This is a genomic window from Spirulina sp. CCY15215, from assembly GCF_016888125.1.
Lineage (GTDB): Bacteria > Cyanobacteriota > Cyanobacteriia > Cyanobacteriales > Spirulinaceae > CCY15215.
This window is the reverse complement of the sequence record NZ_JACSWA010000433.1, coordinates 1-42,249: the sequence shown is the minus strand read 5'-3', so window position 1 is coordinate 42,249 and position 42,249 is coordinate 1. Positions and strand designations below refer to the sequence as shown.

The 42,249-nt window shown below is 44.2% G+C and carries 39 protein-coding genes and 1 tRNA gene; 21 read left to right on the top strand and 19 right to left on the bottom strand.

The window, feature by feature from the left end; genetic code table 11:
• Positions 1-240 precede the first annotated feature (240 nt).
• Positions 241-621, top strand: coding sequence for a response regulator (locus JUI58_RS13035; protein ID WP_204104225.1), 381 nt, complete (start codon positions 241-243; stop codon positions 619-621).
• 31 nt (positions 622-652) lie between these two features.
• On the opposite strand, the gene JUI58_RS13030 is transcribed toward JUI58_RS13035, so the two are convergent.
• From JUI58_RS13030 to JUI58_RS13020, 3 genes are all read right to left on the bottom strand, one after another.
• Complete coding sequence (locus JUI58_RS13030) at positions 653-2,425, bottom strand: ABC transporter ATP-binding protein (protein ID WP_204104224.1); 1,773 nt, start codon at positions 2,423-2,425, stop codon at positions 653-655.
• A 134-nt stretch (positions 2,426-2,559) separates the two neighbouring features.
• Positions 2,560-3,360 (bottom strand): family 16 glycoside hydrolase, encoded by an 801-nt coding sequence (locus JUI58_RS13025; RefSeq protein ID WP_204104223.1) that lies wholly within the window; start codon positions 3,358-3,360, stop codon positions 2,560-2,562.
• Positions 3,361-3,567: 207 nt separating this feature from the next.
• The gene (locus JUI58_RS13020) at positions 3,568-4,023 is read right to left on the bottom strand and encodes a SufE family protein (protein ID WP_204104222.1); all 456 of its coding nucleotides are present in this window, start codon (positions 4,021-4,023) and stop codon (positions 3,568-3,570) included.
• Positions 4,024-4,097: 74 nt separating this feature from the next.
• On the opposite strand from JUI58_RS13020, the gene surE reads away from it, so the two are divergent.
• The 5 genes from surE (at position 4,098) to JUI58_RS12995 (ending at position 7,426) form a co-directional block, all read left to right on the top strand.
• Positions 4,098-4,925: a 5'/3'-nucleotidase SurE gene (gene surE, locus JUI58_RS13015; protein ID WP_204104221.1), complete on the top strand. Its 828-nt coding sequence runs from the start codon at positions 4,098-4,100 to the stop codon at positions 4,923-4,925.
• Positions 4,926-4,994: 69 nt separating this feature from the next.
• On the top strand, positions 4,995-5,471 hold the full coding sequence (locus JUI58_RS13010) for an NAD(P)H-quinone oxidoreductase subunit N (protein WP_204104220.1): 477 nt from the start codon (positions 4,995-4,997) through the stop codon (positions 5,469-5,471).
• Positions 5,472-5,542: 71 nt separating this feature from the next.
• The gene (locus tag JUI58_RS13005; protein WP_204104219.1) at positions 5,543-6,148 is read left to right on the top strand and encodes a VWA domain-containing protein; all 606 of its coding nucleotides are present in this window, start codon (positions 5,543-5,545) and stop codon (positions 6,146-6,148) included.
• A 30-nt stretch (positions 6,149-6,178) separates the two neighbouring features.
• Positions 6,179-6,994 carry a hypothetical protein gene (locus JUI58_RS13000; protein ID WP_204104218.1) on the top strand — a complete coding sequence of 272 codons (816 nt, stop codon included), beginning with the start codon at positions 6,179-6,181 and terminating at the stop codon, positions 6,992-6,994.
• A 63-nt stretch (positions 6,995-7,057) separates the two neighbouring features.
• Positions 7,058-7,426, top strand: coding sequence for a DUF1499 domain-containing protein (locus tag JUI58_RS12995; protein WP_204104217.1), 369 nt, complete (start codon positions 7,058-7,060; stop codon positions 7,424-7,426).
• 77 nt (positions 7,427-7,503) lie between these two features.
• On the opposite strand, the gene JUI58_RS12990 is transcribed toward JUI58_RS12995, so the two are convergent.
• Positions 7,504-8,913, bottom strand: coding sequence for a DUF3370 domain-containing protein (locus tag JUI58_RS12990; protein WP_204104216.1), 1,410 nt, complete (start codon positions 8,911-8,913; stop codon positions 7,504-7,506).
• Here JUI58_RS12990 and rsmD point away from each other — a divergent pair.
• Complete coding sequence (rsmD, locus tag JUI58_RS12985; RefSeq protein WP_306465756.1) at positions 8,861-9,658, top strand: 16S rRNA (guanine(966)-N(2))-methyltransferase RsmD; 798 nt, start codon at positions 8,861-8,863, stop codon at positions 9,656-9,658. The two genes, JUI58_RS12990 and rsmD, sit on opposite strands and share 53 nt — an antisense overlap.
• A gap of 46 nt (positions 9,659-9,704) precedes the next feature.
• Here the strand turns inward: rsmD and rpoD are convergent, their stop codons facing one another.
• The 3 genes from rpoD to JUI58_RS12970 form a co-directional block, all read right to left on the bottom strand.
• Complete coding sequence (gene rpoD, locus JUI58_RS12980; protein WP_204104214.1) at positions 9,705-10,841, bottom strand: RNA polymerase sigma factor RpoD; 1,137 nt, start codon at positions 10,839-10,841, stop codon at positions 9,705-9,707.
• 438 nt (positions 10,842-11,279) lie between these two features.
• Positions 11,280-12,053: a hypothetical protein gene (locus JUI58_RS12975; protein WP_204104213.1), complete on the bottom strand. Its 774-nt coding sequence runs from the start codon at positions 12,051-12,053 to the stop codon at positions 11,280-11,282.
• Between the two features lie 77 nt (positions 12,054-12,130).
• Complete coding sequence (locus tag JUI58_RS12970; protein WP_204104212.1) at positions 12,131-13,297, bottom strand: FtsW/RodA/SpoVE family cell cycle protein; 1,167 nt, start codon at positions 13,295-13,297, stop codon at positions 12,131-12,133.
• Positions 13,298-13,310: 13 nt separating this feature from the next.
• On the opposite strand from JUI58_RS12970, the gene JUI58_RS12965 reads away from it, so the two are divergent.
• From JUI58_RS12965 to JUI58_RS12940, 6 genes are all read left to right on the top strand, one after another.
• The gene (locus tag JUI58_RS12965; RefSeq protein WP_239121448.1) at positions 13,311-13,871 is read left to right on the top strand and encodes a hypothetical protein; all 561 of its coding nucleotides are present in this window, start codon (positions 13,311-13,313) and stop codon (positions 13,869-13,871) included.
• 51 nt (positions 13,872-13,922) lie between these two features.
• Positions 13,923-15,026, top strand: a complete 1,104-nt coding sequence (pilM, locus tag JUI58_RS12960) for a type IV pilus assembly protein PilM (protein ID WP_204104211.1) — start codon at positions 13,923-13,925, stop codon at positions 15,024-15,026.
• Between the two features lies 1 nt (position 15,027).
• Positions 15,028-15,861, top strand: a complete 834-nt coding sequence (locus JUI58_RS12955; RefSeq protein WP_204104210.1) for a PilN domain-containing protein — start codon at positions 15,028-15,030, stop codon at positions 15,859-15,861.
• 52 nt (positions 15,862-15,913) lie between these two features.
• Positions 15,914-16,711, top strand: a complete 798-nt coding sequence (locus tag JUI58_RS12950) for a hypothetical protein (RefSeq protein ID WP_204104209.1) — start codon at positions 15,914-15,916, stop codon at positions 16,709-16,711.
• 142 nt (positions 16,712-16,853) lie between these two features.
• Positions 16,854-19,232 (top strand): secretin N-terminal domain-containing protein, encoded by a 2,379-nt coding sequence (locus JUI58_RS12945; protein ID WP_204104208.1) that lies wholly within the window; start codon positions 16,854-16,856, stop codon positions 19,230-19,232.
• A gap of 96 nt (positions 19,233-19,328) precedes the next feature.
• Positions 19,329-21,164, top strand: a complete 1,836-nt coding sequence (locus JUI58_RS12940; RefSeq protein WP_204104207.1) for a serine/threonine-protein kinase — start codon at positions 19,329-19,331, stop codon at positions 21,162-21,164.
• A gap of 18 nt (positions 21,165-21,182) precedes the next feature.
• On the opposite strand, the gene JUI58_RS12935 is transcribed toward JUI58_RS12940, so the two are convergent.
• Both JUI58_RS12935 and JUI58_RS12930 read right to left on the bottom strand, forming a co-directional pair.
• Positions 21,183-21,455 carry a DUF3143 domain-containing protein gene (locus JUI58_RS12935; RefSeq protein ID WP_204104228.1) on the bottom strand — a complete coding sequence of 91 codons (273 nt, stop codon included), beginning with the start codon at positions 21,453-21,455 and terminating at the stop codon, positions 21,183-21,185.
• 7 nt (positions 21,456-21,462) lie between these two features.
• On the bottom strand, positions 21,463-21,996 hold the full coding sequence (locus tag JUI58_RS12930) for a J domain-containing protein (protein WP_204104206.1): 534 nt from the start codon (positions 21,994-21,996) through the stop codon (positions 21,463-21,465).
• Between JUI58_RS12930 and JUI58_RS12925 the strand changes: the two genes are divergently transcribed.
• The 3 genes from JUI58_RS12925 to JUI58_RS12915 are packed head-to-tail and all read left to right on the top strand — an operon-like array spanning position 21,995 to position 24,614.
• Positions 21,995-22,138 carry a hypothetical protein gene (locus JUI58_RS12925; RefSeq protein ID WP_204104205.1) on the top strand — a complete coding sequence of 48 codons (144 nt, stop codon included), beginning with the start codon at positions 21,995-21,997 and terminating at the stop codon, positions 22,136-22,138. The two genes, JUI58_RS12930 and JUI58_RS12925, sit on opposite strands and share 2 nt — an antisense overlap.
• Positions 22,139-22,173: 35 nt before the next feature.
• Positions 22,174-23,988 carry a hypothetical protein gene (locus JUI58_RS12920; protein ID WP_204104204.1) on the top strand — a complete coding sequence of 605 codons (1,815 nt, stop codon included), beginning with the start codon at positions 22,174-22,176 and terminating at the stop codon, positions 23,986-23,988.
• A 56-nt stretch (positions 23,989-24,044) separates the two neighbouring features.
• Positions 24,045-24,614: a Uma2 family endonuclease gene (locus tag JUI58_RS12915; protein ID WP_204104203.1), complete on the top strand. Its 570-nt coding sequence runs from the start codon at positions 24,045-24,047 to the stop codon at positions 24,612-24,614.
• A gap of 89 nt (positions 24,615-24,703) precedes the next feature.
• On the opposite strand, the gene ureG is transcribed toward JUI58_RS12915, so the two are convergent.
• The 5 genes from ureG to JUI58_RS12890 form a co-directional block, all read right to left on the bottom strand.
• On the bottom strand, positions 24,704-25,300 hold the full coding sequence (gene ureG / locus JUI58_RS12910) for an urease accessory protein UreG (protein WP_204104202.1): 597 nt from the start codon (positions 25,298-25,300) through the stop codon (positions 24,704-24,706).
• Positions 25,297-26,280 carry an NAD(P)-dependent oxidoreductase gene (locus JUI58_RS12905; RefSeq protein WP_204104201.1) on the bottom strand — a complete coding sequence of 328 codons (984 nt, stop codon included), beginning with the start codon at positions 26,278-26,280 and terminating at the stop codon, positions 25,297-25,299. The genes ureG and JUI58_RS12905 overlap by 4 nt, the downstream gene beginning before the upstream one ends.
• A gap of 56 nt (positions 26,281-26,336) precedes the next feature.
• The gene (gene hemE / locus JUI58_RS12900) at positions 26,337-27,395 is read right to left on the bottom strand and encodes a uroporphyrinogen decarboxylase (RefSeq protein ID WP_204104200.1); all 1,059 of its coding nucleotides are present in this window, start codon (positions 27,393-27,395) and stop codon (positions 26,337-26,339) included.
• Positions 27,396-27,591: 196 nt separating this feature from the next.
• Positions 27,592-27,676: transfer RNA gene (locus JUI58_RS12895), tRNA-Leu, on the bottom strand.
• 50 nt (positions 27,677-27,726) lie between these two features.
• Positions 27,727-27,888: a hypothetical protein gene (locus JUI58_RS12890; RefSeq protein ID WP_204104199.1), complete on the bottom strand. Its 162-nt coding sequence runs from the start codon at positions 27,886-27,888 to the stop codon at positions 27,727-27,729.
• 73 nt (positions 27,889-27,961) lie between these two features.
• Between JUI58_RS12890 and murA the strand changes: the two genes are divergently transcribed.
• Positions 27,962-29,284, top strand: a complete 1,323-nt coding sequence (gene murA, locus JUI58_RS12885; protein WP_348539884.1) for a UDP-N-acetylglucosamine 1-carboxyvinyltransferase — start codon at positions 27,962-27,964, stop codon at positions 29,282-29,284.
• 97 nt (positions 29,285-29,381) lie between these two features.
• Here murA and mnmE read toward each other — a convergent pair whose 3' ends face one another.
• Complete coding sequence (gene mnmE / locus JUI58_RS12880) at positions 29,382-30,764, bottom strand: tRNA uridine-5-carboxymethylaminomethyl(34) synthesis GTPase MnmE (protein ID WP_204104198.1); 1,383 nt, start codon at positions 30,762-30,764, stop codon at positions 29,382-29,384.
• 73 nt (positions 30,765-30,837) lie between these two features.
• Here mnmE and JUI58_RS12875 point away from each other — a divergent pair, with 73 nt between their 5' ends.
• The 3 genes from JUI58_RS12875 to JUI58_RS12865 all read left to right on the top strand — a co-directional run bounded on the left by JUI58_RS12875 (position 30,838) and on the right by JUI58_RS12865 (position 34,776).
• Positions 30,838-31,848, top strand: a complete 1,011-nt coding sequence (locus JUI58_RS12875) for a mechanosensitive ion channel domain-containing protein (RefSeq protein WP_204104197.1) — start codon at positions 30,838-30,840, stop codon at positions 31,846-31,848.
• A gap of 9 nt (positions 31,849-31,857) precedes the next feature.
• Positions 31,858-32,994, top strand: a complete 1,137-nt coding sequence (locus JUI58_RS12870) for a mechanosensitive ion channel family protein (protein WP_204104196.1) — start codon at positions 31,858-31,860, stop codon at positions 32,992-32,994.
• Between the two features lie 147 nt (positions 32,995-33,141).
• Positions 33,142-34,776, top strand: coding sequence for a CHAT domain-containing protein (locus JUI58_RS12865; RefSeq protein ID WP_204104195.1), 1,635 nt, complete (start codon positions 33,142-33,144; stop codon positions 34,774-34,776).
• 3 nt (positions 34,777-34,779) lie between these two features.
• Here JUI58_RS12865 and JUI58_RS12860 read toward each other — a convergent pair whose 3' ends face one another.
• The gene (locus tag JUI58_RS12860) at positions 34,780-36,333 is read right to left on the bottom strand and encodes a serine/threonine-protein kinase (RefSeq protein WP_204104194.1); all 1,554 of its coding nucleotides are present in this window, start codon (positions 36,331-36,333) and stop codon (positions 34,780-34,782) included.
• 145 nt (positions 36,334-36,478) lie between these two features.
• Here JUI58_RS12860 and JUI58_RS12855 point away from each other — a divergent pair, with 145 nt between their 5' ends.
• Positions 36,479-37,174 carry an ABC transporter ATP-binding protein gene (locus JUI58_RS12855; protein WP_204104226.1) on the top strand — a complete coding sequence of 232 codons (696 nt, stop codon included), beginning with the start codon at positions 36,479-36,481 and terminating at the stop codon, positions 37,172-37,174.
• A 53-nt stretch (positions 37,175-37,227) separates the two neighbouring features.
• On the opposite strand, the gene JUI58_RS12850 is transcribed toward JUI58_RS12855, so the two are convergent.
• The 3 genes from JUI58_RS12850 to JUI58_RS12840 form a co-directional block, all read right to left on the bottom strand.
• A complete protein-coding gene (locus JUI58_RS12850) occupies positions 37,228-38,706 on the bottom strand; it encodes a hypothetical protein (RefSeq protein WP_204104193.1) in 1,479 nt (492 codons plus the stop codon).
• A gap of 77 nt (positions 38,707-38,783) precedes the next feature.
• Complete coding sequence (locus JUI58_RS12845; RefSeq protein WP_204104192.1) at positions 38,784-40,538, bottom strand: AAA-like domain-containing protein; 1,755 nt, start codon at positions 40,536-40,538, stop codon at positions 38,784-38,786.
• Between the two features lie 454 nt (positions 40,539-40,992).
• Positions 40,993-42,033 (bottom strand): AAA-like domain-containing protein, encoded by a 1,041-nt coding sequence (locus tag JUI58_RS12840; RefSeq protein ID WP_204104191.1) that lies wholly within the window; start codon positions 42,031-42,033, stop codon positions 40,993-40,995.
• Positions 42,034-42,249: the final 216 nt, after the last annotated feature.

Genomic DNA, 42,249 nt, shown 5'->3' with positions numbered 1-42,249 from the left:
ATAAGACGAGGTGGTAGAACTTCGGTTCTGTCTAGCGCGATCCCCAGTGAAAAGGGAAGCCGCTATCGTAATCTTTGATTCGATAGCGGTAGTTCACACTGGCACGGCGATCGCTAGAAAAGCTCTTACTAATACTTTGATTTAGCGGTGGGATTATGTCAAAATGCCTTGAGTCGGACAAAATGCTCTTTCAGTTTGACAAACCGAAAGAGCGCATCCAAAAGAGGTGGAATTGAGAAGATGGCCAAGCGACGAATTTTGATTGTAGATGATGAGGCAGATATTCGAGCCGTCGCACAGTTGAGTTTGGAGATTAATACTGAATGGGAGGTACTAACAGCCTCATCGGGAGCAGAAGGGTTAAAGGTTGCCCTCAAGGAAAGACCTGATGCCATTCTTTTGGACGTGATGATGCCAGATTTGGACGGACCGACAACTTGGGCAAAACTCCGAGAAAATCCCATCACCCAAGCTATTCCTGTTATTTTTCTCACGGCTAAGGTACAGGCTGCGGAACAAAGACGCTATGCTCAACTTGGGGTTAAGGCTGTATTGACGAAACCTTTCGACCCTGTGCAACTTGGCGATCGCATCATGGAGGCTTTGGGATGGGAGGCTTGAATTAGGGAATAGTTCAGTATTTCTACTTAATTTATTTTATGCCAGTTTGTACCTTCCATAAATTAGCGTAAATGCCATTGAGTTTTAATAATTCTTCATGTTTGCCCCCCTCGACAATTTGACCGCGATCCATGACGTAGATACAATCGGCATTGCGAATAGTGGAGAGACGATGGGCGATCGCAATGGTGGTACGGTTTTCGGTGATATGCTCTAAGGAGCGGGCGATCGCGGCCTCGGTTTCATTATCTACAGCAGAGGTGGCTTCATCGAGGATGAGAATGGGGGGGTTTTTGAGGATGGCTCGAGCGATCGCGATACGTTGTTTCTGGCCTCCCGATAGCTTTTGCCCTCGCTCCCCGACAATGGTATTGTATTGTTGCGGCAGAGTGGTGATAAATTCGTGGGCTTCGGCGAGTTTGGCTGCTGCGACTATTTCGTTAAAGGTCGCTTCTGGTGTCCCGTAAGCAATGTTTTCCTGCACGCTACCGTGAAATAAGAATACATCTTGACTGACTAAGGCGATCGCCCCTCGCAGGTCTTGCAAACGAATATCGCGAATATCCACCCCATCAATGCTGATTTTTCCGTCTTGGATCTCGTAAAAGCGCAAAAGGAGTTTAATGAGGGTACTTTTCCCCGAACCTGTCGCCCCAGCAATCCCGATGGTTTTTCCTGTGGGGATTGTGAGAGAAAGATTTTCTAAAACAGGATTGCGATCGCGATAAGTGAAATTGACATTCTCTAGCTCGATTTTACCTTCTATGTGAGGAAGAGAAAGATGCCCAGAAGGAATATTAATGGGAGTATCGAGCAAATTTAGGACGCGATAGGTGGAGGCCATCGAGCGCTGATATTGGTCTAAAGTTTTGCCCAAACTGGTGAGAGGCCAGAGCAAGCGTTGGGTCATAAAGACCAAGGAGCTATAAATACCCACCGATAAGCGTCCCTCCACCACGTTTAACCCTCCCACTAAGAGTGTCGCTGTAAAACCGCATAAAATGGCAATGCGAATCAGGGGAATAAAAGCCGCACTGAGGGCGATCGCCCTATAGTTACTTTGTCGGTAAGCCTCGCTATCTTGGGTTAGTCGTTCCAATTCGTAGGCTTCTGTGGTAAAACTTTTAATGGTAGTAATACCGCTCAAATTATTGGAGAGACGAGAACTTAGCACGCTCACCTTTTCCCGAATATCTTTATAAAGAGGTGCGAGATGCTTTTGGAAAGCAAAAGACCCCCAGACAATAATCGGCATGGGTAGAGCGGTCATCCAGGCGATATTGGGAGCAACGACCATAAAGCCAATCCCAACGGTTAGTACTGCAGTAACAATCTGTAAAATATCATTGGCACCGACATCTAAAAAGCGCTCTAATTGGTTGATATCGTCATTGAGAATGGCCAGTAATTCCCCCGTGCTACGCTCTTCAAAAAAAGCCAGTTCGAGGTCTTGTAAGTGAGCGTAAGCATCGAGACGGAGATCGTGTTGGATGCTTTGTGCCAAGTTACGCCATAATCGTTCGTAGGCATATTGAAAGGCAGATTCTAACCCCCAGACGATCGCCGTGAGGACGGAAAGCAATACCAGTTGGGGAAAAACACGGGTAACACCCAAATTGGCAACAAAGGAATGTTCCTGTTTGACGACGACATCAAGAGCAATACCGATGAGGACGGGAGGTGCAAGATCGAAGATTTTATTGAGAATGGAGCAGGAGATCGCTTGCCAAACTAAGAGACGATATCTGCGTCCATAGCGGAGGAGACGTTGCAGAGGGTGTTTTTGCGGGGCTGAGGGAGACAATTGCTTTCAATCCGTTTTGAGTGCCGTTAGAAATCTTGTAGCCAGAATATCTCTAATATATTACAAGTTTTATATTGGCGTTAAAAACCAGACCAGAAAGAGAGGAGTTAAATCCCCCTCTCTTTTACTTAGCTTTAAGGTGCGTGAGTAATTTTTAGGTTTTTAAAGTAGGCATTAATATCGGGTTCAGTATAGAGTCCGATTGTTCCCATCGAGTCCGCACCATTTTTGAGATCCTCTACAACTAAAACAGGTTCGGGATTATTATTAACATAGAACCGTGCCATTTCTCCGAACACTTCAATGCGAATTTTTGTCCAAGCACCAGGTTCCACATCAGCATAGGATTCGTATTTTCCCCGTGCTTCTTCCCGCAGTCTGTACCAAGGATAATCAGGTTTAGAGAAATATTGTGCGGTAAAACTCCGTAAAGGTTCATCTGCGGCGCTAAACTTAGGTCGTAGATAAAACCCTTCATATTGGGAATTTTTCGGGTTATTTTCATTCAATTTCACCCGGAAGAAAATGCCAATAAATCCGAAGGATTCAAGAGGACCGCTTGCAACATCAACCTCGATCGTACCATTATGAAAAGGTCGCGTGCCAATATTGAAAAAGGGGCAACCGTCGCAAGCACCTGCCGCTATTTCCTGTCTTCTCAGTTCTGGATCAAGAGGATTGTCAACTGCTTTATGAGTATCTTGAACAACAACCTTTATCGCTTGATAACCTTGGTAAGTTGTATCTTCCACATTAACAGCGACGCGATCGGTTCTCATCCCGGCTAATTCAGCCAGCGATCGCAGAGGGAAATATTCAACAACTCCACCCAGAAGGGATGGGTACAGATGTTGGTGGGTATGGTTTTGTGTAACCTCAAGGGGTTCAGTTCTTTCCGCATTTGCCGTGCTGATCGATAGCAATAATGCAGTCATACCAACAATTCCACCTTTTAGGAAATTTCGTTTAGAGCGAAACATCAATGACTCCTCAATTATCTAATATTTTACCCCTGCTGCAAGCACCAAGTTAAGATACTTCGCAACAGTTTGAGTAATTATAGTGGAAAAAGCCGCAAAAATAGGTTTGTTTCCCAAATTTATGACTTCAGGTTGATTTTAGTGCAGGAAATCAGCGAGGATTTAACAAGAAGTCGATTTTTCTGTAGTTGCCAGTTGAAATCCCAGTGCTTTCTTTTTCATAGTTTGAAAAATATTATAAAACCCATTCGCACGAGAAGGAGTCAAACTCATTTTCAACCCCGTTTCTTCAATGAAATTCGGTGTAACTTGCAGAATTTCTTCTGGAGTCAAACCCTTTAACCCTTCAATTAAAAGTGCAACTAACCCTTTTACCAATTGAGCATCTGAGTCTCCCTGATAAATCACTTTTCCATCTTCAAGATCCGCAGTAATATAAACTTGTGAAACGCATCCCGGTACCTTATTCTCGATAATTTTACCCTCTTCCGGCATCGGGGCAAGTTTGTTAGCATATCCCAGTAATTGTCGATAACGCTGTTTCGGATCGCTGTGCCGTTTGAATCGTTCAACAATGCGATTTAAGTTAGGAGGTAAAGGGTAAGTAGCAGATGACATAGGAAATAAAGATAGCCTTCTCCAGAAATTTATCGGTATTATAACAAACATAAAACCCTTTAAAGAGAAAATTTATGCAATGCGATCGCCCTTTAAACCTCCTCATCGGTAATGATGACGGCATATTTGCCCCTGGTGTCCGAATCCTTGCCGATACTTTAGCCAAAGCAGGGCATCATGTTACCGTAGTCTGCCCCGATCGCGAACGTTCTGCAACCGGTCACGGCCTCACCCTACACCAGCCGATCCGCGCTTATCCTGTGGAATCTCTTTACCATCCCTCCGTTACCGCTTGGTCTTGTTCGGGTACCCCTGCTGATTGTATCAAACTGGCCCTCTATGCTTTAGTGGAGGAGCGACCGGATCTCGTTCTTTCTGGCATTAATCAAGGGGCAAATCTTGGCACAGATATCCTTTATTCCGGCACCGTTTCTGCGGCAATGGAAGGGATTATGGAAGATATTCCCAGTATTGCCTTTAGTTTAGCCAGTTTTACAACTCAAAAAGTCTTTCCTACCGCCGCAAATTTTGCGCGAGAATTATTGACTAAATTAGGAGAAAATCCCTTACCAGAAGCGACGTTACTCAATGTTAATATTCCCCCCGTAACCGAAGCCGAAGTTGCAGGAGTTCTCATCACTCGTCAGGGCATTCGTCGCTATATCGAACAGTTTGAAAAACGAACCGATCCTCGAGGCAAAACTTACTATTGGTTAGCGGGAGAAGTCGTCACAGAAATCGAACAGCCGGAACATTTACATTTACCCTCTCATGTTCCCACGGATGTGCAGGCTATTGGCAAGAATTATATTTCGATTACTCCCTTGCAATATAATTTAACTGATGTTCGCGGCTTTGGTTGGCTATGCGATCGCTTTTCATTTTATGCTAATCTGCAATGATATATCTTGTTATGCGATCGCTTCCTTTACCTTATAATCTTCTTGAGGATCTTTACAAATTTAACCCACATGGCACTGCTGACCACTGGCAAAAAATTTATTCGTGCTTTGGAAGAAACCGGAGCATTAGGAGTATACGCTCCTCTCGAGGGCGGTTTTGAAGGACGCTATCAACGACGCTTGCGAGTAAATGGTTATAATACCCTACATATTACCGCTAGAGGTTTAGGGGATGTTGCAGCCTATTTAACAGGAGTTCACGGCGTGCGGCCTCCTCACCTAGGCAAGAAAAATATCGGACAAGATGCAATGGTGGGACCTGTTTATTATGTTCCTCCCATCGCGACGACTCAACTGGCAACTCTGCCTCCCACTTCTAAAGGGTTAGTGCTTTGGGTTATCGAAGCGATGGTGCTTTCACGGCAGGAAATTGAATATTTCATAAATTTACCCAAGGAAGAGCCAAGAATCAAAGTAGTATTAGAACTGGGAGGAGAGCGCTATTTTCGCTATTCACCCCTGCAAGATATTCTGGCGGCTGCTTGAAACTTAAAACACTTGTCACCGAAGTGAAATCTATATGAAATCTATTTCGGTGACTTAAATGAGGAATTTATATGCTAGAAGCTCGCGACTATACCTTGATTATCGATAGAAGTGCCAGTATGTCACAATGCGATCGCCCTGACGGGAAAAGTCGCTGGCAGATTATGAGAGAAGCTACTTTTGCTCTTGCACAAAAATGTGAAGAATTCGATCCCGATGGAATTACTGTTTATATTTTTTCCGGACGGTTTCAGCGTTACGATAATGTTACAGCCGATCTTGTCGATCGAATTTTCTCAGAAAATCACCCCTCGGGTCACACGGGACTTTCGGGAGCATTAGAACACGCACTACATAACTATTTTGAACGTAAATCTCAGGGAATCGCGCAACCCAACGGGGAAATTTTTCTCGTGGTGACAGATGGGACATTCCGCGATCGCGAAGCAGTAGCGCGAGTTATTATTAATGCTTCCAGTCAGATCGAGAAGGATGAAGAGTTAGGCATTTCTTTTATTCAGGTGGGAAGCGATCGCCAAGTAACGGATTTTTTACAATGGTTAGATGATGATTTGCTACGGGCTGGAGCAATGTTCGATATTGTTGATACTATTACCCTCGATCGCATGGAAACTATGACCCTAACGGAAGTTTTAATGAATGCGATCGTAGATTGAGACAATAGGAAACCGAGGGAGACGGAAAAGATGGATTCGCTGGATGATTTACTGGCTAAAATGCAGTCGGATTTTAAAGGGAAGCAGAAAGAAAAGCAGATTGAGTCCCGCGATCGCCAAGAAGAAGCGGGAGAAATTGAGACGATGTTGGCAGAAATGGAAGCAAAGTTTCAAAATAGAAGTAAAACGAATGCAATTCCCCCCATGTCCCAGCAAAGCAAACAATCCTCTACAGACGATCTATTGGCTCAAATGCAGGCTGAATTTGGCAATAATGAGGAGAAACAACCACAAAAACGCGAACCTAGCGCGATCAATGATTTACTGGCCAATGTAACCGAGGAATTTGCCGAGAAAACACCGTCGAGATCGACAGGCGATCGCACTCAAATTGAAAAAATGCTATCGGAAGTGCGAGGAGATTTTAAAAATAAGCAAGCAGAGAGGCGATCGCACCAACCGCAAGTTTCTGGGAGTACCGATCGCTTTTTGTCGAATTTAAAAGCAGATTTTCAACAAAAACAAGCTGAAAAATCCCCCCCTTCTCGACATCGTAACGATCCTAAAACAGACGATCTTTTAGCGAATCTAAAAAATGAGTTTCACAAAGGAGATATTGAGGATAGCCTACACAGACAGCAACAAGAATTGCGGGAAAAACGAGAACGAGAATGGGCAAGACAACAGCGACGCAAAGCCCTAAAACATAAAGCAGAAGAGTGGTTAAAACAGTTAGATCCTTATTCTGGTGAGGGACTCTGGTTTTCCGAGTTTGCCGAACATTATCCCAATCAAATAGAAGCAGCGATCGACTATCTAGAAACCGTTTGGGACAATCAAAAATAGTTCCCTTAAAAACACTTCGGCGTTTATAATTATTCTAGTTAAAAAATTATCGAGATAAAAATTATGTTTTCAGGAAAACGACCCAGCAATTTAGGGATAAAGAATGGCAAATTAGCGCCTTGTCCTGGGACTCCCAATTGTGTCTCATCTCAAAGCACTAAATCTCAAGAAAAGATTGCCCCTTTACCGATGACTTCTATAGCGCAATTACGCAAAGTTATCGAAGGCATGGAATTAACAAAAATTATCAAAGAAACTGACAATTATCTGTATGCAGAATTCAAGAGCAAATTAATGGGATTTGTTGATGATGTCGAGTTTTACCTCGATTCTAATGCAAAAGTTATTCATGTTCGTTCTGCATCTCGTTTAGGAAAATCGGACTTAGGTGCGAATCGCAAGCGGGTTGAAGAAATTCGCACCAAACTATAATTTTAGTTCTGCATTATTACAGATTTACAAATTTGAGATGCACCCAATTTAACGCAATACTTCAGACCGCGCGATTTTTACTCAAAATTAATCTCAATTTTCTCCTCCGATCCCTTATTAACCTGCAAAGTATTATCTTCCGTACTGACAGTTAAAACTTGTGGGGGAGTCGCATCGGGAGGATAGAGAAAATCAACAGTAACTTCCCGCGTCATTCCCGGTTTTAAACTGAGAGTGACTAGGGGTTTCCCTTGTTCCCCTTGACGCTGTACCAAATGGAAAAACTGCTCCCGTAATAAACCAAGTTCATCCTTATAGCGTACCTGTACACTGCCTCGGAAAAAAACGCGATCGCCTGGGGGTTCCAAAAACGCCAATTCTCCCACTTCACGATCGCTTTTGAGAGGAGTTTGTAAAGTTAAAGTTACCGTTTTGCGGCGATCGCCATTGTTTCTTAACGGTAGAGTAAATTGATAATGAACCCCATAATTCCCATGTGCTAAATACGCCGTATCAGGATAGCGAACTAACATCGGCGCACTTTGAATTTGTCCCGTTCCTAATGTTCCCGCGTTAACCGTACTGATGGGATAAGAAAAGGCTTCTCCAAGTTTAGGAATACTTAAATAAGAGCCACCTTCATCAACAATTTGCGTCTGCCATTGAGAACCTCGCGCCACTCCCGCCACGCGACCATAAATTACCTCTCGTCTCGTTTCTCCGATCGGAGTCGGCGGGCGATCGCGGGGAAACGCCAAATAACCCTGGGCCAATAAATTTTCCCATTCTTCCAAAGTTGGGGGACGATGGGCGCGTTGGTTCCCTTGTTGGATCGCAGGCATAGCTAAACTAGCCATATACACATTTCCGCTTGTTTCCACCTTTAACAAAGTCGATCGCGCATTGCCCAACTGAATCGGCAAATTAAACAACATTTTGCTTTCCCCAGGCTGGAGAATTAGGCGATCGGGAAACTCATTGTCATCAACACCGCGTAAAACATCCCCAGCTAAACGGGATCCCGGACCAGAAAATACCATCCCACCGCGATTTTCCACAACGGGAGGTAAATCAATAAACGGCGCATCGGGGTTAGTCACGTAGCTTACCCCTTGCACAACATTCATCACCACAGGATAATTATTCGGATTGCGAACGAGAAGCCCGTGGTATTTTGGCAACCAATCCTCCTCCGTTCGCCCCCGAGCGATATGATGACTGAAGATATCAAAGCGCCCTCGTAGGGGTAAATTGAGATGAGCGCTAGGAGCAAACATTCCTTGGGGAGGAAATGTCGATAACAGAATTCCGGCTGAGTAGAGAACTTCTGGACTATTACTATTGAAAACTGGAATCTCGTCTAATTTTCCAGGTAAAACCCTAATTTCCTGCGGTTGTACGATCGTTTCTCGGGCAGGGCGATGAAAAGCATCGATGGCAGTTTGGGGAACTTGGGCGAGGGTCAGTGCAGATAGTAAAGACAACATAAGCAATGCAAAAGTAGGGAGAGAATTTACACTGTGCGGATCGAGACAAATGCAAACGCACCCCACAATAACTGTAATCCTGAAGGGTTATCTTAGCATTGAGGGTAAGATTGTTAACATTTTCTTTGTAATTTTACAAATCAGTCTCTATTCCTCCTTCGCAAGCGATCGGTACAATCTGGAAAAGAAAATGAGAATTTACGGAAATCGCCCCTTAAAAACGATGCCGGGTCGCAATATTCGCCCCACTCCCGCCCGAGTGCGGGAGGCGTTATTTCAGATTTGGCAAGATGAGGTTTATGGCTGTCGCTGGTTGGATATCTGTGCGGGCAATGGAGCAATGGGGGCGGAGGCACTCTGTCGCGGTGCGTCGCGGGTGGTGGGACTCGAACTGGTGGGACGTGCTTGCGGGATTATACGAGAGAATTGGCAGCAGATGACGCAACCATCCCCAGAATTTCAGATCATCCGAGGAGATGTCCGACGAACTTTAAAGCGTTTGGATGGACAACAATTCGATCGCATTTATTTCGATCCGCCTTATCAAAGCGAACTTTATCATCCCGTCTTAGCAATAATTGCCCAGAAGAAACTTTTGGCAGAGTCTGGGGAAATGGCCGTAGAATACAATCCTAAATTTTGGCATCCCGAGGCGATCGCCTTCTTAAAACCAGTACGCAAAAAAACTTACGGTAATACCGCATTAGTGTTTTTCTGTAATACAGAAGATTGTGAAAACCTGTAGGGACGTTAAATTTAACGTCCCTACAGTCAATATTTGAGAAGATAAATTAGCGAATATATTCTTTGAGAATACTATTGCGATTAGGATGGCGCAATTTCCGCAATGCTTTCGCCTCAATTTGGCGAATTCGCTCTCGGGTCACATTGAAAATCTGACCGATTTCCTCTAGAGTTTTCATGCGTCCGTCATCCAAACCGTAACGCAAGCGCAATACATCTCGCTCTCGGGGACTAAGGGTATCAAGGACATTTTCTAGGTCTTCTCGCAGGAGACTTTTAGAAACTTGATCTTCCGGCGTTTCTCCATCTGCCTCAATAAAATCCCCCAATCGAGAATCTTCTTCTTTCCCGATGGGGGTTTCTAATGAGATGGGAAGTTGTGCGGATTTAGCAATAAAGCGCAGTTTTTCGATGGTCATTTCCATGCGAGTTGCGATTTCTTCCTCCGTGGGTTTGCGTCCCATTTCTTGAGAGAGAATTTTGGTTGTTTTCTTAATACGAGAAATGGTTTCGTAGAGATGAACTGGAAGGCGAATAGTACGTGATTGATCCGCGATCGCCCGAGTAATGGCTTGACGAATCCACCAAGTGGCGTAGGTGGAAAACTTATATCCTTTCGAGTGGTCGAACTTTTCGGCGGCACGAATTAAACCCAGGGATCCCTCTTGAATCAAGTCTTGAAAGGATAGTCCTCGATTCATGTATTTCTTAGCAATAGAAACCACTAAACGCAGGTTAGACTGAACCATTTTATCTTTAGCTCGCCTGCCCTCAAATAAGCGACGGCGAAACTTAGGATACTCAATGTCCATCGCTTCAGCCCATTCGCGATCGCTAGGTTCACTATCGTTATTTTCAACCAGATCCTCGCGAACCCGTTCAAACTCCAACAATTCAGCAATTTTACGAGCCAGTTCAATCTCCTCTTCTGCCCGTAGCAGTCGAATGCGACCGATTTCTTGCAGGTAAACGCGAATTGAATCCTCAGTGTAGGGTTTCTTCTTGCTCTGTTCCCTGCGTCGGGAAGCTGGGCTTTTTTTAGTAGTTGTTTTCTGTGCTTTCTGTGCTTTTTCGATTACCGGTGCATCATCTTTTGATGATTGTGCGGTATCTCCGTCAATCAAAAGCTCCAACTCTGTCTGAGGTTGGGTAATTGTTGCGAGATTGTAATTCGCCTGGGTCATGCCGTTTTCCTCTTGCTCCTTCAGTTCAAGACCAGAACATCAAGTGTTAAATTTCTAGGCACTTGGTAAGATGCCTTATACCCCGTTTGGGACTAATCTATATCTTTCCCCGATTTAGTCTGTCAATCTTGATAACTCACACCATTATTTGATTTTTCCATCGGGGATGTCTTCTCCAGTTGGGGGTTATTTCCACCCAAACTCTGAAGACCCTTCCGATTGTAACCTCTCTTACAAAAAAATGGGTTCGCTTCCATTTAATTTCTTTCATCATGTTTTGATTTTGTTACATTATGACTTTGCTCAATTGTTGGCGATCGCGTTGAACTGCAGGCCATTGTAATCAATTCAATCTAAAATGACAGCTTATTTTCCCGCTTCCTCAAAAAATAGGCATTTTTGTTTTTTCTTAGTTCAAATGTATGGTGAGTATTGATTTTAATCTTCAAGGTGATGGAATTGTGGTGTAGATTTGGGGAAGTGTACGGGCATTTTTAAAGGCTGTTTGTTTTCTAACTTGAGTTGTTTGCGTTCCCAAGTTCCCAAGCCTTTCAAGAGAGCATTTCTAACTTTTTCGTCTTCTTCACGGGAAAGGAGCAAGCGAAAATATTCCAGCAGTTGAGTGCGATCGCCTTCATTTAAGCGTTGAGATAACTGGGTCAATTGACGAACCACGATTAAACGTTTAAGGGGATCTACCCTGGTGAGTTCCAATAATAACTGCTCGTATCGGGTTTCTTCTCGATATTGGCGATCGCTAGTACCGTACCAACCCAATAAGGCTAATGTGAGCAAAGTCGCTACACCTTGCAAAAGTGAACCAAGAGCCAACCAACGATTTTCCGAATGCGCCCAGATTGAAACGGCTAAATACGTGCCTAAAGTTGTTAGCCCACCACCAGCAACAGCAAGGATCAAACGAGATTGAGGACTCTTAAGAAAACGAAGCGCTTTGCTGAGACGTTCTTGCCAATTCCACCCCTGCATCACGTAAGTTCCCCACATGGCAGCGATTCCCAGCCCCGTAGTGAGAACGAGTTGCCAATTCCAAATCAGCAAAAGTGCAACCCCGAGGGAAACTAACAGCCAAAGACCAAGGGTGCGAGTCTGCTTTGAGGCGATCGCCCGCAACAAGCGACCTTCGAGGTTAATTAAAATCTGACTTTGTAAGGGATGGCGCAGTTGTTTTCGCCAAGGGGTTAATTGAGACATGGAGGGGAGAGAGGAAAAGTAACGAGTAACGAGCAACGATCAGGAGGGGAATAAGGTTATATTATCAGCGATCGCGCTCAATGCTCTCTTCGTCCTTGCAGAGAAACCACTTCTGCTTCATTACTTTCCCGAGCGACTCGAACCAATAAGCCCGCTAAAATCAAACTAGAAATGATAGAACTCCCACCATAACTGAAGAAGGGAAGCGGTAAACCCGTTGTAGGCAAAACTCCCGTCGCCACGCCAATATTGATCGAAGATTGACCGATTAACAAAATCATCACCCCGATAGCAACGGTTTTTTGAATCGGTTGGGTAGCTCTCAAGGCAATAAAAACAGCGAGAGTTGCATAGGTTATCAATAGTATGAGCAAAATAATGCTGCCGACAAAACCAAATTCTTCGGCAAAGACAGCAAAAATAAAATCAGTATATTGAATAGGCAAATAGAACAATTTTTGCTGGGAAAGTCCAAACCCCGATCCCCATATTCCCCCGGAACCAACAGCTAAAAGACTTTGAATCAATTGATAACCATCCTGCATAGGATCTTGCCAAGGGTCAAGAAAAGACATGATTCTGCGTCGTTGATATTCTTGGGAATAAATACTACCCACCGCGAGTAAAATGCCCGAAACTGCGGTACTTCCCAGTTGTAACCAAGGTAAACCCGCAGCGACGGCCATTAACCAAAGGGTCATGCCACAAAGAGCGGTTGTACTGAGGTTGGGTTGTAGGAGAATTCCCCCGAGAATAATCGCAAAAATACCCAGCCAAAATACCCGCGTTAACCATGAGAGTTGTTTCCAGCGTCCAAACACACTGGCACTTTGCACGACAAGAAAGGGTTTAATCAGTTCTGAGGGTTGAATGGGAATGGAGGCGACAGTAATCCATCGTGTTGCACCATTGACGGTAGTACCGACTCCAGGAATGAGAATGGCAATCATTAACCCTAATAATACAAACAGAATCCAACGAGAAACAGGGAGAAGATAGCGGAAAGGCGATCGCGCGACAATATTAAAGGCGATCGTCCCCAACAAGATCCAGATAATTTGTCGCTTGAAGTAATAAAAACCATCCCCTACTTCAGCATCTGCAACGGGATAAGAGGCAGAAAATAGAACCACTAATCCCATAAACATCCAGATCATAGTCAACCAACGAACCAAACGAGCCTCGATCGCCCAGTTGGAAACACCAAAATCGAAAAAGGGTATTAAATAACGAATCTTAATCATCGATCAATCAGCAGTGAATAGTTATCAATTCCAACAAATCCAAATGACAATTTTAATTTGTCCAGGCATTCATCCTCCAGAACTTACCCAGAGTTTTATTGAGAATCTAGGATTAACATTATGCGATCGCCTTCTCATTCTCCCCCCAACTATTCCTCCCTATTCCGGCATAGATGTCCTAAATTTCCTGAACAAAAATGGCGATCGCTCTTCTCCCCTGCTTTTCCTTGCCTTTAGTGCTGGGGTTGTGGGGGCAATATTGGCCGCCTTAGCATGGCAAATTCAAGGAGGAACAATTCGCGCCTTGATAGCCCTTGATGGTTGGGGAGTCCCCTTAGCAGGCAATTTTCCTCTTTATCGTCTCAGTCACGACTATTTTACGCATTGGAGTGGGGCATTATTAGGGTCTGGTGAGCAGAGTTTTTACGCCGATCCTGGAGTGGAACATTGGGAATTATGGCGATCGCCGAATACTGTTACCGGTTGGCATCAGACAGGAAACCACAAGACTCGTTGTTATGCTCACGAGTTTTTATTAGAACTTTTGCAACCCTACGATGGTTACACTGTATAACTGAAAGGATAACGCGATCGCTCTAACCGATTACCGATTACTGTTGAATCTATGTTTAGTTCGCTAAAAGGTCTATTTGCCAAATCTGGGCAAGGACTCGGCCTCGAAGTTGCACCCGAACGTATTAACATCGTGCAACTGAAAAAACAAGGGCAAACCTATAAATTAGATACCTACATTACCGCAGAAGTCCCCGAAGGCATCTTTGAGGATGGACAAATTGTAGACTCTCCCGCCCTAGCTGAATTGATCCAAGAAACCCTCAATCAAAATAATATCAAGTGTAAAAAAATTGCCACCGCCATCCCCATGCGCGAGGCGATCATTCGCATTATTCCCATTCCTGCGGAACTGGATGACAAAGAACTGAAAGAAATGGTTCTCAACCACGAGGCGGGTTTATACCTTCCCTATCCCCGAGAAGAAGTAGACTTGGACTATCAAAAACTGGGCTTTTTTGAGGATGAAGACGGCATTGAAAAAGTGCAAGTCTTACTCGTAGCAACCCGTCGGGAAGTCACGGATGTTTACGTTGATACGATGCAGCAAGCGGGCTTAGAAATTGATGTCCTCGATATTAACAGTTTTGCCCTCATTCGTACCATTCGGGAACAACTACGGCAATTTGGACCCCAAGAAGCCGCCGTTTTAGTGGATATCGAGTTTGAAAGTACCGAAATTGCCATCATTGTAGATGGGGTTCCCCAATTTTCCCGTACAGTTCCCATCGGGACTTTTCAACTGCAAAGCGCCCTTTCTAGAGCCATGAATTTACCCACCAAACGGGATACAGAAATGCTGCAAGGCATGACCATTCCCACCACCCCCGTAGATGGCCTGCGAACTGGGGCCACAGGCATTAATCCAGGCATGGCCGCCCTCTTGAGGGTATTGGGAGAATTAACCGATGAATTGCGCCGCTCCATTGATTTTTATCTCAATCAAAGCGGGGAACTGGAAGTGGCACAATTATTATTAGCGGGTCCCGGTGGTGGTATTGGTCAACTCGACGAGTTTTTTACCAATCGTTTGAGTTTACCCACGGCTCAGATCGACCCTGTTTCCTCATTGTCCCTCGAAACAGATGAAGATATCCCCGACGTTGTTCGTCCAGGATTGGGAATTGCTTTAGGTTTGGGACTGCGGGAGATTTAAAATGTATAGCTTAGACGTTAATTTTCTCAAAGATCGCGCTGTTAGTGCGGCACCTGCTGCGGGAGGAGCCGCCAAAACTCCTGCCAGGAAAATCGCCCTTGACGAACTCATTCCCTTGTTTGTGGGAGGGGCGATCGGTCTGGTTGGGGTAGGAATTGCGGGGGCGGGGTTTGTTTATCTCAACCTACAAACCGCTCAATATGAGGAACAATCGCGGATTTTAGATGGAGAACTGGGTCTTCTGCAACAACAAAACGCTCAAATCCAAGAATTGCAAGGGCAAATTGATGTTGCTCAACGACAAACCGACGGACTGGCGACGGTTTTCGTCAAGATTCTGCCTTGGTCGGCGGTTTTAGCGGATATTCGCGATCGCATTCCCCCAGGGGTACAAATCAAGTCCATCACGGAGCAGGAACCCGAAGTGGTAGCGGCGGCGGCACCAGCAGCAGCACCCCCACCAGGTCAGCCCCCCGTGGCAGAGATCAAACCTAGATCGAGTTTATCCATTTTGGGTTATGCAGATTCCTACGATACTGTCAATTATTTCTTGTTGTCCTTGGAAAAATCGCTTTTTTTCAATCCAGATACGGGGAAAATTGTCAGCGCCAAACTGGTTGACGACCCCAACGATCTTAAACAGGCAGGAGGGCAAGAGGGCGCAGTGGCTCTCGAACTGCCTCAAGTGGTCGAATATACCCTAGAAATTGCCCTCAACGATCTCAGCGAACAACCCCCAGCAGAACTCGTGACTCAATTAGAAAGTAAAGGGGCCCTTGGTTCAGTAGTTCGGATTAAAAATCTTGAACAAAGGGGACTGATTTCTGCTGAATAAAATCTGGGGGGATATTCCCTTTTCTTTGTTTGTTGTTACTGGAGGTATTTTTATGACTTTTGCAGACGATCTGGCCCCAATGGGTGGGGAGGAAGAGGAAAAATCTCCCTATCCTAATGCGTTTGGGATTACGTTTACGCCCATGATTGGCGGTGTTATGATTGCGGTTATCGGTTTGGCTGCTGCGGGAGGTTTAGGTTATCAATTTTTGAAGCCAGCTTGGGATAATTTACAAACCCTAAAAACACAGGTTGATGAAAAAGAGGTGCAGAAGCTACAACTGGCAAACTTGCAAGCCAAAAGCCAGGAACTGCAAGCTCAACTGCAACAGGTTCAAGCCTCTCAAAAAGAGGTATTGAGTTTATTCTCTGGAGAAGCCAGCTTAGATACTTTGTTGCTGACAATTAACCAACAGGTGAAAAATCGCGGACTCTTGCTCAGTTACGCTCCGCCCTCGGGAGAACCAGAGGCGATCGCGGATGGTTCTTGGGGAGAACCGGTTAATGGTTTGCTCAAGCGTCAAAAAATAATTGATTTAACTATTGAGGCTCCCTTTGGCGAAACTTTGGAAATTCTCAGAAGTTTGGAGAGGGTGCAAACGTTATTGGTGGTCAAAAATGTTCGTATGGAAGTTGCCGAACAGGAACAACGCTTATTAACTCCTCGCGGTAACATTTTAACGTCGGGTCAGCCTGAGCTAACAACCAAATTTGATATCGAAATTCTGATTCCTGTCAGTGAGGAGGAGTTGGCCGCTCAGAATGCAGCAGCCCCAGCAGAAGGTGCAGCCCCAGCAGATGGTACAGCCCCAGTAGAAGGTGCAGCCCCAGTAGAAGGTGCAGCCCCATAGAAAAGGGTAGAAATCAAGAAATTAAGCACTATATTTCTGGGTAAAAGGCAAAATTGAGATAAGTTATTAGCAAGGGAAAATCAAATTTGGTTGGATTCTTTGCTGGTTTTCACTACAGTTCAAATTGGTCGAGGAGTAAATCGTGAGAGTTTATCAAAAGTCGGTTGGTATTTTAACTGGGGCTGCGGCGATCGTCTTGGTTGCCTCCCAAGCTGCACGGGCGGCGGATATTCAGATTACGGGGGTACAGTTACAGCCTACGAGTTCTGGGGTGCAATTGATTCTGGAAACGGCGGGGAGTAGTGATGTTCCTCAAGTGATTCAGGTGCCTAAAGCGGGGAACCGTTTGGAAGCGGCAATTTTAAACAGTCAGTTGTCTCTTCCTGCTGGTAATCTTTTTAGTCAGGTTAATCCGGTGGCGGGTATTGCGTTGATTGAAATGTGGCAGGAAACTTCCGAGAGTGTTGTGGTTAGGGTGACGGGAAGCGATCGCCAGCCCCAAGGACAAGTTTTACAACGAGAAGCGGGGGCGATCGTCTTTAGTTTTGCTCCTGGAAATACCGAGCGTTTGAGCTTACAGAGGCAAAATGACCCGGTTCCCAATCCCAACCCATCAAGCCAGGATTTACCCTCGCAATTGCCCTTAGAGCAGCAATTCCCGCAACAAGCTCCGGTTACTCCCGACCCGACAGCAACGGCAAGCGCTCCCCCCATTGCCCAACCGGATCCCCAACCCGAGCTTCCTCCTTTTGACCCTAGCGTTTTTGCTGAACTAGCACAGCGATCGGATGCGATCGCCCCTAACCCGCAAATTACCCTAGAAGGCAACCCGGCACCCCTCGCCCAACCCGCTCAACCCGTCGTTCCGGTTCCCCCTTTATTACCTCAACCCGTACCGCCTCCAGTGGGTCCGATGGCGGTGGCTAATGTGAATGTCTCTCAACAAATTCTCGATTTGGGAACTTCGGCGCGAGTACCGAGGATTGTGTTGCAGGAAGCCCCGGTGCGAGAAGTGTTGGGTTTGTTGGCGCGATCGGCGGATCTCAATCTGATTTTTGCCGACGGTGCAGGGGGTACGGAAGGAGCATCTGCTGGGGGGGGTGGTCCAGCAATTTCCCTCGATTTACAAGACGAACCCGTACAGGATGTCTTCAACTACGTGATTCAAGCAACAGGATTACAAGCAGTACGCAAAGGACGAACAATTTTTGTTGGAGTGGAACTGCCAGAAACCGCTCGCGATGTGATTAGCCGTACATTCCGATTGAATCAAGTACAAGCGAGCAATGCTGCATCCTATCTCACGAATTTGGGGGCAGAAACCCAAATATTTACCCCTGGAGAAAGAGAACAGACGACAGCTTCTGGTGGTCTAGTATCCACTACTCCGGCTGTATCTCCCAGTATTCAATCGTTATCTCCTCAAGAGAGTTCCAGTCCAAAACCTCTCAGAGGCTTATCTGTTGCCCCTGATAGTCGCTTAAATACGATAACATTAGTCGGTGAACCCCACCTTGTTGCAATAGCAGGTTCTTATCTCACTCAACTGGATGCTCGTTTGCGTCAAGTTGCCATTAATGTCAAAGTTGTTGATGTTAACCTAAATAATATTGGTCGTTTTGGTTCGAGCTTTTCTTGGGGTATTAACGACACGGGAATTGTTAACTCTAATGGTATTGGCATTATTAACTTTGGAACCGATTCCTCCAATCTTCCCCTGCTACAAGATGGGACGGGGGCAGCAGCACCAATAGATTTCCAAATCGATCGCGGGGAAACAGGACCTTCGGATCCGGTTACGACCTTTGAGGGAGTAGGAACAACGCAAGCAGGTATTCCTTTTCGCCCTCCTGTTAATAGCGGCACTTTCGATGTTGTTAATGCCTTCCTCGCCCAATTACAATTCTCCATCCAAAACAACAATGCCAAAATTCTCACAGACCCAACTCTCATCGTCCAAGAAGGTCAAGGAGCAACGGTCAATTTAACCCAAGAAGTCATTTCTAATGTAGAAACAACACGGGAAGCAACAGGAAACACGGTGACAACAACAACTAACGTTGAAAAAACCGAAGTAGGATTAACGCTTGCGATTGTTGTGAGTCGTATTGATGACAATGGTTTTATTTCTATGCAAGTTAATCCAACCGTAAGTACCGTTGGGCAAAATACTACGGTTGCCGCAGGAGATGACAGTCAACAAATTGCTTTGCTCAATTCTCGCACCCTTAATTCTGGAGAAGTCCGCATCCGAGATGGTCAAACCTTAATTTTGAGCGGTATTATTCAGGATCAAGATCGACTACAGATCCAAAAAATTCCCCTTCTCGGAGATATTCCCATCATTGGTGCCCTCTTCCGGCGCACCATTCGTGAAAATCAAAGGGCAGAGGTAATTGTTCTGGTTTCACCGCGCATTCTCAATGATTCGCAAACCTCGAACTATGGCTATAGTTACACACCGGGTCAAGATGCGCGACAAATATTGCAACAGCAAGGTGTACCCCTTCCCCCACAATAAATCATTGCCTGAAATCCTGTAGGGGTGCATCTCAGAAAATAAATTTGTTTTTGAATAGATGAGAAGAAATACTCTTTGTTAAGAGAAAAGCGATCGATGACCTACTGTTTAAACCCACAATGTAGCAAACCGCAAAACCCTGAAAATAGCCGCTTTTGTCTCAGTTGTGGCTCAAAACTTCTCTTGGGCGATCGCTATCGTACTCTTATGGTTAAAGGAGGAGTTGGGCGCACTTTTTTAGGGGTTGATGAAACTCAACCTCAGAAACCCCAGTGTATTATTAAACAAATTGCAATTCAACATAACAAAGAGACTCCAGCAGAAAGTCTTGCTAACTTTCGTAACGAAGCGCAAAAATTACAAACATTAGGACTCCATCCCAATATTCCTCAACTCCTCGCTTATTTTGAAAGCGATCCTAATATTCATAATTTCTCTCCGACTCTTGTGCAAGAATTCATTGCAGGTAAAAGCATTGCGGAAGAAATTTACGACGAAACAACGATTCAAAATCTTATTGAAGAAGTTTTACCGATTCTACAATTTGTCTGTGATTGTCATATTATTCACCGAGATATTAATCCTCAAAACTTAATTCGTACTGCCGAAAAAACATTATTTTTGGTAGATTTTAGTACATCCAAAGTAACAGCAAAAACCGCCCTTGCCAAAACTGGAACTGTCGTCGGTTCTGCGGCCTATGTGTCCCCAGAACAATTGCGGGGAAAAGCCGTTTATGCCAGCGATCTGTACAGTTTGGGTGTCATTTGCATTCATCTACTCACGGGTTTTCATCCTTTCGATCTCTTCAGTAATACCGAAGGAAGTTGGACTTGGGAAGACTATTTAGTTAATCCTGTCAACCCTATCTTAAGAAAAGTTATTAATAAAATGCTTTGCGAGGCAGTCAGCGATCGCTATCAATCGGCACAGGAAATTTATCAAGACCTTCACCCAGGACAGACCCTAATCCCGACCCTAGTGCAAACGCGATCGCCGACCCCAATTGGCAGAAAAACCGCCTTTGCTTCCCTCAAGACCTTACAACCCACTTGGCACGGTTTTCGCACCTTAGAGGGGCATTCTAGCTCGATTCACGCCCTTGCTTTTCACCCTAACGGGAAGCGATTAGCCAGTGGAGGAGCCGATCGCACTATCCGGCTTTGGGATATAGAGAAGGGAATAGCCCACCTTACAACGCTTAGGGGACATTGTAGCACCATTGAGGAAATTGTCTTTCATCCGCAAACAAATTTAATAATTAGTGGGAGTTGGGATTATCAAATTTGCTTCTGGAATTTAAAGGAAGAAATCGCTAGAATTGAGGCACATACAGGTTGGATTAAAACTCTAGCTATAACAAAAAATGGCCAATTTTTAGCCAGTGGTAGCGCCGATAAAACAATTAAAATCTGGAATGTAGAAACGAGAAAATTAGAGCAAACATTACCAGGACATTCCCAAGAAATTCGCAGTCTTGTGTTTAATTCTGATGGTAAGTTATTGGTGAGTGGAAGTAGCGATCGCACGATTAGAATTTGGGAGATGAAAAGTTATCAAACTAAACAAATCTTACAGGGTCATACTGGAGAAATTAATGCTTTAGCGATGAGTCCAAGCGGTAAAATTTTGTTTAGCGGGAGTGAAGATAAAACCATTAAAATCTGGGATTTACAGCAAGGAAAATTACTACGAGAATTAACAGGTCATACCGATGCTATTAATGCTCTTGCGATTAACACAGAAGGCAATTTACTGGTTAGCGGGAGTAGCGATCGCACTATCAGAATTTGGCATCCCGGTACAGGTCAACTGCTGCACGAACTTAAAGGCCATGAATTAGGCATTGAAGCTGTTGCGATCGCACCCAATAATCCAATTATTGCGACAGCTTCTCGGGATAAAACTATCAAACTTTGGCGATATCAATAAACAACTATCAAGAAGCATCTACGGACCGGAAAACACAGCCGCTTCAATATCAGCACGACTGAGAGAATATTTAAAAGATCGTACAATATCGCGCATTCCTTCTCCTGCTTTGAGATAGCGAATTGATAAATCTTCCACATCCAAACATAATTCTGCTTGCCATGTTGGACGTTCGATATTCCAGCAATTTAATTGTTTTCGATCTTGTTGACACCCTAAATCAAGCAGCCAATTTTCAATTTCTGGCAGGGGATGATTGTAAAGGGGTGTATCGGGGTTGGGTAATACCATAGACATTTTAAAAACTAGAGTTTGGGTACAGAAAAGAAAGCAAAGCAACCGGAATTTGTAAAGCAGTTTCCCCTCGGGTTAAGCCTACGGCGATCGCCAACAAGATGCAACCGAGAAAGGTTACACCCAAAATAAATAAAGCGAATAATTCTCCTCCTGAAAGAGGGCGATCGCTAGGATCGAGATAAGCAGAATGATTATACTCTTCTTCTTCCTCTTCCTGCCAAGAAAAATGCGATCGCGATTGCACAACATAGAAACGGGAATAACCAATTTTACTATCATAAAGCAAACGACCCTCGCGATCGCTCAAAGTTGCATAGGCTTCATTCAGATTTTGAAATTTAACTGTGGCAACTTCAGGGGATAATGTCGTCGTATCGGGATGATAGCGCTTGCTTAACCGCCAATATGCCCGTCTGATTTCAATAACAGAAGCAGAAGGATGTAAACCCAAACGCGCATAATAACTATTAGCAATGCGCGTCTGTGCCGATACCCTGCGATCGCTGGTTCTGGGGTTAAATCCGCTCTGACTCATGGAAAAGTGTTGGCTCGATAATCCTAATCCAACATTGTACCCGCGATCGGATTCCTCTACTTCCTCTTCTTTAATTTTCTTAAAGCAGGCGATCGCCAAGCGATCGCGAAGTCCCCAATCCTCTGAAGGCGATCGCTTATGATTATAATTAGGAAAAGCACAATCTCTAATTATTGGATGATGAAAGTTTTACGCCTTTTTATTTTTGTCTCTATTCTGTTCTTATTTCCCCTCAATTTTCCCCTCAATGCGGTTGGTTTAGCCAGAGAGAAATCAGAGCAATTATTCAAGGATTTCACGAACAATACCCCCTCGACAAAATTGGCGCAAAATGTAACTTCTGAAGAAGAGTTGATTTGGAAAAATGGGGCTTTGGGAAGTTTATCGATCGCCTTACTGGAAATCGGCGATCGCGATCGCAGTCTCGATATTTTTCGTAGCATTGAAGATCCATTTCTGCAAAAACAAACTTTATCTGAGTTGGTTTTGCGGTTAACAAGAAAGGGAGAAGTTAAATTAGCTTTGGATTTGCTACAGACTTTTAGCCTAGGAGATACGACTTTATTAGCTGGTATTTTTCGCAGTTTAATGGTTGAAGATAACGGCGATCGCGCTTGGGAAATTGTGCAATTAATGAACAGTGATGATAAACAAATTCTCTTGCTATTTTTGCAGGCTGCGATCGACAATAACGACTACGATCGCGCTTGGGAAATTATTCGCGATCGCCAAACAGAACTCCTTCCTTATATTAACCTGCGAGGCATGGCTTTAGGATTTGCAGAACAAGGAAACAGCGATCGCATTGCCGAAATTATAACGGTTTTAGATAACGATGGCGATCGGCAAGATTTAACATTATTGGTGGCCTTAACTTTAACAGAACAAGGGGAACTAGAACAAGCTCTAGAAGTCGTAGAAAGGCTAGAAAGTCCTTTAGATCGAGTTGAGGCTTTAGGGTTGATTGGCTTAAAATATATTGCAATGGGAGAAGGCGATCGCGGAGAAAAAGAATTTGATCGCCTCAATAAATTACTCCCGCAATTAGAAGCCAATCAAGAAACCGATGCGGTTTTTAAAAACTTAGCTAGTTCTCTCGCCCGAGGGGAAGAATTCGATCTCGCTTTAAAACTAAGCGATCGCATTTCTAACCCCTCCCTAAAAACAGAAACCTTGTTTTATATTTCCCGTTATTTAGGAGAAGCAAAACAGTTCGATCGCGCCTTAGAAATCACTCAAAATATTGATGTTTCAGGACTGCAAGAAATAGCTATTCGAGAAATTGCTATTAACTTAGCAGAAAACGGAGACAGCGATCGCGCCTTAAAACTGATTCAATCCTTCTCAGATCGAGATGAAACCTTAAAAAATATTGCTACAACTTTAGCAGAAAAAGAACAATTTGATCGCGCTTTAAAAATTTCCGAAGAGATACAAGGAACAGAATTTAAAATCCTCACCCTCAGCGCGATCGCCCTACAACTACAGCAAAAAGGACAGCTAGAAACCGCCCCAAAAATCAGAGAACAAACCCTACAACTTTGGGACAACTTAACCGAATCTAGCAGAAAAGATTATCTCTTAAGCCTAATTGTTCTTCCTTTCCTAGAAATTGAAGCCTACGATATCGCCCTAGAAATGTTGCAAAGATCGCCAAATGTAGAAGATAAAACTAATACCTTACGCGATGTCACCTACACCCTAGCAGAAGCCGGAAAAATGACCGAATCTTTAGAATTTATTGCTTTAGTCGGGAATGAAATTGAAAAAATTGGCGTGTTAATTTTTCTAGCTATTCAACTCGATCACCAAGATCGGAAACCAGAGGCGATCATGTCTCTCACTAATGCTCTGAGCATCGCAGGAACTTTAGAAAAAAAAGATCAAAAAGCACTTCTTTTAAGTTCTATCGCCACGCGACTTGCAGAATTAGGGCGATCGCAGCAAGCCAAGGAAATTACCGATGAGGTATTAAAATTGTTGCAACTTTAATACCGTGAACCGGATTTGATATAATCGGGATGGTTCTTGTAAAATAGGACAAACTTATGAAACTTTCTACAGCATTTATTTCTGTACCAGACTATCTTGAAGGGGAAAAAATAAGTCCCATTCGCCATGAATATCTTAGCGGTCAAATATTCGCTATGTCTGGTGGTAGCGAAGAACATAATCGTATTACTCTCAATATTGCCAGTCTCTTAAATTTTCATTTACGGGGGAGTGGTTGTAAAACTTTCATGTCAGAGATGAAAGTCAATATGCCCATTGCTGAAAATACTGCGGATCTTTTTTATTATCCCGATGTCATGGTAACTTGCAACCCCCAAGATACGGAAAGATATTATAAAACTCGTCCGTGTTTAATTGTTGAGGTGCTTTCTCCTTCCACTCAAAGTTTAGATCGGCGAGAAAAACGGCTAAATTATCAAAGTTTGCCCAGTTTACAGGAATATATCCTCGTTTCTCAAACGGAAATGAGGGTGGAAGTTTATCGACGGAATACAGCCGGAAATTGGTCTCTGGAAATCTTAGAGGAGAATGATATTTTAGAGTTAAATTCAGTGGGTTTAACCTTGACAATAGCAGAGATTTATGATGAGATTTTGACGGGATAAATTGCTTGGATTTGAGCAGGATTTTGGGGATAGGATGGCGATCGATAATAGTTAGAGAAAGAAATGCGATCGCATTGAAATGCAAATCCCTAAACCTTATTTTTGAGAACAAAATCAATAATAAAATCTAGTCCTTGTTGTGTTTTCAGGTTAGTGAAGACAAAAGGGCGATCGCCGCGCATTTTTTTTGCGTCTCTTTCCATCACCTGTAAACTTGCACCCACAAAAGGCGCAAGATCGATTTTATTAATAATCAATAAATCTGATTTGGTGATACCAGGACCCCCTTTACGAGGAATTTTATCCCCTGCGGCGACATCAATAACATAAATAGTTAAATCGACCAATTCTGGGCTAAAAGTCGCCGCTAAATTGTCCCCCCCACTCTCCAAAAAGACAAAATCTAAAGAGGTAAATTTCTCCTCAAGAGATTCGATCGCCACCAAATTCATAGACGCATCTTCACGAATAGCTGTATGAGGACAACCTCCCGTTTCTACTCCCAGAATGCGATCGCTTGACAAAGCCTGCGATCGCACTAAAAACTGAGCATCTTCTTGAGTATAAATATCATTCGTCACCGCCGCAATTTGATACTTATCTCGCAATGCTTTACACAAACTATCTAATAAAGCAGTTTTTCCCGATCCTACTGGACCTGCAATTCCAATCCGAAAAGCTGTCATCGTTTTTGAACTCCACTAATTCTCATTAAATCTGAGAAAGTCGGACAATAATCAGATTGTCCAAATGTTGAAGGAAGAACAGGATTTTTGCAAGTAAAATGGCGATAATTCATACAAAAACGATCCCAAGGGGCAAGTTGGATATGAAATATCTTAATCAAAATATTAGCCAGCCATATTGATAAAGGAATTTGGAAATAAATTCTCTTGCCTAGATACTGACACGCTTCTTTTATCATTTCATTTAAAGTGATAGGTTGACTACCTAAAACCAATTGCTTAATATAAATATCATCTAACTGATCGATCGCATTATAAGGAATAGGATTATCAACTAAATACCCGACAACATTGGCGATATCTTGGGCATGAACAATGTGAAAACTGCCATCAGCTTTGAACCAACGTGCCAAGCCAACCCATTTCATGGCATCGACAAAACCAGCCGAAATATGCGAATAGGGTTTGTTTTTACCATTGCCCCCAAAGACTAAAGTAGGAAATAATACAGTAATTTTATCAGCAATTTTGAGGCGAGGCAGTTGGGTTAAACAATCGTATTTAGAACGGATATAATCTGTTCCCAACTCGCTTGCTTCTTTGAGAATTTGATTATTATGATTGAGAATACTAGCTGTAGAAAAATAAAGAACTTGCTGACATTTATTAACATCCAATAAGTTCATTAAACGGGTTGTTTTAATAACATTAGTATCTAATACTTCCGAAGCTCCTCCCCAGGCACTCGCTGCTAGAATGGCGACATCTATTGTTTTAAGTAAATCCGCAAAGCGATCGATTTCCCGTAAGTCCCCATGCAGGATATTCACACCGGGACGAACTTTATAATCAAACCCTACTTTTTGAGGATTTCTAACCAGAAAAAATAGTTCGTGTTGAGTGTTTTGAATTAAATTTTCGGCGATATAGTGACCGATACAGCCACTTCCACCGGTAATAAAAATCCGCTTGGATGTCATTTTCAGTTCCACAATTGATTATGAAGGGTTTGGAGACCAAACCCCTACGGCAAAAATTAGGCAAAAGTCAGGAGTTTATTCGCTTGTTTTGCTGTTTCAAAAAAGAAGCGAACATTGTCTTCTGGGGTACCTGGTAAAACACCATGACCGAGGTTAAAGATATGCCCTGTAGGTCCTGCTTTTTTAATGGTATCGAGAATGCGATCGCGGATAAAATCTTGAGAACCAAATAGAGCGCCAGGATCCATATTTCCTTGCACTTTCATTTCTGACCCGAGGCGCTTTCTGGCATTGGCCATATCTACCGTCCAGTCTACGCTGATGATATCAACTCCCGATTGTCCCATGCGCTCTAAAACCCCAGCACTGCCGCTAATATAAAGAATTAAAGGGGTATCGGGATGAGTTTCTTTCACCCGTCGGACAATATATTGTTGGTAGGGCAGGGCAAAAGTATCGTAATCTTGGGGGCTAAGTTGTCCCGCCCAAGAATCGAATAATTGTACTATTTGCGCTCCGCTATCGATTTGAAAGCGCACATAAGTGGCGATCGCCTCGGCGAGTTTACTCAACAGTTTATGCAGGATTTCCGGTTCGGAAAAGGCCATCTTTTTAATAATGGCGTAGTTTTTCGAGCTTTTCCCTTCTACAGCATAGGCGGCTAGGGTCCAAGGAGAGCCGACAAAACCTAAAACCGTGGATTCATTGCCCACTTCCTGACGCAAGGTTTGTAGGGTCTTTTTGACGAAGGGTAGAGCCGATTCAGGATCGAGGGGGTGAAGTTTGTCAATTTGTTCTTGGGTGCGAAGGGGAGGATCGATCGCAGGTCCCTTATTTTCCACAATATCAAAGGGAATACCAATGCCCGGTAAAGGGGTAAGAATGTCGGAAAACATAATTACGCCGTCGGGCTGAAAGGCGTGCCAAGGTTGTAGAGATATTTCAATCGCCAGAGCCGCATTTTCCGATCGCTCTCGAAAACTAGGGTATTTGTCGCGCAAATCTCGATAAACTTTCATATAGCGTCCAGCTTGCCGCATCATCCAGACTGGTGTGCGATCGGCTTGTTCTCCTTTAGCCACGCGCAGCAAAAGCGGTTCTTGGGTTGCCCCCATTTGTTTATTCTCCGTGTTCGGTTTACTAAATTTTTTTACTAATTTTTTTAGCAACTTTTCATTCTAAACACCCGAACAACTCATTGTAAAGCAAATCTGTAAAGCAAATCTGTAAAGCAAATCGGACATACAAAAGAACTAACGGAAAAAACTGCTTACGCTAAAGCGCAATTAATTAACAAGGTTTTAAAAGGAATGCGGAACGCGAGACTTGAACTCGCACAGGATTATCTCCCACTAGAACCTGAATCTAGCGCGTCTACCAATTCCGCCAGTTCCGCAGGTTAAATGCAATTTAGTATTATGCCACAAATATTACAATTTTTCAAGATTACCCCGATCTCTCGTAATAATTGAGAAAAAGAATAAGCAAGGAAAGAATTTTTGAGGCGATCGCAGAAAAATAAGATCGAACATACCGTTTTTGCGCTAAATCGTCGCCTTCTTTCAGGAATTGCTGACAAGATGACCCATTTAAGCTGGTAATTGTCAATCTTTTTGGTAATATCAAAACAAAAAAATTGCAAAACTTCGCAAAACTTGAACTAATTGTGGAAAACAGAGCGATCGATACCTCTTTAAGCCAAACCAAAGCCAAATCCTCCGGGGATGAAGTGCAAGAAGCCCTTCGTATTTGGGGCAGAAGACCCCTAAGCGGGAATGTTCGCATTAGTGGCGCAAAAAACTCCGCTCTTGTCCTGATGGCAGGCGCATTACTGTGTCCAGAACAGTGTCGGCTCAGAAATGTTCCTGCTTTGGCGGACATCAACAGAATGGGGCAGGTTTTAGAAGCCCTCGGGGTGAAGTTGCAACGACGGGGAGATGCCCTCGATATCGATGCCAGCACTCTCACCACTTCTAAAGCCCCCTACGAACTGGTTTCTCAGTTACGAGCCAGTTTTTTTGTCATTGGTTCTTTGGTGGCGCGGTTGGGATCGGCACGAGTGCCTTTACCGGGAGGGTGCGCGATCGGGGCGCGACCCGTGGATCTCCACGTCCGGGGCTTACAGGCATTAGGTGCGGAAGTTCGCATCGAACACGGGATCGTCTATGCCGATATCAAAGGCAGTGGTGGTAAATTAAAAGGCGCAAAAATTTATCTCGACTATCCTAGCGTAGGCGCGACAGAAACCCTGATGATGGCTGCTACCCTGGCTGAGGGGGAAACCATCATCGAGAACGCCGCCCAGGAGCCGGAGGTTGCGGATCTGGCTAACTTCTGTCGGGCAATGGGGGCGAAGATTCGCGGTGCGGGAACCAATACGATTATTATCGTCGGGGTTCCGAGGCTACATACGACGGATTATTCCATCATTCCCGATCGCATTGAAACCGGAACATTTTTGGTTGCAGGGGCAATTACAGGGTCGGAAATCTCGCTCTCTCCCGTCATTCCCGAGCATTTAACCCCAGTCATTGCCAAGTTAAGGGAAATCGGGTCGGAGATTATCTTTGAGGAACCCAATCGTCTGCGAATTATACCGGGAGAACTGCAAGCAACGGATATTGCGACTCTTCCCTATCCCGGTTTTCCCACGGATATGCAGGCTCAATTTATGACCTTGTTGAGCTTGAGTGAGGGCAATAGCGTCGTCTCAGAAACCGTGTTTGAAAATCGTATGGGTCACGTTCCCGAGTTGGTTCGCATGGGGGCAGATGTTCGCATTAAGGGGGAAAATGCCATTATTCGCGGTGTTCCCATGCTCTCGGGGGCTCCCGTCTCGGGGACAGATTTGCGAGCCTCTGCTGCCCTAGTTTTGGCGGGTTTGGCGGCGGATGGCGAAACCCTGGTCAAAGGGTTACATCATCTCGATCGCGGTTACGAAAATTTGGAAGGAAAACTCCGCAAATTGGGTGCAAAAGTGGAACGAGTGACGGGAAATTGGTAATAAAATAGGACTTACGCAGCTAGGGAGCGAACTACTGTATTTTCTTGTCATGGTAGTGCGGGCATCTTGCCCGCTTATGCGTAAGTCCTAATAAAAGTTATTTACCAATACAAAAGCGACTGAAAATCCGCTCTAATACGGATTCGGTGACATCTTCTCCGGTAATTTCTCCTAGGGTGCGAATGGCATCCCGTAGGTCGATGGTCCAAAAGTCCAGGGGAAGATTCTGTTCAATCGTATTTTGAACGCATTCTAGGGCGGTTTTAACTCGGGTTAAAGCCGCCTCTTGTCTTTGGTTGATGGCTAGATCGAGGTTCGCGGCGGTTAAATTTTCGCTTTTGATGGTTTCGAGAATGGCTGCTTCTAGGCGATCGAGTCCCCGATCGCCGATGGCGCAAGTCCAGGCAATACGCTCGATTTCCGGGGGATAGGTGACGCGATCGGGGGGGGCGAGATCGATTTTGTTGATAATCAGGATCAGAGGGCGATGCTTGACTAAGGCGTAAATCTCGGCCTCGGCATTGGTCCAACCCTGGCGGGCATCGAGGGTGAGGAGGACGAGATCCGCTTCTCGGGCGGCTTTTTGCGATCGCGCAACACCGATTTTCTCTACGGTATCCTCGGTTGCGCGAATGCCCGCAGTATCTAAAACCTGCACGGGAATTCCCCCAACAATGAGATTTGATTCCACCACATCCCGCGTCGTACCGGGAAGATCCGTGACAATGGCGCGATCGCTGCGACTCCAAGCGTTGAGTAAGCTGGATTTTCCCACATTAGGCGCACCAACGATGGCGACTTTTAAGCCACTGCGAAGGAGTTGCCCGCGATCGGCTGTGGCGAGAATATGTTTAACTTCTGTTTGCACAAGTTGCAGGCGATCGCGAATTTCCTCTTCATTTAAAGGCGGTAAATCGTCCTCAAAATCAATCCTGGCTTCTACTTCTGCGAGAATATCCAAACAATTTTGCCGCAATTGGCGAATCGGAGTTGCTAATTTTCCCTGTAACCCAGCCAGGGCAATTTGAGCAGCTTGCGGCGATCGCGCCCCAACAATATCGGCAACACTCTCCGCTTGGGTGAGGTCAATTCTGCCGTTGAGAAAAGCACGCAGGGTAAATTCCCCCGGTTGTGCCAATTTTGCCCCGCATTCAAGGCAGAGTTGCAGAACTTGCTGTACTGGAATCATGCCCCCGTGACAGTGGAATTCCACCACATCTTCGCGGGTGAACGATCGCGGTGCCAACATGATTAACAGCAGTGCTTCGTCAATCTGTTTCCCGGTTTGCGGGTGGCAGATCCTACCGTAGAGAATGCGATGACTCTGCCATTGTTGCTTACCTGGGGCGTAAAAAATCTCTTGGGCAATTTCTAACGCTTGTGCGCCGGATAATCTCACAATGCCAATACTCCCTTGTTCGGGAACAACCGCCGTGGCGATCGCCGCGATCGTTTCTCCTTGGGTTGGTGAATCCGGCATTTCTTTTCCCCAGAATCATGTCTTTTATGGCATTATAATAACAAACTAGGAAAGTTATGAACGGCAATATTTTATGTCTGAATCAAGTACATTATTACAAAACAAATTTTTACAACCCCCTCAGCAAAGTCTTTATCGTGCGGTAATTTTTCCCTATCAAGGCAGGTTGCTAGGCATTGTTTTACTGAGTATTATCGATCTCTTCATTCTTTACGGACCTCCGAGAACTTTTCTCAAGGGACAAAGATTTTTCTGGGATCTTCCTTTGAGTTTACTGATTTGTGCCGGTTTAATTTGGGTGGGATCGAAACTCTTCGCCCGATTTTTTGAAAATTATCTGGTCGGTTCTGTTGCCAAAAGCAATCGTAAATTAAATTCAGGACTTTTAATCGCGCTTAAATTCATAGCCAATTCAGCGATTGTCTTGGTTGTTATTATTGCCTTTGCCCAAACCCATCGAATTAATATTTTTGGCTTATTGGCTAGTTTGGGTGTTGGTGGATTAGCGGTTGCTTTTGCTGCTCAGAAAACCTTAGAACAAATTTTAGGAGGTATTGTCTTATTAGTCGATCGCCCTTTTGTTATTGATGATTATATTGGACTTCCCGATGGCTTATTCGGACGAGTTGAATCTATTGGCTTGCGTTCTACGAAAATCAGAACTTCAGGCAAAGGCACAATTGTTGTTATTCCCAATAACCGTTTAACCCAAGTTAATATTGAAAACTTTACAGAAGCACAAAAAATCATTTCTCTGCTTCACTTGGCGTTTGAACAAGTTATTCCCGAACGGGAAAAAGCACTGATCGAACAAGTTATTATAGAAAGCACGCGAGATATTCTCGGCATCGATCCTCGCAGTACGAGAGTCACTTTTAAGGATGCAGGAGAAAACAAAGAGTCTCGCAAAACAGAAGCGCAAATAGCCTTTTTTATTCTCGGTTCTGGGCAAGTTTCTATTGACTTTCGCCGCCAGTTACTCGATATTGCCTGCCAAAATATTAGGCGACAGTTAAATGATTATAAAGTCGTTTTTGAAATTGAAGACAAAACGATTGAAATTGAATCTCCGATCACAATTTAAACAAATTTCATGGATATTTTAGTTATTCTACAAGACTGGTTACAATTTGACGAAGAAACACAAAAATTTCTGCTCCAATTTGGCATTCAGTTGGGTATTTTTCTGATTTTTGTCCTTTTGTCAATACTGATCGGACGCTATACTCCTTCTTTTACAGCCTCGATCGTGCGACGAATTTCACCGCAGCAAGTAGCCGATATTTATCAAAACCTGATGGTCCCAATTGAAGACCTTTTAAGAATGGCAGGAACTTTTATTTTAATATCAGTCTCTGCTGAATTGTTACAAGACTACCGGGGACTTTACGATTTTTTACAGTTTTTCTTCGATTTAGCAACCATCGCCAGTATTGCATGGCTAGTCTCTCGCTTATTTCACCAATTTGTACTGGTTTATGGCATTAATATCATCCGCCAAATTGGTTTAGAAGTGGATGAATTACTCCTGGTTGTTGAAACTATTGCTAATGCTTTCATTGGTTTTTTTGCAGTGGTTGCTTTTGCCCAAAGTCAAAATGTAAACTTATTTGGATTGTTGGCAGGTTTAGGTATTGGAGGTATCGCGATCGCCTTTGCTGCTCAAAAAACCCTCGAACAATTACTGGGTACGATTGTTATTTATTTAGATCGTCCTTATTCTCCTGGAGAATACATTCGCGTCAATTTGAATGTTCAGGCTCCAGATGTTTTTGGGCGTGTTGAATCCATTGGTTTGCGATCGACAAAAGTACGTTTACCTGCCAAAAATACCTTACTGATTATTCCCAATTCTATTATGGCCAATAAAGATATTGAGAACATCAGCCGAGGTAAAAAAGTTATGGTTTTGCTCTATCTAGATTTCCCTAAAATATTAGATGAACGGGAACAGGCTCTTGTCGAACAAGTCGTGAAAGACAGTACAAATACTTTATTTGGTATCGATCCAGGCAGCACAAGAATAAATATTTTTCAACCTGAAGATAAACAAGGAACTCGAGGGCGAGTTAGCTTTTTTATTCTTGGGTCTTATCAGGATTCTCTCGATTTACGCAAGCGCTTGCTGGAAATTGCCAATGAGAAAATTTCTCAGGAATTAGCAGAACAAAAAATCGCTTTCATAATACAAGAACCAACCATTTATGTTGAATCTCCTGTCACCATTTAATCAGGATCGAAACGAAAGTTAACCCTCAACCCTCAATTATCAAAAGTAGTCCCAAGGCGATCGCCAGAGAAGTTTCTATCGGAGCGATCGCCTTGAGTCCCGGAAAACTTGATATAGTAGATCGTTGCATCGACAAATGTGGTGGGAATGTTTCGAGAGCAAAGTCCGTGTTTGAGTTTGGCGGTAGATCGCCTACTCGCAGCCGGAAAGGAAAATTATGCGATCTGGGTTCTCCATGCCCCTCTACCGGGAGGGTACGTTCACCATGACAGTATTTGGCCGGCCCGTATGACCCAGCAATGGTTGGCCTGGCAAGAAATGTTTTCTTTACAAGAACATTTGCACATTCCCCTCGTGGGATCCTCAGAAGAATATATTGCTCCGAAAATAGCCTCAGAACTTTTTAACTCTCCCACAGATCCCGATATCTCCGCAGGTAACTATAGTGGGCGCTTAATGCAAAATTTGGGCATCGATCTTTGGAATTGGTTATTACAGGGATCGATCCGTAATAGTTGGTCCCAAAGTCGGGGCATTGCTATCGGTCAAAATAAACCCTTGCGCTTTCGTCTCGATATTCGCGACCCTCATTTAATTCCTCTACCTTGGGAAATCATCCAGCCTGCCCCTGGCAAGCAATCTATTTCTCTCAATCGTCAATTTTTATTCAGTCGTACCACTAGCGATGTAGATCCTCTTACTCCCCAGCGATCGCACGACCGATTGAATATTTTGTTAGTTTTGGGTGAAAGTGATGTAGAGAATCATCAATCTCTACAATTACAAGAAGAAGCGCGATCGCTGTCGGAAGCCATTGAAAAACGGACGGAAGAGGTGAATTATCAACGTTCATTTTCTCCAGTTCCCCCTCGCGTTGATGTTCTCTTGCAACCTACCCCCGCCGAATTGGTGACAGCCTTGGAAAAAGGGATTTACAATGTCTTTTTCTATGCCGGTCATGGTGTTACCGCCCCAGATGGAGGCTCTCTCTTTTTGCGTCCCAATGCCACTATTAATGGCACGGAACTGGCACAAGTTTTAGTGAGAACCCAAATCGTCCTTGCGGTTTTTAATGCCTGTTGGGGGGCGCAACCTGAAAGCATTGCCGGTCGTACTATTCCCCGCAGCAGTTTAGCGGAGGTGCTGATTCATCATGGGGTTCCGGCGGTTTTGGGGATGCGAGATGCGATCGCCGATCGGGAGGCTTTAAGTTTTATTCAGGTGTTTACCGAGGCTCTTTCCGATCGAATGTCCATCGATCGCGCCGTGGCCATCGCCCGTCAGCATCTCCTCACGTTATATAAGTTTAATCAACCGACTTGGACCCTGCCGATCCTATATATGCACCCAGAATTTGAGGGGGAACTGATTAAACCCCTCGGGGAAGGCATTACTGAGTTACCTACGGTTTTACCTGGGGGCAAAAAAAATCTTGTTCCCAAAGCATCTTTGCATTCCCGACCAGGCGATCGGGTCTGGGATATTCAAGGCGGACTTATGCGAGTAGGTCGCCGTCCCGATAACGATCTGGTGATTCAAGAACGTTGGGTTAGTCAAAACCATGCAGAGATATTTTATCGAGAAACATTTCTAGGGACAAAATCCGCCCCGAGTTATTTTTTACGGGATTTTTCTCGCTATGGAACGCTTCTTTCTGATGGGGAAAACTGGCAAAAAGTTCATCATCAAGAAGTCCTTTTAGAACCTGGGGTTAAGCTCAAATTTGGCAGTTCTCAGGGTCAAGTCTTGGAGTTTAAAATTGAATCATCCCCATTATCTTAACCTTTAAGAGGTCAGGAAATAACCGCACCGATCCAAGCGTGCTGCTAAAATATCCGCGTGTTTCCACCAGGATACACCTCCTACCCAAGAACGAGAAGGTAAATGTCCTATGGGCGATCGCAAATTAAACTGTAAATAAGCATGGCTTTTCTCGTCATGTACTGGCCAGCCCACTTGCTGACAAAATAGATCGTATTCTTTCCCTACTTCTTCATAAATTTGTTTTTGAACCTGAAAACCAAAGCGTCCTTGACTCGATTTAAACCATAAATAATCTATTGCTTTTAAATCTTTGCAAGGTAATTTCTGAATATCTTTGTTAAACAAATAAGTTCCTGCTCTTTTCCCCATCAATGTACATAAAATATCTCTTGTCTCCTCATCAGCTTCCTTCCAACGCTTGCGAGAAAGGAGTGCTTTTAAGCGGGTATAATCAATTCTCACTTGAGATTCTTCACTTTCTCCTGATAACTTTAAGCGTAAATCCTCTAATTCTACTTCCGAGCCTACACTCGTCTGTCGCGGCATTAAACCTCGCATTTTAGAGGGTTTTGAGGTGAGAGGCAGAGACATCGCTTGAGTGCGCTGCTGAGGATTGGTAATCAACTGCTGAGGAGTTAATCGCTTGGGAATTTGGGTCGTGGGAGAGGGAGAAAGGGGTTGATTCTGAAGGGGAATGTTACCAATTTCGCGCATTACTTCCTCCGCAGATTGGGCGCGTTGGCGTAAAGAAGGCTCCACTAAATGATTTAATACTTTAGTCAGTTTGGCGCTAATTTGCATTCCCCCAGGTAGGCGATCGCGCCATTTCCAGCGCTCTTCAATGACATCAAACAGATGGTCGGGATGTACACCGACCAGTAAATTTAAACAAGTTGCTCCCAAACTATACAAATCACTCGCAGGTAAGACTTTTCCTCGCATTTGTTCTGGTGACATAAATCCAGGCGTACCAATAATTGTTGCCCCTCCCATCATTGCCGTCCCGGTAAATAGCCGCGCTACGCCAAAATCAATTAGCACGATTTGACCATTCTCTGCACGTTCCATGATATTCTCTGGCTTAATATCTCGATGAATGACTTGGCGATCGTGGATAAACTTTAAAACGGGTAATATATCTCGGAGAAGTTGCCAGATTTTTTCCTCTTTATTTCTCACTTTTTGCCATGCCTCCATATTCAGAGTAGGACCTGGGATATATTCCTGCACTAAAAATAAATAACCCTGTTCTGAGAAATAAGCATAGAGGGTGGGAATTTGTGGATGGTTGCCTAATTCGCTCAAACGCACGGCTTCTTGCTGAAATAAATCCATTGCTTTAGCATGGACTTCTGGGGTCGCCTGTTGCAAATATAATTGTTTAATTACACAAGTAGGATGTTTGGGAAAATGTTCGTCAATCCCTAAAAATGTACGCCCAAAACCCCCTTGACCTAACGCACTTAAAGCACGATAACGCTCTTTCAGTAGCAGAGAAGAACCGCAGGTCTTACAGGATCGATCGCCTTTACTATTTTGCGGTTGGGTACATTCCGGATTGAGACAATAAGCCATAATGGGTGAATGGGTAATTGTTAAAACAGTTAATGTTAACTTCTTTAATTTTATGACAGTAAATTCGTCTAAATTTAATCCTCCTTTTGCTCTTAGCGATCGCAATTCTAGCGCAACCCGAAATCCTGTACTACAAATCATTCTGATGGAGAATATCGCCAAGATTTACGGTAGTGGCAATACCGAGGTGCGGGCTTTGGATCAGGTAAATTTAAGCGTAGAAACTGGAGAATATTGTGCCATTATGGGACCATCAGGATCGGGAAAATCTACCTTGATGAATATTATTGGCTGTTTGGACAGTCCTTCCCAAGGCAGCTATTTACTCGATCGCGTTGATGTTTCTTCTCTCCATGATGATCGCCTCGCAGACATTCGCAATAAAAAGATCGGCTTTGTCTTTCAACAATTTCACTTATTACCCCAGTCTTCGGCGTTGGATAATACAATTTTACCTATGATTTATGCTGGAGTCTCCCCTGCCGAACGCCGCGATCGCGCCGAGGAAGCCCTTGTGCGGGTCGGTTTAGCCGATCGCTTGCAAAATAAGCCCAATCAACTTTCTGGAGGACAACAGCAACGAGTCGCGATCGCCCGAGCCATTGTCAATAAACCGGCAATCTTACTTGCAGACGAACCAACCGGAGCCCTAGATTCCCGCACAACAGCAGAAATTTTAGCATTATTTGACGAACTCAATCAAGCCGGGATGACGGTGGTAATGGTGACTCACGAAACAGAAGTAGCTAAACAAACTCAGCGTATTGTTTGGCTAAAAGATGGGAAAATCCTCCACTCTCACCTTACTCCCGAAGAAATGTTAGAGGTTGCGGTACATTAAAGAAAGTTATCTTTAATTCCCCCTTCTTATAAAAGGAGGGTTTAGGGGAGGTACTAAAAATTTCGTTTGAGAAATTTCCAAACCGCGACGATCGCCTCCTCAACCCATGCCATGACAAGATCGACAAATTTGAGGGCTTTTTCTAAAGGATGTTCGATATATCCCGTGGTTTTCGCGTCTATTTCGAGCCAATTATCCTCTAATTCCGGCTTATTTTCCGGCTTTTGAGCCCACTTATTGTTAACAGTAGAAAGAGAACTTTCTTCGGAGGAGGGATCTACAGGAGAAGACATAGAATCTAATTTTTGTAAGCTAGAAGAATAAGAATTAGCAGACTGAGATTCTAACTGCAAGGTTTGAGAAGGAGCGGACAATTCTGGGATATCCTCATAGGCGATCGCTTTTCGTTGGGAAAGATGAGAGATAAACTCTACTCGGGAGCGATCGTAGAGTTCCTCCCACACCAACCAAGGATCTTCCATCGGGGTAGAAGTCGCAGCAGGTAAGGATCGGTTGCGATGATCGGTGCCGAAAAAATAATCCATTGCCGCCCGCAGAAAATGTTGCATTTTAGTGAGGCGATCATGATCGCTCAAGTTGGCATTTTCCAACTCCTGCCACCAAATTTCAAGGCGATCGCGTAAAAGATTCTGCTTGTTTTCTAAAGTGGCGATCGCCTCATCTAATTCCACCACTAAATCGGCAACCGGAAGGGGAGCCCGCCAAATTGCTGTGGATGGGGCGATGGCGATCGGGCTTTCAGTTTCCTGCCCTTGGGAGGACATTTGCTGCCATTGCAGAACGATTTTCGCCTCCTGAAACAAATCGATCGCCCGAGCAATGCTACCCTGTTGTTCCCAGCGCATCAGGTGCCAAAAGCAACGCAAGGGAGGGGCAATATTCGGGTTAACCGTTAAAGACGGAGGAATTAAATATTGTCGCGCTTTAATTCTTTGCAAATATTGCTGATAGGCATAATCAGCCAGTTCTCTCCGCATGATTTGTGCGAGGTATATCTGTTGTTTTTTTGTGAGCAGATCGAGGCATTGATTCTCAACGGTAGCAAGAACTAAATGATGTTTGTCCAACCCAGAGGCAATGCCCCGAATGCGTTGTGTTGTGCCGATTGTTACCGTTTGTCGGTCTGCATCTGTTGCCGGGGCGATGGCGGGCATATTAGCGGTCCAGAGGACAGGAGAGGCAAAAGCGTGAATCTCATAATTTCCCGGAATTGTCTCGAGGAGGGATTTAACGCTAGTTAAAGTTTTCCAAACCGGAGTATCGACGGGAATATGGTCTTCTTGAGAGGTTTCTGGGAGAGGAATAGGAGCAACTTTTTGTTCCAGTTTCCAAACGAAAGCGCGTCCCCCTTGAGCGATGAGATAAACGGGATAAACCAGAATTTGTGTTCCCCAAATCGCCGCAATTTTGGCACTGCGAAAGGTTTTTGCTAGGCGATCGCCCAGCACGATCCTCTGGCGGTTGAGAAAGTTAAATAGGCGACTTTTATAGGGGCGCGGCGGGGAAATCATGGCTCGTTGCAAATACTCTGGTTATTATTCTCCCACACCGATCGGCGATCGCGAAATGCGTTATCAGTTTTTCACTCCTATTCGCGATCGTCAAAACGAAAGTTCAAAGTTGCACTCATCGAAATGCGATCGCGTCCATTTCGTTTTGATTGATACAAGGCTTCACCAGCCGCCTCTATTAAGACAGATGCGGCGGTTTCCTGATTGGGGATCGTACTGGCAACACCGAGGCTAACCGTGACAATATCCTTCGCAAAGCCACCATATTTTTCCGCATTGATAGGAATGCCCAACATTTCGATTTGTCTGCGTAATTTTTCAGCCAGAATTGAAGCAGTGTTGCCATCAGTTTGCGGCAGTAAAGCAATAAATTCATCGCCACCATAACGGGCGATCGCAGTTGTGGGAATATCAATTCCCGCCTCAAATACCCCGGCAATCAGTTGCAAACAATTATCCCCATCAGTCAAACCGTGAACATCATTAAAAATCTTAAAACAGTCAAGATTGCAAACAATAATAGATAACGGCATTCCTGTTTGAGCCAGTTGTTGCCATTGTTCCTCTAATTGTTCCTCAAAACTGCGCCGATTGAGCAGTCCGGTTAATTCGTCGAGATTTCGTAATTGTTGTAATTTTTGGTTCTGCTGTTCGAGATCGACTAGGCGATCGCTTGTGATTTCGGGGGGATTAGCCCTATCTCTCTCATCCTGTAAGAATTGCTGCTGAAAATAGCGGCGATATAGCTCGTAGCGAACGCTTATTTTATCGCCCTTTAAGGTGACTAAACCCAAACTTTCTAATTTATAGGCCAAGATGGAATTAATAACAATAGGGCGATCTGCCGCGATCGCCCTTTCAAAAGCACGAGATAATTCTCGATCATTTTTGAGAACTAACCGATGTCGTCGCAAATGATCGCGATAAATGCCTCCTTCCGTGGCACTCTCCTCCAGAATTTGCTCTAAATTCCCTGAATCCAATGAACTTCCGCGAGCTAAGTGATAAAAAGCCAAACGAGTTAATAAAGGATGCCCACCCACAAGCGCCATCAGGTCTTTAGTTCGATCTTCGTGCCAATCTAAACCATGCAAATGAGCGAGAGTTTCGACTTGTTGGGGGGTAAATTCTCGTATATTTAATGGTAATCCCACATTAAAGGGAGATTGATTAATATTAAGGGGAACATAAACCTCTGTTGAATAAACAACTACTAAGCGAAGTTTGCGCCAGATATTAAGCTGTTTGGCTTCCTCATGCCACGATCGCAATAAGGGCAAAAATTCAACAGCAATTTGAGGATATTCAAACAGATGATTGACTTCATTTAAAGCAACGACCACAGGGCGATCGAGATGCTCGAGTAAATACCATTGAAAATAACAAGTACAATTGACTTTACTACCGACATCTTTATCCCAATATTCATCTAAGTTCGGTTTGAGATTTAATCCCCGACTAACTTGAGTACAAAAACCACGCAAAAATTTATTGAGATCGTTGCCATCGATTTGTTGAAAATTAACATTAACCCGGTGATATCCTAGAGACTCAGCATGGGCAAGAACCCGATTTAAGAGGGAAGATTTGCCCATGTCTTTCGGTGCTTTAATTCGCAACACGCAACCAGGCTTGAGAATCTCATTGCAAGCCTGCTCTTCCAAAGGAGGACGGGGAATATAAAAGAGAGAATCGAGAGGTACTGGTCCGTTGGGGTACTCGGGAGGAGGTTGAGATGAGGATGAGTTTGAGAGAGGATGGGTAGGCATTTTATTTGCGTCACCTACAATGATTTTGCTGCTGGCAGGATCTGGAGATTGGGAATCGGGCATAGCGATGACTCTAAAATAGCTTGACAAAATCCTAGGTTTTGTTCATCAGAAAAATTGGGTAGAAACCCCGTCTTTATAGGACGGCTTTATATTAGTTTCGCTACCGCCTTGGAGTTGTTTAATTAGTGTGCTTTTGTATTGCACTTTTAACAGGACAATTACTGTATCTAATTAACAACCCTGTACGCATAGCGGTTTTGCTCTTTCGAGCCTCCCTTGCGGGGTACTTAGTCTGGTCAGAATGGCCTGTTAGATTTCTCTTTCAAGCCTCACGCCTTTAGGCTGAGGTTCCTGACTCTACTACTTTTGAACGTTTCTCTTCGGGAATTATAACATCAAAGATGTGGCAAGGGTACTCCCGTTAGACCCGATAGGGTTAGCGGGAGAGGAATTGCCACAAACAAGGGAGTCTGAGCAAAGCGAATCAGTCATATCCTGTACTTGTACCCTTAAACTATAATCCCAGTTGAGCGCCGAAATACAAGCGATAGAGTTCGCAGGAACAAATACATTCGCTTCCTTCTAAAGCAATCAAACCCATACTGTAGAGTTTATAGGCGGCAATGGATTCTAAGCGCACGCGACCTGGGGTTGCAACGATCTCTTCGTAAGCCTCTGCTAATTCCGGTTCTTTTTGGAGAGTTCCCCATAATTCTTTTAAGTGATTGCTATAGATCCCAGCTTCTGTGGGGGCTTCTTGTAATAATTGCTCTAAAGTAACTGTTTCCCGACGCAGATGATAAAACGCCAATTGAATTAAATAAGGATGACCGCCAATTGTTTCGATCAGAGGCTGCAAACGCTGTAATCCTTCTTCTCCTGCTGCCCACTCTAATTCATAAAGTAAGGCTAAGTCCTGAACTTGTTCGAGGGTAAATAAAGGAACTTTAATCGGTAATCCTACATTAAATGGAGATTGATTGAGATTTAAAGGAACATAAATCTCTGTAGAGTGAACCACCACCAGCCGTAGTTTTTCAAATGCTGTTCCTTGTTTGGCCTGCTCGTGCCAAGATCGCAAAAGGGGCAGAAAATCCTGAGCGATGGCAGGATGCTCAAAAATGCGGTTGACTTCATTGAGGGCAACAACAATGGGTGTTTCGATTTCTTCCAGTAAATAGCCCTCAAAATAGAGGGTACAGCTAACTTTACTGCCAATATCCTCATCCCAAAATTCATCGAGTAAGGGTTCGAGTTTTAATTGACGGGCAATTACTTTACAAAACCAGCGCAAAAAGCGATCGATGGAGGAAAAAATTGACTCATCGGTTTGCTGAAAATCAATGTTAATGGTATGGAAACCTTCTTTTCTCGCGCGATCGAGGATTTTGGCCAGTAAAGAACTTTTTCCCATTCTTTTCGGAGCCTTAATCCTAGTGACACTGCCTGATTTGAGGATTTCCCGACAGGCGAGATCCTCAATGGGGGGGCGCTCGATATAAAAGTGAGAATCAGGAGATAAGGGCGTACCGGGAAATTCCAGATCGAAGGTCATGGAGATTTGAGAATTAAAGGACAAGAATAGAGGATAAGGGAACAGACACCATAGAATTTAATATTTCGCCAATTCTAACATTTTAAGAATGGGGATAATGGGGAATTATTAATTACTCATTGATAAGCGCGATCGCATAAATGCCGATCTTCTTCTTTTAACTCAGTATTTGTTCGCAAATAATCCCGTATCCAATTACAAGCATAAGTAAATTCA

Bases quoted from the DNA above. Each gene is read 5' to 3' on its own strand.
- JUI58_RS12865 (WP_204104195.1), top strand. From the start codon at position 33,142: ATGTTTCGAGAGCAAAGTCCGTGTTTGAGTTTGGCGGTAGATCGCCTA.
- hemE (WP_204104200.1), bottom strand. From the start codon at position 27,395: ATGGGGGCAACCCAAGAACCGCTTTTGCTGCGCGTGGCTAAAGGAGAA.
- JUI58_RS12925 (WP_204104205.1), top strand. From the start codon at position 21,995: ATGGAAAAGTGTTGGCTCGATAATCCTAATCCAACATTGTACCCGCGA.
- JUI58_RS13005 (WP_204104219.1), top strand. From the start codon at position 5,543: ATGCTAGAAGCTCGCGACTATACCTTGATTATCGATAGAAGTGCCAGT.
- JUI58_RS12930 (WP_204104206.1), bottom strand. From the start codon at position 21,996: ATGAGTCAGAGCGGATTTAACCCCAGAACCAGCGATCGCAGGGTATCG.
- ureG (WP_204104202.1), bottom strand. From the start codon at position 25,300: ATGACAGCTTTTCGGATTGGAATTGCAGGTCCAGTAGGATCGGGAAAA.
- JUI58_RS12950 (WP_204104209.1), top strand. From the start codon at position 15,914: ATGACTTTTGCAGACGATCTGGCCCCAATGGGTGGGGAGGAAGAGGAA.
- rpoD (WP_204104214.1), bottom strand. From the start codon at position 10,841: ATGACCCAGGCGAATTACAATCTCGCAACAATTACCCAACCTCAGACA.
- JUI58_RS12850 (WP_204104193.1), bottom strand. From the start codon at position 38,706: ATGATTTCCCCGCCGCGCCCCTATAAAAGTCGCCTATTTAACTTTCTC.
- JUI58_RS12905 (WP_204104201.1), bottom strand. From the start codon at position 26,280: ATGACATCCAAGCGGATTTTTATTACCGGTGGAAGTGGCTGTATCGGT.
- JUI58_RS12915 (WP_204104203.1), top strand. From the start codon at position 24,045: ATGAAACTTTCTACAGCATTTATTTCTGTACCAGACTATCTTGAAGGG.
- JUI58_RS12975 (WP_204104213.1), bottom strand. From the start codon at position 12,053: ATGTCTCAATTAACCCCTTGGCGAAAACAACTGCGCCATCCCTTACAA.
- JUI58_RS12955 (WP_204104210.1), top strand. From the start codon at position 15,028: ATGTATAGCTTAGACGTTAATTTTCTCAAAGATCGCGCTGTTAGTGCG.
- JUI58_RS12940 (WP_204104207.1), top strand. From the start codon at position 19,329: ATGACCTACTGTTTAAACCCACAATGTAGCAAACCGCAAAACCCTGAA.
- JUI58_RS13000 (WP_204104218.1), top strand. From the start codon at position 6,179: ATGGATTCGCTGGATGATTTACTGGCTAAAATGCAGTCGGATTTTAAA.
- rsmD (WP_306465756.1), top strand. From the start codon at position 8,861: ATGGCAGTTTGGGGAACTTGGGCGAGGGTCAGTGCAGATAGTAAAGAC.
- pilM (WP_204104211.1), top strand. From the start codon at position 13,923: ATGTTTAGTTCGCTAAAAGGTCTATTTGCCAAATCTGGGCAAGGACTC.
- JUI58_RS13025 (WP_204104223.1), bottom strand. From the start codon at position 3,360: ATGACTGCATTATTGCTATCGATCAGCACGGCAAATGCGGAAAGAACT.
- JUI58_RS12870 (WP_204104196.1), top strand. From the start codon at position 31,858: ATGGATATTTTAGTTATTCTACAAGACTGGTTACAATTTGACGAAGAA.
- JUI58_RS12840 (WP_204104191.1), bottom strand. From the start codon at position 42,033: ATGACCTTCGATCTGGAATTTCCCGGTACGCCCTTATCTCCTGATTCT.
- JUI58_RS13035 (WP_204104225.1), top strand. From the start codon at position 241: ATGGCCAAGCGACGAATTTTGATTGTAGATGATGAGGCAGATATTCGA.
- JUI58_RS12970 (WP_204104212.1), bottom strand. From the start codon at position 13,297: ATGATTAAGATTCGTTATTTAATACCCTTTTTCGATTTTGGTGTTTCC.
- JUI58_RS13020 (WP_204104222.1), bottom strand. From the start codon at position 4,023: ATGTCATCTGCTACTTACCCTTTACCTCCTAACTTAAATCGCATTGTT.
- mnmE (WP_204104198.1), bottom strand. From the start codon at position 30,764: ATGCCGGATTCACCAACCCAAGGAGAAACGATCGCGGCGATCGCCACG.
- JUI58_RS12860 (WP_204104194.1), bottom strand. From the start codon at position 36,333: ATGGCTTATTGTCTCAATCCGGAATGTACCCAACCGCAAAATAGTAAA.
- surE (WP_204104221.1), top strand. From the start codon at position 4,098: ATGCAATGCGATCGCCCTTTAAACCTCCTCATCGGTAATGATGACGGC.
- JUI58_RS12920 (WP_204104204.1), top strand. From the start codon at position 22,174: ATGATGAAAGTTTTACGCCTTTTTATTTTTGTCTCTATTCTGTTCTTA.
- JUI58_RS12855 (WP_204104226.1), top strand. From the start codon at position 36,479: ATGGAGAATATCGCCAAGATTTACGGTAGTGGCAATACCGAGGTGCGG.
- JUI58_RS12875 (WP_204104197.1), top strand. From the start codon at position 30,838: ATGTCTGAATCAAGTACATTATTACAAAACAAATTTTTACAACCCCCT.
- JUI58_RS13010 (WP_204104220.1), top strand. From the start codon at position 4,995: ATGGCACTGCTGACCACTGGCAAAAAATTTATTCGTGCTTTGGAAGAA.
- JUI58_RS12935 (WP_204104228.1), bottom strand. From the start codon at position 21,455: ATGGTATTACCCAACCCCGATACACCCCTTTACAATCATCCCCTGCCA.
- JUI58_RS12995 (WP_204104217.1), top strand. From the start codon at position 7,058: ATGTTTTCAGGAAAACGACCCAGCAATTTAGGGATAAAGAATGGCAAA.
- JUI58_RS12990 (WP_204104216.1), bottom strand. From the start codon at position 8,913: ATGTTGTCTTTACTATCTGCACTGACCCTCGCCCAAGTTCCCCAAACT.
- JUI58_RS12845 (WP_204104192.1), bottom strand. From the start codon at position 40,538: ATGCCCGATTCCCAATCTCCAGATCCTGCCAGCAGCAAAATCATTGTA.